The 57,671-nt window shown below is 44.7% G+C and carries 48 protein-coding genes (2 of these 48 running past the window's edge); 26 read left to right on the top strand and 22 right to left on the bottom strand.

Annotated features, from left to right (window positions below; all coding sequences use genetic code 11):
* Positions 1-183: the 5' portion of a ligase-associated DNA damage response exonuclease gene (locus BMX56_RS23680; RefSeq protein WP_369829649.1), read on the bottom strand. The gene continues 1,020 nt to the left of window position 1, outside the view; only the first 183 of its 1,203 coding nucleotides appear in the window; its start codon is at positions 181-183; its stop codon lies beyond the left edge, outside the window.
* A gap of 1 nt (position 184) precedes the next feature.
* Positions 185-1,762, bottom strand: coding sequence for an alpha-amylase family glycosyl hydrolase (locus tag BMX56_RS23675; RefSeq protein ID WP_177183897.1), 1,578 nt, complete (start codon positions 1,760-1,762; stop codon positions 185-187).
* Positions 1,763-2,563: 801 nt separating this feature from the next.
* Here BMX56_RS23675 and BMX56_RS23665 point away from each other — a divergent pair.
* The 4 genes from BMX56_RS23665 (at position 2,564) to BMX56_RS23650 (ending at position 5,965) form a co-directional block, all read left to right on the top strand.
* Complete coding sequence (locus BMX56_RS23665; protein WP_090652170.1) at positions 2,564-3,124, top strand: RNA polymerase sigma factor; 561 nt, start codon at positions 2,564-2,566, stop codon at positions 3,122-3,124.
* Positions 3,121-3,684 (top strand): hypothetical protein, encoded by a 564-nt coding sequence (locus tag BMX56_RS23660; RefSeq protein ID WP_090652169.1) that lies wholly within the window; start codon positions 3,121-3,123, stop codon positions 3,682-3,684. Before BMX56_RS23665 ends, BMX56_RS23660 begins: the two co-directional genes overlap by 4 nt.
* Positions 3,665-5,104: a DUF4097 family beta strand repeat-containing protein gene (locus tag BMX56_RS23655; RefSeq protein ID WP_090652168.1), complete on the top strand. Its 1,440-nt coding sequence runs from the start codon at positions 3,665-3,667 to the stop codon at positions 5,102-5,104. The genes BMX56_RS23660 and BMX56_RS23655 overlap by 20 nt, the downstream gene beginning before the upstream one ends.
* 84 nt (positions 5,105-5,188) lie before the next feature.
* Entirely contained in the window at positions 5,189-5,965 is a 777-nt protein-coding gene (locus BMX56_RS23650; protein WP_090652167.1) for a TerC family protein, read from the top strand.
* 77 nt (positions 5,966-6,042) lie between these two features.
* Here the strand turns inward: BMX56_RS23650 and BMX56_RS23645 are convergent, their stop codons facing one another.
* Positions 6,043-7,230: a class I SAM-dependent rRNA methyltransferase gene (locus BMX56_RS23645; protein ID WP_090652166.1), complete on the bottom strand. Its 1,188-nt coding sequence runs from the start codon at positions 7,228-7,230 to the stop codon at positions 6,043-6,045.
* A gap of 294 nt (positions 7,231-7,524) precedes the next feature.
* Between BMX56_RS23645 and BMX56_RS23640 the strand changes: the two genes are divergently transcribed.
* A complete protein-coding gene (locus BMX56_RS23640) occupies positions 7,525-8,373 on the top strand; it encodes a DUF2911 domain-containing protein (protein ID WP_090652165.1) in 849 nt (282 codons plus the stop codon).
* Positions 8,374-8,531: 158 nt separating this feature from the next.
* On the opposite strand, the gene BMX56_RS23635 is transcribed toward BMX56_RS23640, so the two are convergent.
* Entirely contained in the window at positions 8,532-10,238 is a 1,707-nt protein-coding gene (locus BMX56_RS23635; protein ID WP_090652164.1) for a sodium:solute symporter family protein, read from the bottom strand.
* 108 nt (positions 10,239-10,346) lie between these two features.
* Entirely contained in the window at positions 10,347-10,538 is a 192-nt protein-coding gene (locus BMX56_RS23630) for a hypothetical protein (RefSeq protein WP_090652163.1), read from the bottom strand.
* Between the two features lie 333 nt (positions 10,539-10,871).
* Here BMX56_RS23630 and BMX56_RS23625 point away from each other — a divergent pair, with 333 nt between their 5' ends.
* Positions 10,872-11,870, top strand: coding sequence for a polysaccharide deacetylase family protein (locus tag BMX56_RS23625; RefSeq protein ID WP_090652162.1), 999 nt, complete (start codon positions 10,872-10,874; stop codon positions 11,868-11,870).
* Between the two features lie 29 nt (positions 11,871-11,899).
* Here the strand turns inward: BMX56_RS23625 and BMX56_RS23620 are convergent, their stop codons facing one another.
* Both BMX56_RS23620 and BMX56_RS23615 read right to left on the bottom strand, forming a co-directional pair.
* Positions 11,900-13,705, bottom strand: a complete 1,806-nt coding sequence (locus BMX56_RS23620; protein ID WP_090652161.1) for a serine hydrolase domain-containing protein — start codon at positions 13,703-13,705, stop codon at positions 11,900-11,902.
* Positions 13,692-15,326, bottom strand: coding sequence for an amidohydrolase (locus BMX56_RS23615; RefSeq protein WP_090652160.1), 1,635 nt, complete (start codon positions 15,324-15,326; stop codon positions 13,692-13,694). Before BMX56_RS23615 ends, BMX56_RS23620 begins: the two co-directional genes overlap by 14 nt.
* Before the next feature lie 222 nt (positions 15,327-15,548).
* Between BMX56_RS23615 and mutL the strand changes: the two genes are divergently transcribed.
* The 6 genes from mutL (at position 15,549) to cysS (ending at position 22,576) form a co-directional block, all read left to right on the top strand.
* A complete protein-coding gene (mutL, locus tag BMX56_RS23610; RefSeq protein WP_090652159.1) occupies positions 15,549-17,414 on the top strand; it encodes a DNA mismatch repair endonuclease MutL in 1,866 nt (621 codons plus the stop codon).
* A 141-nt stretch (positions 17,415-17,555) separates the two neighbouring features.
* Positions 17,556-18,146 carry a rhomboid family intramembrane serine protease gene (locus BMX56_RS23605; protein WP_255369905.1) on the top strand — a complete coding sequence of 197 codons (591 nt, stop codon included), beginning with the start codon at positions 17,556-17,558 and terminating at the stop codon, positions 18,144-18,146.
* Positions 18,147-18,194: 48 nt separating this feature from the next.
* On the top strand, positions 18,195-19,073 hold the full coding sequence (locus tag BMX56_RS23600; RefSeq protein WP_090652157.1) for a rhomboid family protein: 879 nt from the start codon (positions 18,195-18,197) through the stop codon (positions 19,071-19,073).
* Positions 19,063-20,178 (top strand): endonuclease/exonuclease/phosphatase family protein, encoded by a 1,116-nt coding sequence (locus tag BMX56_RS23595; RefSeq protein ID WP_090652156.1) that lies wholly within the window; start codon positions 19,063-19,065, stop codon positions 20,176-20,178. Before BMX56_RS23600 ends, BMX56_RS23595 begins: the two co-directional genes overlap by 11 nt.
* A gap of 9 nt (positions 20,179-20,187) precedes the next feature.
* On the top strand, positions 20,188-21,030 hold the full coding sequence (locus BMX56_RS23590; protein WP_090652155.1) for an NAD-dependent epimerase/dehydratase family protein: 843 nt from the start codon (positions 20,188-20,190) through the stop codon (positions 21,028-21,030).
* 82 nt (positions 21,031-21,112) lie between these two features.
* A complete protein-coding gene (gene cysS, locus BMX56_RS23585) occupies positions 21,113-22,576 on the top strand; it encodes a cysteine--tRNA ligase (RefSeq protein ID WP_090652154.1) in 1,464 nt (487 codons plus the stop codon).
* 95 nt (positions 22,577-22,671) lie between these two features.
* Here the strand turns inward: cysS and BMX56_RS23580 are convergent, their stop codons facing one another.
* Positions 22,672-23,358: a hypothetical protein gene (locus BMX56_RS23580; RefSeq protein ID WP_090652153.1), complete on the bottom strand. Its 687-nt coding sequence runs from the start codon at positions 23,356-23,358 to the stop codon at positions 22,672-22,674.
* A 318-nt stretch (positions 23,359-23,676) separates the two neighbouring features.
* On the opposite strand from BMX56_RS23580, the gene BMX56_RS23575 reads away from it, so the two are divergent.
* Positions 23,677-24,549, top strand: a complete 873-nt coding sequence (locus BMX56_RS23575) for a Cif family virulence factor (RefSeq protein ID WP_090652152.1) — start codon at positions 23,677-23,679, stop codon at positions 24,547-24,549.
* Positions 24,550-24,848: 299 nt separating this feature from the next.
* On the opposite strand, the gene BMX56_RS23570 is transcribed toward BMX56_RS23575, so the two are convergent.
* The 5 genes from BMX56_RS23570 to BMX56_RS23550 all read right to left on the bottom strand — a co-directional run bounded on the left by BMX56_RS23570 (position 24,849) and on the right by BMX56_RS23550 (position 38,544).
* On the bottom strand, positions 24,849-30,188 hold the full coding sequence (locus BMX56_RS23570; RefSeq protein WP_090652151.1) for a T9SS type B sorting domain-containing protein: 5,340 nt from the start codon (positions 30,186-30,188) through the stop codon (positions 24,849-24,851).
* Between the two features lie 110 nt (positions 30,189-30,298).
* Complete coding sequence (locus BMX56_RS23565) at positions 30,299-31,981, bottom strand: C45 family autoproteolytic acyltransferase/hydolase (protein WP_090652150.1); 1,683 nt, start codon at positions 31,979-31,981, stop codon at positions 30,299-30,301.
* Entirely contained in the window at positions 31,974-33,482 is a 1,509-nt protein-coding gene (locus BMX56_RS23560) for a phytoene desaturase family protein (protein WP_090652149.1), read from the bottom strand. The genes BMX56_RS23565 and BMX56_RS23560 overlap by 8 nt, the downstream gene beginning before the upstream one ends.
* A gap of 4 nt (positions 33,483-33,486) precedes the next feature.
* Entirely contained in the window at positions 33,487-37,344 is a 3,858-nt protein-coding gene (locus BMX56_RS23555) for a trifunctional MMPL family transporter/lysophospholipid acyltransferase/class I SAM-dependent methyltransferase (protein ID WP_090652148.1), read from the bottom strand.
* Positions 37,345-37,356: 12 nt separating this feature from the next.
* Positions 37,357-38,544, bottom strand: coding sequence for a DUF2062 domain-containing protein (locus BMX56_RS23550; protein ID WP_218152478.1), 1,188 nt, complete (start codon positions 38,542-38,544; stop codon positions 37,357-37,359).
* Between the two features lie 256 nt (positions 38,545-38,800).
* Here BMX56_RS23550 and BMX56_RS23545 point away from each other — a divergent pair, with 256 nt between their 5' ends.
* From BMX56_RS23545 to BMX56_RS23515, 7 genes are all read left to right on the top strand, one after another.
* Positions 38,801-39,190, top strand: a complete 390-nt coding sequence (locus BMX56_RS23545) for a hypothetical protein (protein ID WP_143065516.1) — start codon at positions 38,801-38,803, stop codon at positions 39,188-39,190.
* A 194-nt stretch (positions 39,191-39,384) separates the two neighbouring features.
* Positions 39,385-39,966 carry a Crp/Fnr family transcriptional regulator gene (locus BMX56_RS23540; protein WP_090652146.1) on the top strand — a complete coding sequence of 194 codons (582 nt, stop codon included), beginning with the start codon at positions 39,385-39,387 and terminating at the stop codon, positions 39,964-39,966.
* Positions 39,967-40,089: 123 nt separating this feature from the next.
* The gene (locus BMX56_RS23535) at positions 40,090-40,911 is read left to right on the top strand and encodes an alpha/beta hydrolase (protein WP_090652145.1); all 822 of its coding nucleotides are present in this window, start codon (positions 40,090-40,092) and stop codon (positions 40,909-40,911) included.
* Between the two features lie 7 nt (positions 40,912-40,918).
* The gene (locus BMX56_RS23530) at positions 40,919-41,887 is read left to right on the top strand and encodes a zinc-binding alcohol dehydrogenase family protein (protein WP_090652144.1); all 969 of its coding nucleotides are present in this window, start codon (positions 40,919-40,921) and stop codon (positions 41,885-41,887) included.
* Positions 41,888-41,954: 67 nt separating this feature from the next.
* Positions 41,955-42,584: a Crp/Fnr family transcriptional regulator gene (locus tag BMX56_RS23525; RefSeq protein ID WP_090652143.1), complete on the top strand. Its 630-nt coding sequence runs from the start codon at positions 41,955-41,957 to the stop codon at positions 42,582-42,584.
* A 102-nt stretch (positions 42,585-42,686) separates the two neighbouring features.
* The gene (locus BMX56_RS23520; RefSeq protein WP_090652142.1) at positions 42,687-42,857 is read left to right on the top strand and encodes a DUF1059 domain-containing protein; all 171 of its coding nucleotides are present in this window, start codon (positions 42,687-42,689) and stop codon (positions 42,855-42,857) included.
* Between the two features lie 413 nt (positions 42,858-43,270).
* Positions 43,271-44,479: an acyltransferase family protein gene (locus BMX56_RS23515; protein WP_218152477.1), complete on the top strand. Its 1,209-nt coding sequence runs from the start codon at positions 43,271-43,273 to the stop codon at positions 44,477-44,479.
* Here BMX56_RS23515 and BMX56_RS30260 read toward each other — a convergent pair.
* The 4 genes from BMX56_RS30260 to BMX56_RS23505 all read right to left on the bottom strand — a co-directional run bounded on the left by BMX56_RS30260 (position 44,476) and on the right by BMX56_RS23505 (position 47,204).
* The gene (locus BMX56_RS30260) at positions 44,476-44,652 is read right to left on the bottom strand and encodes a hypothetical protein (RefSeq protein WP_177183896.1); all 177 of its coding nucleotides are present in this window, start codon (positions 44,650-44,652) and stop codon (positions 44,476-44,478) included. The two genes, BMX56_RS23515 and BMX56_RS30260, sit on opposite strands and share 4 nt — an antisense overlap.
* 279 nt (positions 44,653-44,931) lie before the next feature.
* Positions 44,932-45,984 (bottom strand): AAA family ATPase, encoded by a 1,053-nt coding sequence (locus BMX56_RS23510; RefSeq protein ID WP_143065515.1) that lies wholly within the window; start codon positions 45,982-45,984, stop codon positions 44,932-44,934.
* Between the two features lie 186 nt (positions 45,985-46,170).
* Entirely contained in the window at positions 46,171-46,335 is a 165-nt protein-coding gene (locus tag BMX56_RS30255) for a hypothetical protein (RefSeq protein WP_177183895.1), read from the bottom strand.
* 449 nt (positions 46,336-46,784) lie between these two features.
* Positions 46,785-47,204 (bottom strand): hypothetical protein, encoded by a 420-nt coding sequence (locus BMX56_RS23505; RefSeq protein WP_090652140.1) that lies wholly within the window; start codon positions 47,202-47,204, stop codon positions 46,785-46,787.
* Between the two features lie 249 nt (positions 47,205-47,453).
* Here BMX56_RS23505 and BMX56_RS23500 point away from each other — a divergent pair, with 249 nt between their 5' ends.
* The gene (locus BMX56_RS23500; RefSeq protein ID WP_090652250.1) at positions 47,454-48,299 is read left to right on the top strand and encodes an N-acyl homoserine lactonase family protein; all 846 of its coding nucleotides are present in this window, start codon (positions 47,454-47,456) and stop codon (positions 48,297-48,299) included.
* Positions 48,300-48,369: 70 nt separating this feature from the next.
* On the opposite strand, the gene BMX56_RS23495 is transcribed toward BMX56_RS23500, so the two are convergent.
* Positions 48,370-49,116: a DUF4272 domain-containing protein gene (locus BMX56_RS23495; protein WP_090652139.1), complete on the bottom strand. Its 747-nt coding sequence runs from the start codon at positions 49,114-49,116 to the stop codon at positions 48,370-48,372.
* A gap of 197 nt (positions 49,117-49,313) precedes the next feature.
* On the opposite strand from BMX56_RS23495, the gene BMX56_RS23490 reads away from it, so the two are divergent.
* From BMX56_RS23490 to BMX56_RS23470, 5 genes are all read left to right on the top strand, one after another.
* On the top strand, positions 49,314-50,330 hold the full coding sequence (locus BMX56_RS23490; RefSeq protein WP_090652138.1) for a c-type cytochrome: 1,017 nt from the start codon (positions 49,314-49,316) through the stop codon (positions 50,328-50,330).
* Positions 50,331-50,354: 24 nt separating this feature from the next.
* The gene (locus tag BMX56_RS23485) at positions 50,355-50,810 is read left to right on the top strand and encodes a DsrE family protein (protein ID WP_090652137.1); all 456 of its coding nucleotides are present in this window, start codon (positions 50,355-50,357) and stop codon (positions 50,808-50,810) included.
* A 44-nt stretch (positions 50,811-50,854) separates the two neighbouring features.
* On the top strand, positions 50,855-51,499 hold the full coding sequence (locus BMX56_RS23480; protein WP_090652136.1) for a Crp/Fnr family transcriptional regulator: 645 nt from the start codon (positions 50,855-50,857) through the stop codon (positions 51,497-51,499).
* 158 nt (positions 51,500-51,657) lie between these two features.
* A complete protein-coding gene (locus BMX56_RS23475; protein ID WP_090652135.1) occupies positions 51,658-52,776 on the top strand; it encodes a Gfo/Idh/MocA family protein in 1,119 nt (372 codons plus the stop codon).
* A 142-nt stretch (positions 52,777-52,918) separates the two neighbouring features.
* The gene (locus tag BMX56_RS23470) at positions 52,919-53,350 is read left to right on the top strand and encodes a response regulator (RefSeq protein WP_090652134.1); all 432 of its coding nucleotides are present in this window, start codon (positions 52,919-52,921) and stop codon (positions 53,348-53,350) included.
* Between the two features lie 58 nt (positions 53,351-53,408).
* Here BMX56_RS23470 and BMX56_RS23465 read toward each other — a convergent pair whose 3' ends face one another.
* The 4 genes from BMX56_RS23465 to BMX56_RS23450 all read right to left on the bottom strand — a co-directional run.
* Complete coding sequence (locus BMX56_RS23465; RefSeq protein ID WP_090652133.1) at positions 53,409-54,098, bottom strand: pirin family protein; 690 nt, start codon at positions 54,096-54,098, stop codon at positions 53,409-53,411.
* A gap of 212 nt (positions 54,099-54,310) precedes the next feature.
* Positions 54,311-55,057: a dioxygenase family protein gene (locus BMX56_RS23460; RefSeq protein ID WP_090652132.1), complete on the bottom strand. Its 747-nt coding sequence runs from the start codon at positions 55,055-55,057 to the stop codon at positions 54,311-54,313.
* A gap of 440 nt (positions 55,058-55,497) precedes the next feature.
* Positions 55,498-57,549, bottom strand: coding sequence for a M13 family metallopeptidase (locus BMX56_RS23455; protein WP_090652131.1), 2,052 nt, complete (start codon positions 57,547-57,549; stop codon positions 55,498-55,500).
* 87 nt (positions 57,550-57,636) lie between these two features.
* Positions 57,637-57,671 carry the 3' end of a helix-turn-helix domain-containing protein gene (locus tag BMX56_RS23450; protein ID WP_090652130.1) on the bottom strand. It continues 208 nt past the right edge of the window, so 35 of the gene's 243 nt are visible here — the last part of the coding sequence; its start codon lies off the right edge, out of view; it ends in the stop codon at positions 57,637-57,639.

The raw sequence follows: 57,671 nt of genomic DNA, 5'->3' as shown, positions 1-57,671 counted from the left end.
GGTTATTACGGCATCGTCAACCGGTTTCCATGGATCAATATAAAAACGGCCCTGTGCGCAGTAAATGCCGCTATCTGTAAATTCAAGGAGTTGCTTTTTCGCCATGGTAGATAGTAAACCGTTGTGGCCAAAATAAGTTTGCCGCCGGTAGCCTTGATGGATGGCTGCCGACGTAGGGCCCATACTACTCTATTGTCCAGGCGGCGATACCATATGCCGCGAGACTTACAGGCATCTTTCCATCATTAACCGTTGGAATCTCTTTCCCTATAAATTGGCCTATCTTTTTACTCTGGGCGTAAGGCGCATCTACTGCTGCCGCCTGATCTTTATCAGACAAATTGACCACCACAATTACCGCCTTATCGCCATCCTTCCTGATAAAGGAAAATACCTGGTTGTTATTGTTTATTAATGTTTTATAGCTGCCTTTGGTAATTGCCCTGTTTGATTTACGCAGGCGAATCATCGCTTTGTAATAGTTAAACAATGAGTTGGGATCTTTCCGTTCTTCTTCCAACGAGATGCCATCGTTAGCTTTATCATCATTAAACTCATCTTTATAAGGGCCGGTTTGTTTGTACCAATAAGCCATCCCTTTGCCCTGCCCGGACGCATACCATTCAAAGGCCTGCCGCTCGGGAATTTCGTTGGCATCGGTAGCGCCAAATTTGGCGCTGGTGCCGGTCATGCCTAACTCCTGCCCGTAATAAATGGCCGGTACGCCGCCCATCAGCAGGTTAAGGGCGCAGCCCACTTTTAGCTTGGCCAGGTTGCCTTTTACCTCCGATGCAAAGCGCGGCACGTCATGGTTCTCAACAAAAACCACCTGTTCTTTGCCTGGCGGCAGCATGGCCAGGGTCGAATCGGCGTTGGCCATCAATAAATCTTTGCGGAACAGGCGGATGGCAAAAGCCAGCCGTAAGCCAAACACGCGGTCAACCCCGCCTTTTTGCAGGTAATCCAATCCTAAGCCAAACCAATTGGCCTGCTCGGCCACAATTTTTATTTGGGGGTTAATAGCCCGCAGTTTGGTTAGCAGCGGGTTCCAGAAAGTATCGAACAAGTGGGGCAAGGTCCCTTTGTTATCCAGGTTATCCATCATATGATCTAACCGGAAACCATCAACTCCGTCATCAAACTTGCCGTCCTTGTCCGGATCGAGCCAATAACTAAACAGCTGGTAATTATATTCCTGTGATTTAGCGCTGTTTAAATTGGCCGTGGTAATTTTATGAGTTACGCCATCATAGCCCTTTAGTTCGGTAAGGTTGTACACGATGGTTGATGGCTTTTTATTTTCCTTATCATCCCACAAAATATAATCAGAAAACGGCGATTTGGGGTTGCCGAAAGCGCCCTTCCACCATTCAGAATCTTCGGTAACATACTGGGTTTCCATATCCATATAAAACTTCATGCCCCGTTTGTGCAACTCCCTTATCAGGGCCAGGTAATCCTGTAGTGTGCCATATCTGGGGTCGATCTTTTTAAAATCGATAGCGAAGTAATTGTGATAATAAATGGATTCATAAAGCGGCGTACATAAAATGGATGTTACACCCAACTCCTGCAAATAATCCAGCTTTTGACGGATGCCATTCAGGTCGCCATGATTATCGCCATTGCTGTCGAAAAAGCTGCGCTCAAAAATGTGATAAATAATCTCGTCATCATCGCCCCTTTGCTTGCCGGGAAACCCAAATGAGGATAAGGCAATACATAGCAAGCCCGCGAAAGCGATAGATATTTTTATTTTCATGGTGTTATAACTGGCATGCAAAACAACAGAAACAAGCACCAATATACAATGAATAAATAGCATTTAAAATGGCACATTTTATCTGTAAAAAATTGCATTAATTGCCTGTACGACTCGCCTATATTTTACACAAGGATAATATAAGCCATTATTAAATATTTTACAGGAGCTTTTGATCTTCCCGCTACCCAAAAGTCCTGGCCGGTGGCTATAATCATCTTCAAAATTGGCTTAAAAAAACCGCAAAACGTAAATAACTGATATTTAATTTATTGTAAAATAAATTAATGAAAATTATCATTTTTATGTCAATTAGGCTACTGCCTGCATACGATTTTTGATAATTTAAACGTTAATCTACTTTGCGGGCGTTCTTGCCTGCAAATAGTGATAAGGTTTAGGTTTAAAGTCCCCAAGCAGCGAGTGCAAGGGGACTTTTATTTTAGGGGGAATTTTTTAAATCTATTATGCCACTCATTTTATAACACTCATCCTGCAATAGCGGGGAACGGATTGTTTTGTTTATATAATGCAACTTAAAGATTAAAATAACGATAGCCGGCAATTTCAGACTCCCCGAGCCTTTACTTCTTTTAATTGCAGCTTTTGGTGGTTCCAACGGCATAGCTAACTAATCCCCGTTTTAAAGTCCCGAATAGCTACAATTTATTTAATACACAAACACTGCAATCAATAATAAAATTATCTTCACAACTGAAATTTGCACATCAATAAATTATTTTGTGCCCCGGTGCAACGTTGTAAAATAGCCTGCGTCTATTAACCTGAAGCTTAACGCAATTGGAAGCAATATTTGTAGATAAACATTACAGCCTGGTACTGGAGTGCAAGCAGGGAAGCAAAAAAGCTTCCTATGAGCTCTATCGCCTGTATGCCAAAGCGATGTTGAACGTCGCCTTTAGGATAGTGGGCAATATTGGCGAGGCCGAGGATGTTTTGCAGGAAGCCTTCCTTGATGCTTTTAACAAGCTGAAGGATTTTAGGCAGGAAACCACCTTTGGGCTTTGGCTCAAACAAATAGTGGTAAACCGGTCTATAAATTTGCTCCGCAAACGAAAGCTGGAGCTTATTGAAATAGAGGGCGACCATCTGGAAAACATCCCCGATGAAGAGCCTGAGGATGAAGACGACGTGCAATACCAGGTAGCACTGGTTAAAGAGACTATGAAACAATTACCGGATGGTTACCGGCTTGTGTTATCCCTTTACCTGCTGGAAGGTTACGATCACGAAGAAATAGGACAAATATTGAATATATCTGAAAACACATCAAGAACGCAGTTTTTGAGAGCTAAAAGAAAATTAATGGAAATTTTAAAAGGAAGAGGAAAAGTGTCATGAGCAAGCGATTTGAAGATTTCATGAAAAATAATCACGACGAATTTGACGAGATTGAGCCATCGGCAGATCTGTGGAGTAAAATAGAGGCACGTTTAGATACGCTGGATGCGCCAAAAAAGCGCGAAGCCAAAACCTTTTCGCTCACGTTCGTGCTAAAAATGGCCGCATCTATCATCGTGGTGATGGGTATCAGTTTCGGGGTATATCTCCAAAGCCAGAAAGGCGCAAAAAGCGTTGACCTGGCTGCTATTAATCCCGAATATGCCAAACAACAGGTGCATTATGCATCATTGGTTAAAACACAACTTAGCCAGCTTAAAACAGCATCAAAAGGCGACCCGCAGTTGTTTAAAGAGTTTACTGCCGAGATTGCCAAAATGGATTCGACCTATAAAAAACTAAATAGCGACTTAGCCACAAGCCCTAACCAGGAACGTGTTTTACGTGCAATGATCCGGAACTTGCAAATACAAACCGATGTGCTTAGTCAGCAATTAAATGTAATAGAGCAGTATAACGAGACTAATAAAGATCAAAAAGATGAAATCAAAAATATTTAAACCTTTCCTGTTTATGCTGATGGTTTTATTGACCATAGGCAACATCGGTTTTGCGCAACAAAAGCCAGCTAAACCCGCTAAGCCTGCCAAACCGGCCGCGGCAACCAAGCCAGCCCAAACGGCTGATGATGACGACGACGATTCGGATATGGATTCGAAGGATTATCAGCAAAAAATGAAAGACCTGCAGGCAAAAATGCATGATCTGCAGGCAAAAATGAACGCGCTTAGCAGGCAAAAGTTCAACAAAACCATGAAGCAGAACATGAAGCATTTTAGCAAAAGCTTTAAGGGGTATGATAAAACTTTCAAGTTTGACAGCTTAAAAGGTTTTGCCTATAAGTTTAACGACAGCATGCTAAACTTTGCTTATAAATTTGATACGCATATAGCCCCCATGATAGCCTATGGCTTTAAGGATTTTGATAAAAACTTCAATTTTAACTACAACATAGATGCTGACGATGATATCAAAGTACAGACCGGCGACGAAGTTGTAAAAACAAAAAGCTACAGCAAAAGCTACAGTGTTGATGCCAACGATATAATTAATATTGACAATAAATTCGGCAAAATAACCGTAAACACCTGGGCAAAAAACGAGGTAAAGGTTGACGTACAGATAAAAGTGACCACCAATGATGCCGATAAAGCGCAAAAAATGCTGGATAACGTAAATATACAGGATAGTAAGGATGGCAACGGGGTTTACTTTAAAACCTCGATAAACTCCAATAACGATAACAACAGCTCGTGGGGTGGCATATTCAGAAGTGGTAATTCGGTAAGGTCAATGGAAATAAACTATACGGTTTACATGCCTGCCAAAAATCCACTCACCATCAGTAATAAGTACGGCGCTACCGATTTGCCCGATCTTGGCGGCAAACTCATCATCAGCAACTCATATGGCAGCCTGGTGGCTAAGGCATTAAGCAACAACGGTAACCAAATAAGGGTAAAATACGGCAACGCCACCATTGGCAACTTAACCGGCAGCGACCTCGACGTTGCTTATGGCAGCTTAAGCCTGGGCGATTGCGATAAGCTTAATGCCAACCTAAGCTACAGTTCGGCAAAAATTGGCCGCATCAAAACATCTGGTAACATCAATGTTAAGTTTGGCGGCGGTATCAGTATTGAAGATGTAGACAAAAATCTGAAAGATCTTTCGGTACGGTCGTCATACTCCAGCATAAAACTTGGCCTGGGCGACAGCCAAAGCGCCGATTTTGATGTAACCGTACGTTACGGCAGCTTTAACTATGGCAACCACGATGTAAGCCTTACCAGCAAAAGCCCTGCCGATGGTGAGCGCGGCTTTAACCCCACCAAAAACTATAAAGGTCATTTTGGAAAAGGCGGCTCGGATAAAACCATCACCATTAATTCAACCTTTGGAAGTGTAAACTTTGATTAAGCGATAAATTCATCCTTTTACGCAAGCCCTTGCCCTAAAAAGCAGGGGTTTTGTTATTTTTGGGCTTAACCACATCGCGCACCTATGGATTTATCAATATTTGCCCAGGCCGAAACCTGGATCTCCCTGCTTACACTTACCGTTTTAGAGATTGTTTTAGGTATAGATAACATTGTTTTCATCTCGATATTATCAGATAAACTGCCTGCAAAACAGCAAAGCAAAGGCCGCCGGGTTGGTTTAGGCATGGCCATGATTACCCGGGTTTTGTTGTTGCTATCTATTAGCTGGGTGATGACGCTTACCGCGCCCCTGTTTAACCTGAGCCATTTGTTTAATATTACCGACCCTGATTGGGCCGAAAAACTGGCCATATCCGGCCGCGATCTGATCCTGATCATAGGCGGCCTGTTCCTGATCTATAAAAGTACTGCCGAAATTCACCATAAAATTGAAGGTGAAGAAGAAAACAGCGAGACAGTAAAACCGCAAGGCTTTGTGGCTACCATTATCCAGATCATGTTGCTTGATATCGTTTTCTCTTTAGATTCTGTAATAACCGCCGTAGGTATGGCCAGCCACGTCGAGATCATGATCCTGGCGGTTATCATAGCCGTAGGCATCATGATGTGGGCATCAAACAGTGTATCGGGCTTTGTAAACAAACACCCTACGGTTAAAATGCTGGCACTATCTTTTTTACTGCTGATAGGCGTATCGCTGTTAGCCGAAGCCTTTGAGCAGCATATTCCCAAAGGGTACATTTACTTCGCGATGGCGTTCTCAGTTTTGGTGGAGTTATTGAATTTAAAAATGAAGGGGAATAGAGTCAAGAACCAAGAGTCAAGAATCAAGAAATAGATATGTGTTCATCTTCAAGGTATCACAAAACAAATTTTCTTTGTCTTGATTCCTGACTCTTAACTCTTGATTCTCCCTCAAAACACCCGGCAAAGCAATCCCTTCAAATACTCCCCCTCAGGGAATGAAGCCCTCACGGGATGATCTTCCGGCTGATGAAACTGGTATATGAATTGTACCTGTTTGCCGGCATCTAAAGCAGCCCAGGCTATTACCTGCTTAAAGGTTTCCATATCCATAGCACCCGAGCAGGAATAAGTGGCCAGCAGGCCGCCTTCGTTCAGTAACAGCATGCCCAATCGGTTCAGGTCTTTGTAAGCGCGTGAAGCTCTGGTTAGCGCCGAGCGGGATGGCGCGTATTTAGGCGGATCGAGCACGATGATGTCAAACTTTTCGCCATCGTCCCGGAATTTGCGCAATTGGGTGTTTACATCTGATTTGATGGCGTTATGTTTTTCTGCATCCAGCTTGTTAAGCAGGATGTTTTCTTTTAAGGTTTCAATGGCCAGGGCCGAGCTATCTACGCTGGTTACGGATGCAGCGCCATTTTTAAGGCTGTTTAAGGTAAAGCCGCCGGTATAGCAAAAGCAATCCAGTACCTTTTTATTTTTTGCATAAGTTGCAACTACGTGGCGGTTATCCCGCTGATCGCAATAAAACCCGGATTTCTGCCCTTCGGTGATATTGATGCCGTAAACCAGATTGTTTTCCAGCACCTCCACAATTTCGGGTGGCGGGTTGCCTGCTAAAACTTTATTCTCGGTTTCGCCCATACCCTCATGTGCACGGGATGCTGCATCGCTTTTATCCGAGATACTTTCGGGATTCAGCAGCTTTTGCAATTGGTCAATAATTACCGGCATCATGCGCTCTATACCCGATGTAAGTACCTGCACTGCCAAATGCCCGGCGTATTTATCAACTATAAGGCCCGGCAGGTAATCCGATTCGCTAAAAACCAGGCGGCAGGTATTGGTGCCATTTTCCAATACGTTGGCGCGGCTTTTAACAGCCATTGTCAATTTGCTGCGAAACCAGTCGTCGTTAATTTCCGCTGCCTCGTCCCATTCCAACAGGCGCAGGGCAACCCTCGATTGATCGTTATAAAAACCATAGGCCATAAATTCGCCTTTGGCATTAAGCAGGCGTACCACATCGCCATTGGCCGGCTTACCCTTTACTTTATCAATAGCCCCCGAAAATACCCAGGGGTGCCTTTGCACAACAGCTTTCTCTTTGCCTTTACTTAAAACAACGTCAATCATGGGTGCAAAGGTAGTAAATTAGTGAATGGTGAGCAGTGAATGGTGAGTGGTTGATTGAGTTGATTAGGTGATTGGTTGCATGGGGGCTAAAACAGGGATTGCCGACCAAGTAAATTATGAGTAGTTGTATGGTATAGATTAGCAAACGGATCTTAAAAACCAACCATTCACCTAATCAACCGCTCACCACTCACAATTCACCACTCACTCCATTAAACCATTCCCTTTTTTATTACTCCAATACAATATTTTCCAATTAAAAACATTTGGTATCTTAGTATCCGAAACATAAACATGAGAAAAATTTACCTATTGGTAGCTACAGTGCTATTGGCATGTTGTAGCTATAAAAGCTATGCCCAGGTGCCCCGCATTCCTGAGGCCAGTTCTACGCAAACCATTATCCAGGATTTTGGCCTGGGCAAAATAACTATTACCTACTCGCGCCCAAATGTTAAAGACCGTAAAATTTTTGGTGGCATCATCCCCTGGGGCGAAGTTTGGCGAACCGGTGCCAATGCGGCTACTGTAATTACTTTTTCTGAAAAGGTTTTGATTGAAGGCAATAGTGTGCCCGCAGGCAGTTATTCGCTTTTCAGTATCCCCGAAAAAAATGAGTGGACTATTATATTAAACAAGGTGGTTAAACAGTGGGGCGCTTATAGCTATAAACAATCGGAAGATTTTTTACGCTTTACTGTGAAACCCATGCGGGTAAGCGAAAAACGTGAAACCTTTACTATGGCCTTTGCCAATTCGACCACCAAATCATCTGACCTGTACCTGGTTTGGGACCACACTTCGGTTATGATTCATTTACAAACAGATGATGATGCCAAAATAACCGCCAATATTGACGAGCTGATGAAAGGCGACCGGAAGCCTTACTATTTTAACGCCATCCAATATTACTACGAAAACAATAAAGATGTTGATAAAGCTTTAGGCTGGGTTTACGAGGCCGAAAAAATTGAGCCTAAAGGCCCCTGGTATAAACTATGGGAATCGCGCTTGCTATTACGCAAAGGCGATAAAGCGGGCGCGATTGCCGCCGCCGAAGCCGGTATAGCCTTATCTAAAGCCAGTAAAGACGATGAATACGAACGTTTAAATAAAGAAGCGCTGGATCACGCGAAGGATTAAGAGCCTCACCCAACCCTCTCCAAAGGAGAGGGCTTTAAATAGCACATATAAAAGGCTTTTTGCTTGATGCAAAGAGCCTTTTTCTATTCCCCTCTCGAGAGGGCGCGCGCCGGAATTGTGCGGCTGCAGGGGTGTGTTCCGCGTTCCAGGTAGCAGATTTAGGTAGTCTCAGCAACAACCCTTTTTTCCCCAACCGCCCTATTCAACACAAGTCCTAAAATCATTACCAGGAAACAACCAATCGGGTTAAGCCACAGGTAAGCCACAGTTTTGGTTAGGCCTAAATATATAATGGTAGCTTCGCTGATGATAGCGGCAATAAATACAGCATTGCCGTTTATGCGTTTCATATAAAAGGCTACCACAAATACGCCCAGCACGGTACCATATATGTATGATCCCAACTGGTTTACCGCTTCGAGCAGGTTGCCCAGCTTGCTGGCATATAAGGCCATAATTACACACACTACACCCCAAAATACCGTTGCCAGGCGCGAAGCGTTCAGGTAGTTTCGGTCAGATGCGTCCTTGTTTATTGTGCGTTTATAAATATCAACCACCGTGGTAGATGCCAGCGAGTTTAACGCGCTGGCGGTAGAGCCCATAGAAGCCAGGAATATAATGGCTATTAACAAACCCACCAATCCGCGCGGCAGGTATTGCTTTACAAACGTGAGGAACACGTAGTTGGTATCGTTATCATCGGCGCCGGCGTTGCTTTTCTTCATCACATCAATGGCTTGCTTCCTGATGTCTTTGGCTTGTTTGTCGGCATTTTTAAGGGCCGCCTGTGCCTGGTTTACCCGGTTGGCGTCTTTACTGTCAAAAGCCTTAATCAGGTCGTTGGTTTTGGCTTTTCGCTGTTCAAAGGCCTGGGTATATTGCTGATCGAGCTGGTTGTATGCCGCCGCGTAGCTGCCTTTACGCACGTTATCCACTTCGTAATTGTTAAAAAACATGGGCGGGCGGTTAAACTGGTAAAAAGCAAAAACCAGCACGCCAATCAGCAGGATCAAAAACTGCATCGGGATTTTGATCAACCCGTTCATAATCAACCCCAGGCGGCTTTGCCCAATGGAACTACCTGTAAGGTAGCGGCCAACCTGGCTTTGGTCGGTACCAAAGTATGATAGTTGTAAAAAGAAGCCCCCTATAAGCCCGCTCCATACATTATAGCGGTTGTCCCAGTCAAACTTCCAGTCAATAACGTTCATGCGGCCAAGTTTGCCCGCCATTTTCAGGGCGTGCGTAAAGCCAACGCCTTGTGGCAACAGGCTAACTACCAAGATTCCGGCTAAAAACATGCCCGCGAAAATGATACTCATCTGCAGTAGCTGGGTGTATGATACCGCTTTACTGCCGCCGTAAACGGTATAAAATATCACCAGCCCACCTATAAACAGTGTGGTATAAACGGTATTGATGTTTAATATGGTTGATAATATAATAGCCGGCGCGTAAATAGCCACCCCGGTTGATAAACTCCTCAATACCAAAAACAAGAACGATGTAAGCGCCCTTGTCTTTAAATCAAAACGCTGTTCCAGGAATTCATAAGCTGTATAAACCTTCAGCCGGCTAAACATGGGCACAAACGTAACGCAGAGCACGATCATGGCCAGCGGTAGCCCAAAATAGAACTGTACAAAACGCATCCCATCAGAGTAAGCCTGGCCGGGGGCCGAAAGAAAAGTAATTGCGCTGGCCTGCGTGGCCATAACCGAAAAACCAACATGATACCAGGGCAACGAGCGGTTGCCCATTAAAAACTGGTCGATATTTTTATTATTGCCGCTTTTCCAGATGCCGTAGGCAACTATGCCAAAAAGGGTGAGGGCTAAAACAATCCAGTCGGGTAAGCTCATTCAAAATATTTTGTAATGAGCCAAAATACAAAAACTAAAAAAACCAGCCATGCGGCTACGATGCCGTAAAACTGGTTCCAATTACTTATAAACGATGGTAAATCCGGATCAGATTTTTTCGCCACGGCCCCTAACCAAAACATTCAGGAAGAAAGCAGCAGTTAATAAACCCAATACCCCACCTACAACAATCCAGGTAAAACCTTTTTCAATTATTGCCCCAACAAACGCGCCCGATACCAGCGCTACCAGGTAGTATATATAATCCAGATTGTCTTTAACTTCTTCTTGGTGTTTCATATTTGCTTTGATATAACCCCACAAAAATAGGTGATTAATTGAATTTTAGCAACAGTTTATTTTGATATACATTAAGGCGTTAAAGCAAGGTGTAAAAAAGATTAATCTATTGGTTTATCCGCGCTTTGAATAATAAAACTTTCTTATTGATAACTTCGCCCGTTATTATCTGTAAATGCGACGCCCGCAGCGATAGACTAAGGCACGACCACTTACAAAGGCAATATTGATAGATAAAACTGCCATTGGCTCTGTTTACATTTTTACAACCAACATACTACCATAACTTAAAACATCCGAAACAATTTTGGAGTTGATTTATTTGCAATAGTTATGAAACTATTTATCCGGTCACTGCTGTTTGTTTTATTATCAGCAACGGTACCATTAACCTTATTTGCGCAGGCCAATTATCGCACCATAGCAAACTATAAAGTTTTTTACGGCTGGGCGCACCGCTTTCCACAGGATTGGATGATTATCCGGTCATTTGAAAACGAGGGAAAAAACTATTACCTGTTGGTAAATCCACAAACGTTGGAGACTAAAATTGAAGAACCCAATTTTTACCAGGTAAAGCCAATGAGCATACATGATGCGCGCTCATTTTTTAATAACACACCATATATAAAGGCTTTGCGCAAGGCCGAAAAACAATCGGTAACCATTCAGGACGCAGGAATTGAAAGCGGCATTCCCAAAGAGAAAGGAATTAGTTTAACGGCTGATCTTTGCCCCTCTCACCGGGCATTGGATAAGCGCATTTTTACAGATATTTTTAACGGGTTCAACAAGGTGGAGCGGCCGGTACCGGTTGCTTTATCAATAACCGGTATCTGGATGCGCCAGCATCCGCAGGATTTGGAATGGCTTAAGCAAATGCAGGCCAAACATGAAATTTATATCACCTGGATAAACCACTCCTTTAACCATCGTGTAAGCCTGAAAGCCCCCCTTAAAGAAAATTTTTTATTGGAACCCGGCACCGATATCAGCTACGAAGTGCTGGAAACAGAAAAGGACATGCTCAAAAATGGACTGCTGCCATCAGCGTTTTTCCGGTTCCCTGGCCTGGTGTCTGATCAGCAATTGGTATACAAAATAACCGGTTTTGGGTTGATTCCTGTTGGTACGGATGCCTGGCTGGCCAAAGGACAGCAACCGCAGGCCGGCAGTATTGTACTTATACATGGTAACGGCAATGAACCAACCGGGGTAAATGATTTTATAAAGTTGCTGCAATTAAAAAGTCGCGCCATTGCTAACAAACAATGGCTGCTTTATGATCTTCGCGAGAGTGTGGATGAGGAATTTGAGGACACTCAAAAATAGCTTGTCCTGCAAAACCGAACGCCAGGTAACTACATCCCTTTGCTGATGGCCTCGTACACCACATCCTGTATCCTCGGCCTAATGTTGAGGCTGCCCAACTTGCTGCCCACATTAGGGTTCACCCGGTTACTCAGGAAAATATACACCAGGTTATATTTAGGATCAACCCATACGCAGGTGCCTGTAAAACCGGTGTGGCCGAAAGTTTGGTCGGAAGCCAGTTTTGATGGGTAGTGCCTGTCGGCAATAGGGTCCCACCGGTCAAACCCTAACCCTCGCCTGCTCACCGGAGATTGTTTGGAGGTAAACAGTTCTACCACCTCGGGCTTAAAGTATTGTACGCCGCCATAGCTGCCTTTGTTCAGCAGCATTTGATACAGTATAGCTACATCATTGGCGCTGGCAAAAAGGCCTGCATGGCCAGCCACACCACCTTTAAGTGCAGCGGTTGGGTCATGCACGTAGCCATCTAGTAAACTCATGCGGTATTCCTGGTCGTTTTCGGTAGGGATAATTTGTGCCTGGCCAAACCTGTGCAGCGGTAAAAAGCCGGCAGTTTGCATACCGAGGGGGGTATAAAACTGCTGCTGTACGTATACATTCTCGGGGATGGCGGTGATGGTTTCTACTACCTCCTGCATAAATAACATGCTTACATCACTGTACACGTACTGTCCGCGGGTTTTCAGTGGCGAATTGAGCATATCAGGCAACATTACGTCTTTAAAATAATCCTTCCGCAAAAAGTAATGTTCAGATACCCTGGTAGGGTAGGCGGCCGAGGAATCGGTACTATGGTCAGATGGTTTTACCTTTTCGAACGATTGGATATCCGGAATAAATCCTGCCTGGTGCAATAATATTTCGCGCAGCTTTACATCGTTTTTATTGCTGGTGCGGGCCAGTGGCAGGTAATCGCCTAAGGTGTTTTCAACACTTAGTTTGCCCTGGTCAACCAGTTGCATGGCCTCTACCGTGGTAGCCGATATTTTGGTCATGGATGCCAGGTCGAAGATATCGGTCAGCTTATCGGGCACTACATTGTCGTAGGTGTGGTAGCCGTAGGCTTTGTTAAATATCACCTTGCCATCTTTGGCCACCAGTACTACGCAGCCCGGAGTGGCGTGTTGGATAATGGCCTCGCGGGCTATCTGGTCAATCTCCTGTAAGTTATTGGAGTTGATGCCTACATCTTCGGGTACGCTGTATTGCAGCCTGGTTTGCTGGGTAACAAACCCCATGCCGCTACTATAAACTGGCGAATAGGTTTTGGCCAGTTTTTGTGTAATGGCCACCCCTCCAAATATGGCCTGGGCCGCATACGAAGTCGATACCGGCGATACCCTTTCTGACCAGATCACCGGTACTGTTACATTATTTAGCTTGCTTAATAGTGCGCCATTTCCAAATGCGGCAATAACCACACTCTTTAGTTTTTGATTGGTGCTGATAAAATCCAGTAGTTGCGGGTTACTCAGATCGGCATCATTTACCTGTAAAACAATAGTGTTGTACCACTTTAAATCGGCAGCAAGCGTATTCAGATTTTTACCATTGCCATCAAACACCTGCACTTTGCAGTATTTATTAAGCAGGCTATCAAAAACGCTGGCGTACTGGCTGGTAAAATGTACGCTGGCAATTTTTAAATCTTCCAGCTTTTGCAGCGGGATAGTATATTGAGCGTTGTTGAGCAAAACGGTTGAGTTTTGAACCAATCGTTCTTCGGCAACATAGGCGCGCCCGGTAAAAGGTGGATTTTGAGCGCAGGCGGTATTAAATAATGCAAACCCTAACAATACTACAGAGACACAGCCCCATTTATTTTTTATCATATACTTTAACTCCGTTTATATAGGTTTGGGTTACTTTGGTAGTTGGTAATTCGGCGCCTTTTACTTTCATGATATCCTTATCCAGTATTACAAAGTCGGCATACTTGCCCGGTTCAATACTGCCTTTTTCTTTTTCTTCAAAGTTGGCTTTTGCGGCCCATATGGTTATTCCTCTTAACGCTTCGGTACGGCTTAAAGCATTTTCCTTTTGGAAACCGTGTTCAGGAAAACCCTTCAGGTCCTGCCGCTCTACCGCTGCATAAAACGTGTACATCGGGTTAATGTTTTCTACCGGGAAATCTGTTCCCAGCGGAATCCATCCGTTTTGTTGTAACAGCGTTTTATAAATGTATGCCGATGATTTCAGTCTTTTATCACCCAGGCGCTTGCCCGCCCAGTACATATCTGATGTAGCATGTGTAGGCTGTACCGATGGGATGATGCTGTTATCGCCAAAAAGGGCAACATCTTCGGGCGCCACAATTTGTGAGTGCTCTATCCTCCAGCGGCGATCGTTTTTACCTTTTAAAACAGATGCATATATTTTTAACATTACCCGGTTGGCCGAATCGCCGATGGCATGGGTGCACATCTGGAAGCCTTTGGCTGCAATTTTCTTTGCTACCTCCTCAAAATGGGCCTGGCTGCTCAATAAGAAGCCACTCCATTTTGGCTGGTCGGCATAAGGCTTTAGTAAACAGGCCCCGCGGGAGCCCAAAGCACCATCGGCATAAACCTTAAACGCGCGAACATTTAGGCCCGGCGTTTTAAACGCGCCACGTTTAAACAGGTAATCGTAATTCTCAGGCCTGTCTGATAGCATGACAAACATGCGCATTTTTAATGATCCTTTATGCTGCAAATCGGCAATGGTATTAATCATGGTATAAGGCAGCCCGCAATCATCAACCGTAGTTAAGCCAACGGCGAAACAGTTTTTTTGTGCCGATAGCAGGGCATTCTCTACAACAGGGGCCGTTGGTTCGGGCACCTTGCGGGTAACAATGCCTACGGCGTTATCAACCATGATGCCGGTGAGCTTCCCGTTAATGGTTTCTATCTCGCCGCCGGTTATAGTTTGCCCGGGTTTTACGCCTGCAATGTTTAAAGCGGCCTGGTTGGCAATAATAGCATGCCCGTCAACCCGGCTCAATATTACCGGGCGTACCGGGAACAGGCTATCCAGTTTGGCTTTGTCCGGAAACTGTTTTTTTGCCCAATCGTTTTGGTCCCAGCCCCGGCCAATAATCCAGCCGTCGGGATTGCGTGTGGAGTAAGCCTGAACAGAATCAACCACCTCGCCCCAGCTTTTGGTGCCATCCAGGTTTACTTCCTGCAGGCCTAATCCATATTCATAAAAATGGGCGTGGGCGTCAATAAAGCCAGGATAAACGGCAGCGCCTTTGGCATCAACCACTTCATGGGCCAGGTATTTTTGCTCTAACGTATCGGCGTTGCCAACGGCTACAATTTTACCTTTGCTTACCACAAATGCGTTGGCTGTAGTAAAAGCGCTATCAACGGTATAAACAACCGCGTTTTTTATTAGCAGATCGGCATTGTATTCTTTTTGTTTGCAGGCTGCAGCCAGGAGCAGCAGCGCCGGCAATAGTTTTTTCATAAGCTTTTAAAAGTATCAAGTAGTAAGTATCAAGTATCAAGAACGCTCGCAATGTTGAATAGTTTGCAAATTACCTGTAGATACTGATCAATTACAAAACTAATGTATTCTCAGCCAAATCTGGATACTTGCTACTTACTACTTGATACTACAAAATCATAAAGTTATGCCTTCAAATATTTAATTTAGCATCGAAAACGAAATTGAAGGGAATTTTTTTAAATGTCAGATATAATTCAGCTTTTACCAGATGCCGTTGCCAACCAGATTGCCGCGGGCGAGGTGGTACAACGACCGGCATCGGCGGTAAAAGAATTGGTGGAGAACGCGATTGATGCCGGGGCGGGTAAAATACAGCTCATTATTAAAGATGCCGGAAAATCATTGATACAGGTTATTGATGATGGCTGCGGCATGAGCCTTACCGATGCCCGCATGTGCTTTGAGCGGCATGCCACCTCCAAAATTCGCAAGGCCGAAGATCTGTTTGCCATCCGCACCATGGGTTTCAGGGGCGAGGCCATGGCATCGATAGCCGCGATTGCGCAGGTGGAACTGAAAACCCGCCGCCATGAGGATGAGCTGGGTACCTGTATTTTTATCGAAGGATCGGAAGTGATTAGCCAGGAGGCATGTTCGGCTAATACCGGTACATCTATATCCATCAAAAACTTATTTTACAATACCCCCGCCCGGCGTAACTTTTTAAAAAGTAACCCGGTAGAAATGCGCCATATTATCGACGAATTTCAACGGGTAGCGCTGGCCAATCCACAAATATTTTTTACCCTGCACCATGATGGTCAGGAAGTTTACCATTTGCCCGGCGCTGCCTTAAAGCAACGCATAGTGCACCTGTTTGGTAATAATTATAACCAGCGGCTGGTGCCGGTTGAGGAAGATACTACCATTATTAACCTGCGTGGTTTTGTTGGCAAGCCCGAGTTTGCCCGTAAAACACGGGGCGAGCAATTCTTTTTTGTAAACTACCGCTTTATCCGCGATGCCTATTTGAACCACGCTGTACTTACAGCCTTTGAGGAATTGTTGCCCGATGATTGTTACCCGTTTTATGTGCTGTTTATAGATATCGACCCATCAAAAATTGATATTAACGTGCATCCTACCAAAACCGAGATCAAGTACCAGGATGAGAAGGCCATTTATGCCATTATCCGGTCGGCAGTAAAACGGTCTTTAGGCAGGTATAACATTACCCCAAGTTTGGATTTTGACCAGGAGAACAGCATAGAACACCTGATAACCCCAAAACCTTTTGAGGAGATTATTGCGCCCACCATTTCCTTTAACCCCGACTTTAACCCCTTTGCTGCCGAGAAAAAATCATCAGGAACACGCGAGCAGCATCCTTTTTTGAGGGATAACAACGATTACCGTAACACCCCTATACCCAATAACTGGGATACACTGTACGAGATCAGCAAAAAAGAAACCAACCTGCAGCAGCAGATGCACAACGAAAAAAGCATTGCTGTTGATGAGCAGGAGGTAAGCAAACCCAGCGAGCGGCAATTGTTCCAGATTCATAACCGGTTTATTTTATCGCAAATTAAATCGGGCTTTATGCTGATAGGGCAGCAGGCTGCGCATGAGCGTATTTTGTACGAACGCTTTTTACAACAACTGCAGCATCACTCGGGCGTAAGCCAGCAAAGTTTATTTCCGCAATCGGTAACACTAAACGGCAGCGATTTTGAGTTATTGAGGGAGCTTTTGCCCGATATTAAGGCCCTCGGCTTTGATATCCGTGAGTTTGGTAAAAACACCGTGGTTGTTGACGGCATACCGGCCGATTTGAGCAATGTTGACGAACACGAACTTTTAGAACATTTACTTGAAGGGTTTAAAAACAATATGGCCATTTTAAAAGTAGATAAGCGGGATAACCTGGCAAGGTCATTAGCCCGTAATGCTGCGCTTAAAACCGGCACCAAATTATCATTGGAAGAAATGAACCAGCTTATCGACCAGCTTTTTGCCTGCCAGTCGCCTAACCAGGCATTGAACGGTAAGCCCGTAATCAGTACATTTACGCTGGCCGAATTAATGGAACGCTTTGAAAAATAGCCCCAGGGCTTTAATTATACTATGAACGGATACAATCAATCGCCTTTTGCCAATATCACACCGGTAGTAAAAAACCTGCTGATTATAAATATTTTGTTTTTTATAGGAGATCTCACCATCGGGAAATATATTCCTAAGATAATGCAGGTTTTACCTGTTTATTATTTTAATTCTCCATTTTTTAGGCCTTGGGAAATAATCACCTACATGTTTATGCACGGCGGTTTTACGCACATCTTTTTCAATATGTTCGCGCTGTTTTCTTTTGGCCCTATCCTGGAGTATGCCATGGGATCAAAAAAATTTTTCAATCTGTATTTTTTATGCGGAATAGGTGGAGTTCTTTGTAATTTTGCAGTTCAGGCCTATGAAGTACATGCCATTACCGGCGCATTTACCTTATCGCATCCAGAGCTTCAGTCAACATTTGATCAATATCTTGGAGGAGGCGAAAAGCTTGCTGCTATTTACTATGTACCAACGGTAGGAGCATCCGGTGCAATATTTGGCTTGCTGGTAGCCTTTGGCATGTTGTATCCGAACCTTGAATTAATGATCATGTTTATACCCGTGCCCATCAAGGCAAAATATATTATACCAATATATATTGTTATAGAGCTATTTATGGGATATGAAAAATTTTCATGGGATCCGGTAGCACACTTTGCCCATCTTGGCGGCGCATTAATTGGTTATATTATGGTAAAAATTTGGAGATTACAGCACAACTGACAATTTTTATGAACAAACAGGAGTTATCAAATTAACAACGGCTTTATTATGAGCACCCTTTGGCAAAATATCCACTACAAAATGTTACGGTCGGGCAATAAGCTCAACCTGCTTATTGGTATTAATGTGATTGTTTTTTTGGCGATAAACGTCCCGGCCGTGCTTGAACATATGATTACAAGTTTTAGCAGGCCAAGTACAATTGAATTTTACGCGTTTGATTATTTAGCAACTACTGCTCACCTGCCCAAATTACTTACCCGTTTTTGGACCCCATTCACCTACATGTTTATGCATGACGGCATATTTCATATCCTGTTCAACATGCTTTGGCTGTACTGGATGGGCCAGATATTTGAGGAGTACCTGGGCAACAAACGCACCATTGGCCTTTACATTATGGGGGGGCTTTCCGGCGCTTTGTTGTTTATAGCTTGTTTTAATCTTTTCCCGGCCTTTTCTCAAAATCCGACCCTGTTGGCTGTGCCGGTTGTCGGAGCATCGGCAAGTGTTATGGCTATTGTTGTTGCTACCGCTACGCTACTGCCAAATTATACTATTTCATTAATATTGATTGGCCCGGTTAAACTAAAATGGCTTGTTTTTGTGATCCTGGTAATTGATTTTTTGAGTATCGTTGGCCCCAACGCCGGTGGCGAAATAGCACATTTGGGAGGTGCGCTGTTTGGCTTTATATATATTAAACAGCTACAGCGTGGTCATGATTGGATAACAGGCATCGCCAACATCTTCAAATCAAAGTCAAAATTGAAGGTTGTATACAGCAATACCGGTAAAAACAGCACGGAGTACCCGCGCCAGGACGAAATTGATCGTATATTAGATAAAATATCACAAACGGGTGTTGATAGCCTGAGCAGACAGGAGAAAGAGACATTAGCCCGCGCAAGCAAGAATGAAAAATAAAAAAAGTGGATTAGGTTTTATTGATAAAGTATTTTTATGGATAAACCTGCTGCTTTGCGTTGCTTTATTGCTTAGTTATCTTGCCCCCTCGGTTAACCCCAAAACTTTTTGGCTGATTGCCTTTTTTGGCCTGGCCTACCCGCCAATACTATTGCTAAATGTAATCATGATGCTGGTTTGGCTATTGCGCTGGCGCTGGCCGGCGGCGCTTTCTATGATCACTATTTTGATTGGCTGGGGCGTACTCAATAACAATATTGGTTTGCGCGCAGCATCAACATTTTCGCCGGCGCCGGGTATAAATTCGATACGGTTGATTACCTACAACGTACATAACTTTAAACGCTTTGGGTCAAAAAACGATGTATCTACCAAGCACGAGATCCTGGAACTTATTAATGATCAAAAGCCCGATATTATCGGTTTCCAGGAGTTTTATACCCGCTACAAAGGCGAGTATGATATGCGCGACTCCATCGTAAAAATAATGGGAGCCAATAACTATTATTTCGAGCCGCTTAACTTCAATAGCTCAGAAGCAATCGGGATGGCCATTTTCTCAAAGTATCCCATTGTAGCCAAGGGCTTAATCCAGCTGGCTGCCGACAGGTCATCGGCAAACCAGTGTTTGTACATCGATGTAAAAAAAGGCGAGAAAACATTCAGGGTTTACAGCCTTCATTTGCAATCGATAAGATTTAACCCCGAGGATTATAAATACCTGGATAGCGTATCAAAAAAAGGGAAAACGGATATGCAAGCAACTAAAAGGCTTGGCGGCAAACTAAAAACAGCATTTATAAAGCGGAGCGAACAGGTTTTCAAAATAAAGGCACATGCCGCGCAATGTCCATATCCCTATGTCATATCCGGCGATTTTAATGATACGCCTACATCCTTTGCGGTTAATCAAATGGCAAAAGGGCTTAAAAATGCATTCCGCGAAAAAGGGGCCGGTTTTGGGCGCACCTATAATGGCGACTTCCCCAATTACCAGATAGATTATATTATGGTGAGCCCGCAGTTTGATGTGGCATCGTACCAGATAATTGAGAAAAAGCTTTCTGATCACTTTCCGCTTCGGAGCGATTTGGTGTTGAATTAAATATCGGGCATGAAAATTCTGGTCACAGGTTCATCCGGTCAGTTAGGTTCGGCCACCGTAAAACATTTAAAGGCGTTTGGCCACCATATTACCGGCGTCGATGTAATACCCGCAGCTACCACGGATGATATCATCGACATAAAAAACAAAAGCGAGACCGAAAACCTTTGCCGTGGGTTTGATGCCATTATTCATACTGCAGCCGTACATGGCAAGCACTATGAGCTTAATTACCCAAGGGAAGCTTTTGTACAAACAAATATTATAGGTACGCTTAATTTACTTAATGCCTGTGTTAAACATGGTGTAAACAGGTTTTTGTATACCAGCACAACATCCATTTATGGCAGCGCCTTAATTGACCATGAAAAGGCAGTTTGGGTGGATGAAAACCTGCCCGAAAAACCACGCGATATTTATGATATTACCAAGCAAACTACCGAGCAGCTTTGCAAAGATTTTTTTTATAAAGAAGGCCTGCAAACATCAGTATACCGGGTTGGGCGTTTTTTGCCCGAGGAGGATAACCTAAAAATAAACCACCGGATTTATAGGGGGCTGGATGAGCGTGACGGCGCCGAAGCATTACGGTTGGCATTGGGTATAACATTTGCTGATTTTGAAATTTTCAATATTTCAAGTGGGTCGCCATTTGGTAAGGATGATCTGGTGCAGCTTAAATACAACCCTGAAGGAGTTATCCTTAAATTTTTCCCGGAAGCCAAAGATATCTATCGGCGTAAAAACTGGTTTTTCCCCGAAAGTATTGATCGTGTTTATGTTTGCAATAAAGCAAAACAGATTTTGGGCTATCAGCCTCAATTTGATTTCGAATATTTACTGCATCAATAAAGATAGTATCACTTGGGTGTAAGCTTTAATAATCGGGCTGCCTGCATTAGCTAAAAATTGAAAAAATCGTAAGTTTGCCCTCATGAAACAAAAATTGTTTGTTTACAATACTTTATCCCGCAAAAAAGAAGAATTTAAGGCCCTTAATGCCCCGCATGTGGGCATGTACGTGTGTGGCCCAACTGTTTACAGCGATGTGCATTTGGGTAACTGCCGTACCTATATATCTTTCGATCTGATGTTTCGTTACCTTAACCATTTAGGGTATAAGGTGCGCTATGTACGTAACGTAACTGATGCCGGCCACCTGGAAGGCGATGCCGGCGACGAAGGCGAAGATAAAATTTCAAAAAAAGCAAAACTGGCCCAACTGGAGCCCATGGAAATTGTACAAAAGTATACCGTAGGTTTTCATGACGTAATGCAGATACTGAACACGATGCCGCCAAGTATTGAACCAACGGCTACCGGCCATATTATTGAGCAGATAGAAATGGTAAAGGTTATTCTTGAAAAAGGATATGCTTATGAGGTAGACGGATCGGTTTATTTTGATGTTGAAAAATATAACAAAACCAAAGATTACGGCGTGCTAAGTGGCCGCAATCTGGAAGATTTGCTGAACAACACCCGCACGCTGGGCGGTCAGCAGGAAAAACACGGCAAGCTTGATTTTGCCCTGTGGATAAAAGCCAAGCCCGAGCACCTGATGAAATGGCCATCTCCCTGGGGTGTGGGCTTCCCGGGCTGGCACCTGGAATGCTCGGCCATGAGTCAAAAATATTTGGGCGATCAGTTTGATATTCATGGAGGCGGGCTCGATCTTGTGCCAACCCACCATACCAACGAGATAGCCCAGCATGTGGCCTGCTGCGGTAAAAACCCGGCCAATTACTGGGTGCATACCAATATGCTTACCGTGAACGGCCAGAAAATGTCGAAATCATTAGGGAACAGCTTTTTGCCCCATGAACTTTTCAGCGGCGAAAACTCTATCCTTAACAAAGGCTACAGCCCCATGACGGTGCGCTTTTTTATGCTGCAGGCACATTACCGCAGTACGCTTGATTTTGGCAACGATGCGATGGAGGCTTCGGAAAAAGGATTTAAGCGATTGATGAACGCCTATGCCTTACTGGATGGTTTAAAGGTATCAGGCAGTACCGAAATTGAAATAGAGCCCCTGCTGGAGCGTTGCTACGCCGCGATGAATGATGATTTTAACAGCCCGGTATTGATTGCCGAACTGTTTGAAGCATCGCGTATCATCAACTCGGTACATGATGGCAAAATGAAGATTAACCAGGTTAATCTCGACTTGCTTAAAAGCCTCATGAAAACATTTGTGCAGGATGTTTTAGGGCTTAAAGATGAACAGGCGGACAACGACGATTTGCCTAAAATACTGAACCTGATAGTTGAACTCCGCAACGAAGCCAAGGCAAATAAAGATTATGCCACCAGTGATAAAATACGTGAAGGCCTGTCAAAAGTAGGGTTTCAGCTAAAGGATAGCAAAGAAGGCACGCTCTGGAGTAAAAGTTAAAGAGGGAGTATCAAGTAGTTAGTATCAGGTATCAAGACTTTGGAACGGGGGAACAGGAACAAAAACCTCCATTTGTCCCTGTTCCTATACAATCCTTAAAGCGAGTTATAATACGTGAACAGTTTGGCCAGGTCGCGGTCGCTTTTAAAATCAATTTTGTTGGTTTTTATGAAGGTTTGTACCTGGTCTGCTTTATCGGCCAGGGCGACTGCGATTGTTTTTGGATTTAGTTTAACCCGGCTTATTTTATTATCTGCAAACAAGTAATAAACAGCATCGCGCATAGCAAATGTTTTGGTAGTGGTTGCCGAATTGAAGGCCTGGTTGGAATGAATCACTTTTTTATACCGCTTTAGCAGTTTTGCTTTTCCATCGGCAATTACCTGGTAAAAGGAGTTTTCTGATTGTTCATCAATAGCCGGGTAACCATTGCTGAAGATGAGTGGGGCGAGAGAACTTTCATCTATGGAGCCAATATCAAACCGGAAACTTTTAACGGGTGAAACAAAGGCAAGGGCCATAGAATCTCTCGGGCTTTGAAATATTGGCTCGTCTTTTACCACATCATATTTCAACCTTGCAGCTATTGTTTTGCCATTGGCAAAAGCCACGGTGCCTGGCAACCAGTTTGCCGCCAGGTATGGGCTGCCCTCCACATCTACGTAGCTTTGTTCCATAACGGGCTTGCCCTGGTTGTCGTTCAGGATTTGGTTTTGCGCTCTGCATATTGTTCCGCAACATATCAAACCGGCCACAATCGAAGTGAAAAAACGTATTTTCATAATTGCGTAAATTTATAAGCTAAAGGCGTAACATGACTTTTTAACGAAACATTATGCATATTATTGGGTTAATTGTTTTGTGCTTATGCAATAGCGCTGAGTTTAAAGCTTGTTAACTGATACAATAATTAATATGACCGGAATAAATTTTTATATGTATAAACCGGCCTCGGCCACAATTAAATATAGCGGTTTTCGTTTCACCTTAGGCAGATAAATTGCAAATAGTATACAGCTATGGTTATTTAAAGCAATTTGTAATTGCATAACCGACTTAAAATTTATTACTAAATTGCCTACCCAATATTCCATTAAAACATGAAGAAAGTATTATTAGCCGCCACATTTATGGGCTATAGCATTTTGGCCTTAGCGCAGTCAGCACCGGTTAAAGTAAATAAAGTTGTAAGTGCCGAAGAAGCATTTAATAAATTAGTTGAACGTAAAGGAATAAAAGATGGCTTTTTGGCTGTTGCAGCGCCCGACGGCATTGTGTTTAAACCAGATGCTGTTAAAATTGTTGATTTTTATAGCAATATTGATAAACAGGCCGGCAAATTAAGCTGGCAGCCCAAATTTGCCCGGATATCTGCCAATGGCGATCTTGCCTTTACCGCCGGCCCTTACGTTTACCAAAACGGTAAAACTGATGATGACAAAGTTTTTGGTGACTATGTATCCATCTGGCGTGCAGATGTTGACGATAACAACAAATTAAAACTATTGATAGATTTGGGCATACAACACCCCGAACCCGAAGGAGAAATAGTTACCGATTTTAAAGAACCGGATGCCAGCACAAAATCGGCCCCAAGCAAGGACCCTTTTACTGCCAAAAGCGTTATTGTAAATACCGATAAAATATTTAACCACTCGCTTACCATATCAACCATGGCCAGTTATAAGGAGTTTTTAAGCTCCGAGGGTCGTTATTATTTCCCAGGCTTTGAGCCAATGACAGGGCCTGATGTTATCATGAAGTTTATCAACAACGAAGCGATAAGTATAACCGCCGAAACCACCGACGCAGGCAGGTCTGTAAGTAACGATTTAGCTTATAGCTATGGCCATGCAAGGATAACCAAAGGCAATGTTGTGGGCAATTATAACTATGTACGCATTTGGGAAATAGACCAAAACAAAAAGTGGAATATTTTACTGGAAGTTTTTTCGGCTATTGAAAACGAATAAGCATCGGACTATTAAAAGGCCCGGAGTATTATTGCGAGACTGTTTTTGAACACCAACCTTTGTTCTTTGGCATCAAGAATATGAAGCAGTCTCTTTAAGGGATTTATTCTTTCATTTTTAAGGTACACATTTAAGGAAAATCGGACACATGCTGCTTGATTTTCCTTTTTTGTTTACCGCTTTTTTGACAAATTGACCGATTAACAATTAATTGAAAAACACCACTCATCGCATCTTTTTATAACTAATCGGTGTTAAAAGCGCCCGGACATTGCAGTTCGCTACAACCTCTCTGCAAACTATCTGATTATTGCCACCCAGCCCGACATCGATGATAGGCCATTTTTAAGATTGATAATGTAATAATAGGTGCCGGCAGGCAAATCAGTCCCTTTAGATCTGCCATCCCAATGCACACCATATCCAACTGATGAAAACACCTTACCACCCCAACGGTGAAATATGTCGACCGTGCATTTGGGGTAATTTTCAATATATTTTATAGCCCATTTGTCGTTTATACCATCACCATTGGGAGTGAAGGCATTTGGGATGACAATGGCAGCGGTTCTCGATGTTACGGTAAGCACTCCCGGAAAATACGTAAAACTATAATCAGGCGATACCGCGTTACCCGCAAAAAAAATTGCATATGTTCCCGCCTCCGATGCTTCTGTCGCCAACGTTGAAATCACCGGAGGCGTTACTAAGTTAGCTGCGTTTTCATCATTTACAAAACCGCTGTAAATAGCAGTTAGAGGAGGATTTTCGGAATGAACCGGCCTGCTTTTATTCTCGGCCGTAATAACCAGCGGAGCTGGTGTAACTGTACTTGCAGGTATAGCTATATTAACCGTAGTATTGCCGGCTGTAAGGCCAACATTGCCTGCATAATCGCCGACATGCGCGGTTTTAACCAGCCTGATGTAAACTGTAGTTGCAGTTAAAGTGCCGGTACCGCCTGCTGTTATGGTGCTGTTAAAGTTAACGTTATCCATACTAACCTCAAACCCCGCCGGTGGGATAATCACTATGCCCGAAATCAGATTGGTGCCCGCCACTGTAAAACTGCGCGATGCAGATGGCGTACCATATACCGTGGTAAGCGGCGACAAACTCCCGGCCGTTGTAATGACGGGCAGTGATGGTTTAACCATTATGCTGAAAGTAACAGAAGTGCCGGTACATGTGGCGTTGGCGGGCAAAATAGTGATGATAGCTGTTACTGCGCTTTGCCCGTTGTTGACGGCTGTAAATGAGGGTATGTTGCCGGTGCCGCTGGCGGGCAGGCCTATGCCCGGCGTATCATTTGTCCAGGTATAAGTGCTGCCGGTGCCTGTAAAATCAACCACGTTTGTTGGGGTACCGTTATCAATAGATTGGTTTGATGGCGCATTCACCACCGGTAAAGCATCGACGGTTCCACTTACCGAAACGAATTTATCCATCGCTCCTGCAGAAGATAAAACAACGTTTCCAGATATGTTGCCCACAGCAGCACTGGCAGATGAACGCACATAAATTGTGGTGCTACTGATGTTTCCTCCATTGGGGCTAAGCATCAGCATAGTACCGTAGCCATTGGCGGGATTAAGCGATATCTCAAAGTTTGCAGGCGATCCGATATGCATATCGGCAGTAAGATGGTCGCCCCCCACCAAAAATTGCTGGATCCCCGGACTTGCCGATGGCGCACCTACGCACGCGGATATATTACCGGTTACCACGCCTGCTGCTAATGTAGGCGGCGATGGGTTAACTGTTATGCTGAAAGTAACGGGAGTGCCGGTACATGTGGCGCTGGCGGGCAAAACAGTGATGGTAGCTGTTACTGTACTTTGCCCGTTGTTAATGGCTGTAAATGAGGGTATGTTACCGTTGCCGCTGGCTGGCAGGCCTATGCCCGGTGCATCATTTGTCCAGGTATAAGTGCTGCCGGTACCTGTAAAGTTGACTGTGTTGGTTGGGGCGCCATTATCAACGGTTTGGTTTGATGGCGTATTAACAACGGGTAAAGCATCGACGATTCCACTTACAGCGACTAATTGATCCGTTGCTCCTGAAGAAGATAAAACCACGTTTCCTGATATGTTGCCCACAGCAGCACTGGCAGATGAACGCACGTAAATTGTGGTATTGCTAATATTGCCTCCATTGGGGCTAAGTACCAGCATAGTGCCATAGCCATTGCCGGGGTCAAGCGATATCTCAAAGTTTGCAGGCGATCCGATATGCATATCGGCAGTAAGATGGTCGCCCCCCACCAAAAATTGCTGGATCCCCGGACTTGCCGATGGCGCACCTACGCACGCGGATATATTACCGGTTACGGCGCCTGCTGCTAATGTAGGCGGCGATGGGTTAACTGTTATGCTGAAAGTAACGGGAGTGCCGGTACATGTGGCGCTGGCGGGCAAAACAGTGATGGTAGCTGTTACTGTGCTTTGCCCGTTATTAATGGCTGTAAATGAGGGTATGTTACCGGTGCCGCTGGCTGGCAGGCCTATGCCCGGTGCATCATTTGTCCAGGTATAAGTGCTGCCGGTGCCGGTAAAGTTAACCGCGTTAGTTGGGGCACCGTTATCAATAGTTTGGTTTGATGGCGCATTAACAACGGGTAAAGGACTGATGGTTCCACTTACAGCAACCAATTGATCTGTAGCCCCTGAGGAGGATAAAATCACGTTGCCGGATATATTGCCTGTTGTGCCCGACGCTGATGCGCGTACATATACAGTCTTGTTGATCACAGTTCCACCCGCCGGTGCCATTGTTACCGAATTTGCAAAGCCGCTGGCAGAGCTGAGCGAGATTTCGAAACCAACAGGCGCTGTTGCGGTAATATCCCCCAATAAATTGTCACCCGAAACGGCAAATTGTTGAGTATTTGCTGAAGGCAAGCCTACACAGGTTAAAATATTTCCGGTGGCAGTTGTTGCGATAACAGCCGGTGGTTGAGGATTAACCGTTATATTAAATTTAACTGGCGCGCCGGTGCATCCCGTACCCGCCGCGAAAAAATTTCCGAGACATATTGATAATGGTTGATCTAAAGTTATGGTGTTGCTTACGGAGTTAGTAGCGGTATTAATTACAGAAACATTATTTGAATATTCGTTGGCTACATACACCTGGCTGCCGTCCGGATTGATCGAAATTCCAAGCGGATTATGCCCGACGTTTATAGTATTAATCACCGTATTATTAGCTGTGCTGATCACCATAACATTGTCGCTTCTTGAATTGACAACATATACCCGGCTGCCATCCGGGCTGACACAAACGCCGGCAGATACATCGCCGACAGGGATTTTTGCCACCAATTTGTTGGTTACCGTATTGATAACCTCCAGGTGGCCATTATACTGTGCGTTGGTAACATATATCCTGCTGTTGTCTGGGCTTACAGCAATCCCGGTAGGCCCTCCAAAGCTTATCGGAATAGTTGCCTTCACCGTATTATCTGCGGTGTTGATCTCCGTTACCGAAGTGGATAATGTGTTTGCCGTGTACACGGTTGTACCATCCGGGCTGGCGGCTATGCCATAAGGATAATTGCCTACATGAACGGTTGCAACAACGCTGGCCGTGGCTGTATTGATGACCGAAACAGTAGAAGTTGATACATGCGTTACATAAGCCCTTTTGCCATCCGGACTAAAGCATACACCCAGGGGAGTCGACCCCACGCTGATGGTCGACGAGACCGTATTTGTTGCCGTACTAATAACTGAAACGGTATTCGAATTAATGTTTACAATATAAACCTGGGTCCCGTCCGGGCTGACGGCAATGCCCGCAGGCGAATTGCCCGCAGTAATGTTGCCGGTCTGCCGGCCGATATCTACATTAACTGAAAGTACATTGCTTGCACCACCAAGATACAGGTACCCGGCAGAAAAAGGTGTTACAGTAACCGTGGCCTTAACAGGAGTTGTTCCTGTATTTACAGCGGTAAAGGATGGTATATCGCCTATTCCGCTTGCCGCAAGACCAATGGAGGGCTTATCGTTCGTCCATTTAAAGGTGTTGCCTGTACCGGTAAATTTAATCGCGGTAGTGACATCACCATTGGTTACCACCTGGCTGGTTATAGTGTTCGCGGTTGGCAGGGCGTTTATTACGCCTTTTACCTGCACAGTTTCATTTGTGGCCCCGGCCGAGCTTAAAACTACGTTGCCCGATATATTACCTGCTGCGCCAGAAGCTACGGCCCGTACATATAAAACCTTATTGATCACCGCCCCGTTTGTGCGCGCTATTGTTACCGAATTTGCAAAGCCACTGGCGGTGCTAAGCGAAACCTCGAAACCCGCAGGTGCCGTGGCCGTGATATTAGCCGACAAATTATTGCCCGAAACAGTGAACTGCTGAGTGGTTGTTGACGGCGAGCCTACACAGGCAGATATGCCCCCTTCGGCGGCCCCTGGCTGAATGCCCGTAGGCGAGGGGTTTACCGTAATAGTAAAATCAATAGGACCGCCATTACAATTATTTGTTGCCGGTGTTATAAAATTACCCACCGCATGTGGGTAGTCGCCACATGGCACAGTATCAACAACCGAATTGGTGGTTGTATTAATAACGGAAAACGTAGCCGATCCGTAATTGGCAACATATACAAATTTTCCATCGGGGGTTACTGATATTCCCTGGGGCGAATCGCCAACGGGCACTACTGATATAATCGCATTGCTAACTGCATCAACTATAGTTACAGTGCCCGAAAATTCATTGGCAACATATAAGCGGCTGCCATCAGGGCTAACCGCAATCCTTTCAGCATCTGAAGTTAATGCAATAGTTGATGTTAGCACATTGGTGGCAACATCAATAATATAAATGCAATTATAACCGCCCCCGGTAACATACATTGTGCTGCCATCGGGACTGGCAACATTGCTAAATGCCCCCATAGCCGGGATATTGATTATCTGGAAGTTTGTTGCTGTGCTAAAAACACGAATATCATTACTATTCGGAGCGGTGGCATAAAGCCAGTCTCCGTCTTTGCTTAAAGCCAGTCCGTTCCCAACTGTCGGTTCCGGCGAGACCACTGTTACCGAATTATTTATAGTGTCATAAACTATTATTCCCCCGTCAACGGTAATGTATGCCTTACTGCCGTCTGAGCTTAACACTATAGCTGTAGGATAAGTTAAGCCTGTTATCTCGTTTATTACCTGGTTTGTTTGTGTATTAATAACCGAAACGCTGCCGGACGCTGAATTTGTAACATATGCTTTGGTCCCGTCTGCACTTATGGCTGTTCCGTAAATCCCGTTCCCAACCGGAATAGTAGCGACGGTTTTATTGGTCAAAGTATTTATAACCAAAATAGTGTTTGCAATTGAACTGCCTGCATAAACAAAGTTTGCGCTTTGCGGTGTTACACTAATATGTGCTACAATAGGGCTTGTTCCGGGATTTATAGCTTTGAAAGATAATATATCACCTAACCCGCTTACTGCAAGGCCAATGGAAGGATTGCTGTTAGTCCAATTATAATTACATAGCGTTGGGAAACTTATGGTAGTAGTAGCCTGGCCATTGCTAACCGTTTGGGATTGCCCAAATGCCTGCTTTGCCGGCGTATAAAAAACAACGGCTGCGCACAATAAAAGTAGGACTTTACGCATAGGTGCAGGTTAGCTGAAAACAAAGCTTGGTTACAGGGGGAAACCTGATATGAAGTTATCACTTTAAAGTGACAAACCAATGCAAAAAGTAAATAACTTCACGGGTGGTATCAGCTGTTTTTCAGCTTTTTACTACACCGGGCAATCTGTATTTTTATGTGCTCCTCTTCTTTTTTTGTGGCTATTACTTTAGTTAAGGCGGTTTGATAATACCCCAAAGCTTTTTTATAATTCTTCAGTTTAAAAGTATAATCGCCGGCTATTACGTAAGCAAAATAGTATTGTGGATTGGTGGCAACAAGGCTGTCAGTATTGATAGATTCGCCATCAAGCACGCGCTGACGCATTCTGCGGAAATTCACAAAATCTTTGTATTGAGAGGTAGACAGGAAGGTGTCCGCGGGTACAGTAAGGTTTTGCTCGTTTATTTCCTGGTCCTGCTTCATGCCCCGTAAGCCGAAAACTTTTTTTAGATCATAGCATACGTATTCGCCAAGCTGCCATGGCGAGGTACTTACCCACACCAATAGCTTTTTAGGCTCAAATACAATGCTGTGGTGGCTCATCAGCTGGTTAATGGCCTTCTCGTTACCCATGCCGATATTTTCGCCGTGCAAGCCTTTCTGATCGCGCAGGATGGCTATGGTTTTTTGTACGGTGTTTTTGCCATTGGTATTTAACAATTCCATCAAACGGTTATAACGGTACGGCGAGGCGCTCTCGGCCATCTGAACTTTATTTTCTTTAGATTGGCTAAGGCCTTTGCTTTGAAAGTGGTTGGCGCATACAATGTAATCCTGGTGCGGGTCGTATATATCCAGCGTATCTGGTGTTTTCTCAATCACTACAGCTTTGTTATCGGCAGCCGATGCTACCAGGAAAGCCTCGGATACAAACATTTTGCGTTTTTTGGCAATGGCATAAGCCTCCTGCGTATTTTTGGCATATTGCAAAATTTCGCGGGCTACTAACGATACCGGGGTTGCCGCGCTGGTTGGGATATTGGTTTTATCGGCATTAATGGTAACGCTTACGCCTTTCTCATTCATACCGCTTACCGCACCAATAAAACCACCCCAGGTAACCGTCATGAATTTATACCCATCGGATGGAGCGAAGAAGGCCACTATTTTATCCTGCGCAAATTTATCGCCCACGTAAAAATCAAAATTACGACCGATGATCATGGTGCTGTCCTCGCTTTTTACACCCCAGGTACCAAAAGATGTGCAGCCCACCAAAGCCATACTTTGCAAGGCGTGGCCAATATCATGGGCTGCGTGATAGTTTAAAATGCGCTGATAATTAGAGCCAATGTATTGGTATTTATCCGACGCGGATTTTGAGATACCATAAATCTCTTCTTTATATTCTTCGGTAACGTTTTTATCAAGGTTGCGGTTAAACCAGGCTATAAAGTATTTCAAAAAGTGACGGTAAAAGTTGGATGGTACAATGCGGCTTATCTGCTCCACAAAATGATCTTCCTGAGCTACAACCAACTCTTGGCTTAGTTTACCATTGATAACGCCCCGCTCAAAGGGTTTGCCTTCCACATACATCTCGAACAAGCCGCTTTTACTTTTGCGGAACCAGCTGTTATTAATGGTATAAAATCCTTTTGATGGCTGCTCCCGTTTGAGGTTAAGGCTGCTTTGGTCTTTAGGTTCTGGCGGGTAATCAATGGCAACAATGTACAGGTACACCATGCCGATAATAATAAGCCCCACAAAGCCAAGGAATGCATATAACGTCCTTTTACCAAACTTTTTCCAGCTAAATTTTTTACGCATTCCGTATTTTTCCTATAATGGCATCGTCGCCAAGTAATGTGGTGCAGGTAACAATAGCGCTCATGGCCGTGCCTAAAATACCATGCAGGTTAAGGTTTTGCCCGGTAAAGTACAGGTTTGGTATTTTGGTGCGCGGCGATATAAATGTTTTTAAGGTGTGCTTATAATCTTTTACAATGCCGTAAAGCGAACCATCGCCATTACCAATATAATCGCGGTAGCTAAGCGGCGTTGCCGAGTAGTAAGATTTAACATGGCTCCTGAAACCGGGGAATTTCTCTTCCACCATATCCAGCAGTTTTTCGCTTTTGCGGATCTTAAACTCCTCATATGTTTCACCCCGTTCATTAACGTTTGATACCGTGTTGAATGTATCCTTCCATGGCTTCATCTCCTCAAAGCGCATATAAGTAAGGATAGATGCGCCATCGGCATATTCTGGTGATTTAGATGATGGTGCCATGAAGTAAGCAAAACCCAGGGGCCAGTTCTCCTCGGTATACTCCGCAATATCCCAAACGTGGCCTTCTTTGCCCACGTAATAGTTGGTGTTAAAATAAGGGAAGCTATCCTTTTTAAAAACCACATTTAAGGTAAACGACGATACGGAGTTTTCAAGCCCTTTTAACCGGTTACGGTAAGCCAGCTTGATGATATCACTATCGGTCATCTCCAGCGTTTGCACCGGGTGTATGTTACTTATAAACTGCTTGCCGTAAATTTTACCACCACCGGCTATCTCCACGTGCGATACCCTGCCATCTTCTACTACAATGCGTTTCACCTCGCAATTACGTTTAATGACGCTACCGCGCGCACGGATATTTTTGGCTATGTACTTGGCAATCTGCGAACCGCCATCTATGCATTTATAAGAGCTTTCAATGTAGCTGTTCAGGATGAGCGCGTGTACGTAAAACGGGGTTTTATCGGCCTGGCCGGCGTAAAGGGCGTTATTGCCTGCAAGCACCGCCTGTAAACGCGGGTTGTCGGTTATCGATTCAATAAAACCTTTGGTATCTATTTCAAGCACGGCAGATTTCTCGTTAAAATCATCACCACTTTTCAGGTTGTACAACGAAAATTTGCTGCAAACTTCTTTGATCTTATCGCAGTAGGCGTTTAGCGCAGCCTCTTCGCCGGGGAAATGTTTCAATATATGGGCGATGAAATTATCGTAGCCCTGGGCGTATTCATACTCAATGTTTTCGCCGTGGATGCCTATCTTATCAAAAACAACATCCTGCTTTTGAAGCTTCAGCTTATCTATAATGTCGATGTATTTGAATATCTGGTACAGGTTTTGCCCCTCATCCAATCCGCCAAGATAGTGCACGCCAGAGTCGAAAATTACTTTATCGCGCACGTAAGTTTGCAACGAACCTCCTATCTGCTGGTTTTTTTCGATGACGCAAACTTTAAATCCTTCTCTGCCTAATAAATCGGCGCTCACTAATCCCCCCATACCGCTGCCGATAATTACGGCATCAAAAATCTCCATTTATCTAATCCCTGTTTTTATATTCAATTACAAAAATAATATTTGATGTGAACTTTGTCTCATCTATTATTTTGCAACTCATGCTGTTAGCCGCTGCAATATCCTCTACCAGTTGTGCCGATAAAAACGACAAGCCCCGGCTGGCTTTATTAAATTTGATGAACCTGGTCGAGAAAAACTCCGTAAGCTCCGTGCCACGGTGCTTTTCCTTCAAATCTTTATTGCCATCGCGGATGATCAGTTTGCCCCCTTCATTTAAACTGTGTATGCATCGTTCAATGATCAGCTTTTGCTCGTCGGGCTGCATGTAATGCAACATGTCGGCTATAATAATGGCATCGTATTTTTCAAATTCAAAGCTTAGTACGTCGGCATGCTCAAATTTAATCTGTGTATCCTTACTAAAGTTGTTGTTGGCTGCTTCTATTTTATCCTCGTCATAATCAATTCCGGTAAACTCGCGCTGCGGGGCGGCAAAGTGCAGCATATAAGGCATAAAACCATAACCACACCCAATATCAAGCATTTTCCCTTTAGCCGGCAGCAGGTCATGAAACTGCTGGTAGTTTTTCTCTAAACGTACTTTTATCCGCATGTACCATTCCAGCACCGGACCTTTGTATAGGTAGTTGTAAATCAATTGCTCTCGATAGTATCGTGGCTGTTGTATCTCTGCGCCGAGTTGCTTAAACTCAGCCTTAAAATATTTACTGATGGCTTTGGTCCGTTCGGCGTATCCGGTGCCAAAATTAGTGTCGGCGGGTTTTATGCGGGGCAGGTATTTCAGGGTGATCTTGCCGTTTTTCAACAGGAAATCGCCTTTGGTCATGCAGTAGCCGGTGCCGTGGATAAGGATGGGCTGAATGTCCATTTTCAAAGCCTCGGCCAGGTAAAAGGCTCCCTTATGGAAGCGCTTAATTTCGCCGTCTACTGATCGGGTTCCTTCGGGAAAAATTATGATGGAATAGCCTTTTTTTACCCTGTCGGCCAATACATCAATACTTTCTTCGGTACCTTGCGCTACCGGGAAGTAATCGGCCATACGCACCACGGCGCCAAATACCGGCGAGTTCCATACCCAATTATTGGTAAATAAAATGAGCCTTGGGTTCAGCATCACCAAAATCAAAATATCTAAAAACGACTGGTGGTTGGCGATAATAACCGCTGGGTTTTTAAAATCGGCAAGTTGCTTATTGATGATCTCCTTTTTTACATTCCCCATAATGTAAATCATCGACCAGGAAAACCTCGCCAATATAGCATGATAAACTAATTTGCCTTTTTCTTTGCTAAATGGATTCAGCCGGAATATAAAGCCCAATGCTGATAAGATTAAACAGCCGGTAACAAAATAGGTGAATGCAAAAATACTGATCACGAACCCGCTGATAGTCCAGGGAAAACGTTTCTTAGCGGCACGGTTTTTAATGAGGATATTGAACAGGAAGGGAATCAATATCTGCGACATGATCACCACGCAAACAATCCCGATAATAGATATGGCCGCTATTGACCGTAATGCCGGGTGCCTGGCAAAAATCAAAACCCCAAGCCCGGTTATGGTGGTTATAGCCGATAAAAAGATGGATGATTTGTAGGATGATAATACCTTTTTACCTGTTTTGTATTCCTGTAGCAGGCCATCCATAATGTACAGGCTGTAGTCGTCGCCCAGGCCAAATATCAGTGCCGAAATAATAATGTTCACGATATTAAATCCGATACCGAAGATGCCCATCAAGCCCAAAATCCAGATCCAGGAGATAGCCATGGGGATAAAGGAAACCAGCGCCAGCTCCATGCGGCCATAGGTAAGCAGCAACACCACAAATACCAATAGTGACGACATGACCGCTATTTTGGTAAAATCGGCATTGATGATCTCTACCAGTTTATTGGTAAGGTATTGTTTATCAATAACGGTAACATTCGGGTCGTTTTCAAAAGCTTTGTATATGGCTGCTTTTTTATCGGGCGATGTTTGTATTAGTGTTACTACTGTGGAGTGGCTTGGATATTCATTGATGAAATTATCCAGGAAGCTTTTCCTGATCTCGGCTACATCCTCATCGTTAGTATGCGAAAAATTTTTGTTCAACAAGGCTTTAAACTTTTCAAACGCCGATACGCTAAACCCTTTTAGCTTGCCTTCGCTTTCGAGGGTAGCAAAAAGTTGTTGTTTCTTTTCAGTTGTCCAGTAAGTATTCCAGCGGTTAACGCGTTCTTTCTGGAGCGAATCGGAGATGATGAACGATGATACATCTGATGATTTTTTGACGATGCCCTGTGCTTTTAGCTTTTCAATTTGCCCGGCCAGCTTTTCGTTATTGATAAGCGCCCTATCCAATGTTTTTCCTTCAGATACCAGGTAAACCGATTGCAGCGCATACTGGTTAATTTTGTTAAGCTTGTTTTGCGATTGCTGCAACGCGGGCGGCATGTAGTTCATTTTGGCTACATCAAACTCAAAGGTTACATCGTTGGCTTTATAAAAAAACACGCCTGTAAGCAGGATGATGCCAATAACAATGTACTTGTTATACTCGGGGTTAAACGAGGCCAGCTTATCAATCCACGATAGCTGCGTAAAGGTGTGGTTTTCCTGCTCTTTTTTTGTGGATATAAATTGCGGCAAAAATACCAGCGAGCAAATGGATGCGCCTATTAAACTAAAGGCTGCGAATAAACCCAGGTCCTTCAGCATTTCCGACTCTACAAACTCCAGGCACAGGAAACCGCCGATGGTGGTAAAACTGCCCACGGTAAGCGGCATCACCAGGTCTTTAATTACCTGCTCCACACTTTTGGTATGGCGGTAGTGGTTAAACACATGCAGCGAATAATTGATGGCGATACCCAACACCACCGAACCCGTGCCCAATGCAATAACAGAGATACTTCCCTTTAAAAAGTAAATAGCGGTGAGGGAGAATAGCGAGCCAAATAGTACCGGGATGAGGATAATGATTGGCGCCCTTTTTTTGCGAAAGTACAAACCTAAAAACAAAATCAGCACGACTACGGTAGCGCCTTGCGTAAGCGCGGTGTCCCGCCTTAGCTGCTGTGCGTTACCATAATACACCGCCGCCGATCCAAAGTAGGTTGCAGCCGCGATGCGTTTTGGCCTGTTGCCCAGGCTGTCAATTAGTTTATCTAAGCCCTTTATCAGTACCGAGTTTTTGCCTGTATTATTTGGCGGGTAAGCCGGGGTGATAAACATCAACAGATTTTTATGATCCTTGGTTACCACGTAATTATCGTACAGTTCAAAATTCTTATCGTACTGTAGCTGCTGCAGTTTTTTAAGGCCGATAAAGGAGATGCCTACCGGGTCGTTACTAATAATGCTTTTGAGCGCTATGCCCGCCGGTGATGTAAGCGTGCGGTAATCATAAGCCAGTGTTTGCTTAATTTTTGCCGGGGTGATGAGTGTATCAATGGTTTTATAGTCCTTTTCCGTTAAATAAACAGGTAAACGCTGGCTGATGGTACCAAACAATTTCATCACCACATCATCATCTACCTTAAAATTGGCCTTGCCTATATAATCTTTAAATTTTGGCCCCACTGCGGCGGCAAATTCATCGGCGTAAGCAACCAGGCTATCGGGGTTGGCTGTGGCAGTGCTATCTTTAAGCGATACCATGATCACCAGCTTATCCAGGAACTTGGAGTTTTGAAAAACCTCATTGAGCTTGGCTATCTTTTTATCTTTTGGGATAACCTTACTGATATCTTCTTCAAACCTTACCCGCGACGCAAAATATCCCATCACCAAAAAGCAGGCAGCAAATACTGTATAAAAAACAAGCTTGTGTTTGGCAAAGTAATGATATATCAGGATCAGGCCTTTTTCCATTTAAATGGGCGACTATAATGCAGCAGGTGATTTTTTTAGCAGTTTTAACAGGGCATAAGTTACCAGCCCCACTGTAAGCGAAGCTACTACGGCAAGCGTTAAACTGCCATAAATATACTGCTCTAAATGCGCGCTGATAGATTTAAAAGAGATATCCGAACTGAAGGCGATATTGGCAACCTTGTCGCCCATCCAATACTCGCCCGCTTTATAGCTTAAAAACAGGACGACCGGGATCATGGGCGGGATACTGATATGTGCCGAGAACACCACCAGCGCCTTGTTTAGTTTAAATATAATAGAAAGGAATATGGCCACTGCAAGTTGAAAGCCCCAGATGGGCACTATCCCCATAAAAATGCCAAAGCCGATAGAGAGGGCTTTGGTTTCGTCCGAATCGTTGGGATTGTACAGGGTGGCTAATATTTTTTTACGGCCTTTTTTTTTAAATAAATCGCGGAAGAAGTTGCGCGGCTTAATCCAGGCAAAGGCTATGACTACCAAAAAGGCATTCAACACGCCCACCCGCGAAAAATCGGTAAAGGGACGGAAGTGTGATACCCGGGTTTCTTTAGGGGCATAGTAAACCGTAACCGGTACCGAATCCATATGAACGCCCCGCCAAACGGCCCGAACAATCACTTCTATCTCAAACTCGTATTTAACGGTGTAAAACTTCATGCCTTCCAGCAGATATAAGGGGTACAGCCTGAAACCCGATTGCGTATCGGGGCAATGAATGCCGGTTTCTACCCAAAACCAAAAGTTGGAGAACTTGTGGCCGAAGCTGCTTTTACCCGGCACGGCCGCCTGGTCCATATTGCGGGAGCCTATGATAATGGCATCGCGTACATCTTCCAGTTTATTTAAAAAGGTGGGGATATCTTTGGCAAAGTGCTGCCCGTCCGAGTCGATGGTTAGGGCATATTGGTAACCCTTTTCCATCGCGTAAGCAAATGCCTGGCGTAATGCCCAGCCTTTACCCACATTTTGTGGATAGCTGATGAGCTGAACCTGCGGGAATGATTTTACAATATCTTCTGTATTATCTGTAGAGCCATCGTTAACTACGATGATGTGATTGCTGTAGGCGGCCACATCGGTAATTACACTGGCCAGGGTAAGGTGGTTATTATACGTAGGGATGATGACACATACCCGCAACTCTTCAAACCGTTTATTGATACCCTCAAATTCCATTAATTGCCCCTGATCTATAATAAATTCAACACAACATTTTTATACATAACAAAATTAGTGTTAATGCTGACAAACCAATTAAATACTTTCAAATTAATGAAACCGGAACTTTTTATTAACATATAAGCCCGCTACATACGCGCTTATTAATATTCAGAAACATATATGATGTACAGCTAAAATCGGCATTATATAATTATATTTTTTTCGGCACGACGCTTGTGTCATATATTATGAATACTTAATAATAAGCAAAATGAAAATTCTTTTAACCATGATATCATTGAGCGCCCTGTTAAGCGGTTGCCAAAACGAAAGCGGGAACCCACCTGTAGATATTGAAACAACCGGCGGGCTAAACGGAGTTGAAATTGTAGAAACCAGTGATAAATATGATGTTACCGAGGGCCTGTATTATGTGCACGCCACTATAAAAACAACTGGTAAACAAGTATTTAGAAATGTTTTTGTACGTGCTACCTATTATAATGCCATGGGGCATGTAGTAGCCAAATCAAAAGGCGAAGCCGATTTGGTATTAAACCCGGGCGATAAGGACGTTGTTGAAACGGCCTGTTTTTTCCCAACATCATCAGATATGCCTACCCGGGTGGTGTTAACTACCGAAGAAGAGTACCCAAAGTAATTTTATCGGCTGGGATTTAAGGAGGCAGCCCGGGGCATTCCGGGGAACAGAAACCCCGTTTTTTGTAGACACGCATCACATGTGTTTGCCCGAAAATATTCGATATTCTGGGGAAACATCATGATACGCTTCACCACCCGGAATGGCTTCTTGTTAATATCATTCTGTATATTAGTGCCTCGTAATACAATATAGTGTCTATCAACAAACTTCTTTCCTGTTTCGATAAATACCTGCCCCTTAATGCGGAAGAAAAGGCCGACCTTGCCCAACGGGTGACCGAACGGAAAATTAAACGTCGCCAATTCATTCTGCAGGAAAACGACATTTGCAGACATTACACCTTTGTTGCCGAAGGCTGTTTTAAAAAATTCCAGGTTGATAAAAAAGGGACTGAGCATAACCTGCAGTTTGCTGCTGAAGGCGACTGGCTAATGGAGATTGATAGTTTTTATTTTGAAAAACCAAGCCGCGTTTATATTGAGGCCATTGAGCCGGCTGTTATTTACCAGTTAAACAAGGCCAACCTGTTTTACCTGTTCACCAACAACCCCAAATTCGACAGAAATTTCAGGGTAATTGTAGAGGATCGTTTTGTTGAGCAGGAAAACCGCATCCTGCAAACCATCAGCTCAACAGCCGAAGAGCGCTACCTGTCGTTCATTAAACAATACCCCCATTTATACCAGCGCCTGCCAGGCACGCAGATAGCATCGTACCTGGGCATTACCCCCGAGTTTTTGAGCAAGGTGCGTAAAGATATCGCCAAAAAATAACGGCATGCTTAAACTACATTAAGGGTGTTTCTTAAGCTACCTTATAGGTAATTGCCCGTGTATACCGCCACCTTTGTCCCGCACAAGAGATGATTTGTCATCTGCATAAAAAAGCGCAAAGCAATGGAAGATATAAAAAAACGAAGAGAACGGTTTGAAGCCCTGGGCGCAATTTATCCGAAAGCGCTATCGGTAAAAACAGAACAGGTATTGATAGCCGGAGTTAATTGTTATTGGCTAACCCCGGTTAATGCCAGGCCCCAAAAGATAATTATTTACCTGCACGGTGGAGCATTTGCGGTAGGCTCTATCCGCTCGCACGAGGCTATGGTAAGTCATTTTGCCGTGGCAACAGGCGCAAAAACTTTATTTGTAGATTATTCCCTGGCTCCCGAAAAGCCATTCCCGGCAGCACCCGATGATGTTTTTGCCGTGTACACGGAGTTACTTAACAGCTACCCCGGCTACGGGATAGATTTTATCGGCGATAGCGCCGGTGGCGGTTTAATTGTATATGCGGTTGCCCGGATGCTCGAACAGAAAGTTCAGCTACCTAATGCGGCAGTGTTAATTTCGCCCTGGATAAGTTTGCATTGCGATAATCCATCGCATGAAGAAAATCGCGCCATCGACCCGGTGCTGAGCCGTGAATATGCAAAAGCATCGGCCGCCGATTATATTGGTAACTCACCTATCGAAATAGTAAGCCCCGAAAACGGGCGGTTGAATAGGTTTCCACCGGTGCTTATTGCGGTTGGCAGCAACGAGATATTGCTGGATGATAGCAGGAATTTTTATGATACGATAAAACAAGTTCAGCCAGATGCAACGTTAACCATTTACGAAAATCAAAATCACGTTTGGCCATTAGCTGGTATTGATACCGATGCATCGCAAAGATTGCTTGGCCAGGTGACGGAATTTTTAAACGCCCCTAAAAACTAACAACAAAATGAAAGCAGCAGTAACCCCACAACCCGGCATGCCCGGAGTTATCCAGATACAGGACTTACCTATACCGGCGGCAAAAGAAGGCTGGGTATTAATTAAAATAAAAGCTTTCGGCTTAAACCGGTCGGAGTTGTTTACGCGGCAGGGCCACTCGCCGGGTGTTATGTTCCCGCGCGTACAGGGTATTGAATGTGTGGGCGAGGTGGAGCATGATCCATCGGGTACATACCAGAAAGGCCAGAAAGTAGCAGCCATCATGGGCGGCATGGGCCGCGAATTTGATGGAGGATATGCCGAATACACCCTTGTTCCCCAAACCATCGTTTTTCCGTTTGAAAGCAATTTACCCTGGGCGGTGCTTGGCGCCATCCCCGAAATGTTCCAGACCGTATCGGGTTCGTTGAATGAAGCATTGGAAATAAAAACAGGCGAAACACTGCTTATTCGGGGAGGCACGTCCTCAATTGGCATGTTGGCCTGCCAGCTGGCGAAAAGCATGGGACTCACGGTGGTTTCAACTACCAGGGATGAAGCTAAAGTTGTCCACCTTAAAGAAAACGGCGCCGATCATGTCATCATTGACGATGGCGACGTTAATTCAAAACTCCGGCAAATATATCCGCAGGGCGTTGATAAAGTGTTGGAACTGGTGGGTATCGCCAGCCTTAAAGACTCGCTTAAATGCATCAGGCCCAAAGGAATAGTTTGCATGACCGGCATACTGGGCGGCAGCTGGACGATGAATGAATTTACACCTATGGGCGATATTCCGTCACTGGGCCACCTCACGGTTTACATGGGCGATGCCGCCAACCTGCATAAAGACCATTTGCAGCAATTTATTGATGCCGTGGCCGACGGAAAAATTAAACTCAACATTGATAAGGTGTTTAACCTTAACCAGGTTGCCGAAGCGCACACCTACATGGAAAGTAACCAGGCTAAAGGAAAAATAGTGGTAGAAATTTAAAAGCGATGTGGCTGTAAAACAGGCAGATAATTGTAAATTAGATGGCATGTTTTAACCTAAAACTTTTATGAGTAACACCAGCGATTTCCTTGCCAAAATCCCATTTTTTTACGAGCCTGAATTTAAGGCGGAGTTGATGGAGCATGCCAAAGTGGTAAGCTTTAATAAGGGCGATGTTATTGTGCGCGATGGGCAGTATGTAAAGTTTTTGCCTATTGTTATTAAAGGCGCAATCAGGGTATTTCAGCAAAAGGAGGACAGGGAATTTCTACTTTATTATGTGAAGGCCGAAGAAACCTGTACTATGTCGCTTGCCGCAGCCTATTTTAATAACAAAAGCACATCGCACGGAGTAGTTACCGAACCAACGGAGGTGCTCATATTCCCGGCCGGTTTGATAGATCAGTGGCAGCTTAAATATCCGTCATGGAACAGGTACGTGATGAATATTTTCAGGAAGCGGTATGATGAATTGATCAGCAATTTTGAGGTGACCGTGTTTGAGCATATTGATGTGCGGGTGATGGAATACTTAAAAAACCGGGCGCGAAATGAAGGGAGCAATTCGGTTCATTTTTCGCACCGGCAACTGGCAGATGAACTGGGCACAACCAGGGTGGTAATATCGCGGATATTAAAGGATTTTGAACGGCAGCAAAAAATAAAACTGTACCGTGGCCGAATAGATGTGCTTTAAAAATAAATTTTTGCCTGTGTATCTTTTGATACCGTTTTGAGGGGCCGGGCGCTTGTAGTTTTGGTTTATAATAAATAATCACTCTTTAAAACAATCAAAATTATGAAAACGCTACACTGTGCCGATGCCGGCTTTACCTGCGATGCTGTTGTAACCGCAAACACGGAAGAAGAAGTATTAACCATTGCTTCCGAGCATGCCCGCACTGTTCACGGTACCGAGGTTACACCCGAAATGGCCGAGCAGATAAAAACACTCATCAAAGAGGCTTAATCGTTCCGTTGAACGAAGGCGAAGACTCACCCTGCCCCGATGCATCGGGGCAGGGTGAGTCTTCGCCGCCATGCAATATCTGTCATATGTAGCGCAGTTGCCTCCCCCTTCGGCTACTGTGTGTACACATCTTTTGGAAACGTACCAATAATAAAAAAAATGTCATTTCGAACGAACCTGCAATGGGTTGCGCGGGCGGGGTGAGGAGAAATCTTATACGCCCTGCATTCCGATGGGCTTGTTGTGATGCAGGGCGTATAAGATTTCTCCTCGTACCTCGTTCGAAATGACATTTTTTTTGTTTTAGAGATGTGTACACACGGTAGCCCGTTCGGGGTATTATTTTTTTTTGCGCCGGGCGCTTAAAAATCAAGCAATTATCGATATTGCATGTAAATAAAACCCCTGGGCAAATGAAAAACTCTCCTGCGGCAACAGAAACTGCGAAAATCGGCGGCAGCCGGCTAATTTCGGTTGATGCCTACCGTGGCTTTGTGATGTTGCTGATGATGGGCGAGGCGCTATCATTTAAGGAAGTTTATAGCAAGCTGCCCGGTAGTACGTTTTGGAGTGTCCTGGCCTTTAACCAGGATCACGTGGCCTGGGCCGGTTGTTCGCTGCATGATATGATCCAGCCGTCGTTTTCATTTTTGGTTGGCCTTGCTTTGCCTTTTTCAATAGCCGGCCGCATGGCTAAAGGCGATAAGTTCTCCGAATTGTTAAAGCATGCTTTGCTGCGCTCGGTTATACTTATTGCCCTGGGCATTTTTTTGCGTTCCATGTGGTCTAAACAAACGTATTTTACTTTCGAAGATACCCTGACCCAGATAGGCCTGGGATACACCTTCCTTTTTTTACTGGGATTTTGCAGGCAGCGGATACAAATTATTGCGCTCGTTGTAATTCTTGTAGGGTATTGGGCGGCTTTTGCAGCATACCCTTTGCCGGGCGGTGGTTTTGATTACGCGGCGGCAGGTGTACCCCCAAACTGGGAACATAATTTTACAGGCTTTGCCGCCCACTGGAACAAAAACACCAACCTGGCCTGGGCCTTTGATCGCTGGTTTTTAAACCTGTTCCCTCGCGAGTCCGTCTTTACTCACAATAATGGGGGCTATGCCACCCTAAGCTTTATACCAACCCTTGGCACCATGATTATTGGCTTGCTGGCCGGCAACCAACTGCGTAAAGGAACCGCTCCGTTTGTTTTGGTGCGCCGCTTTGTGTTAACCGGGATTGGTTTTATAGCCATTGCGGCCTTATTACATTTTACAGGTATCGCGCCCATTGTAAAGCGCATCTGGACACCCGGCTGGGTATTGTTTAGCGGCGGATGCTGCTTTTTATTGCTATCTTTTTTTTACGGTGTTATTGATGCGGCGGGGCATAAAAAATGGCCGCTGTTGCTGGTAATGATAGGCACAAACTCCATAGCAGCCTACGTGCTGGCCGATGGTTTTGGCTCCTTTATCCGCGAGAGTTTATACATCCACCTGGGCCGTAACTATGATATGATTTTTGGCGATGCTTACAGTACACTCATTAAAGGCGCGCTTGTGCTGGCAATACAATGGCTTATCCTGTTTTGGATGTATCGTAAAAAAATATTCATTAAAATTTAAGGCAGGTAAACGGTTGCCATGTAATACCAATCAATCCTCTTCGGGGTCCCCGAAAGTTTTACAACGATCAACGATATATCCAATTTTCCTGTCATCCTGAGGTACGAACGATCTGTCAGCTTTGCGTATGCCCGATAGAAAAGTTGGCGGATAGATGCTTCGTACCTACCCATGACATGTCAGGTGTTATACAAACTGAGGGCGCGTGCCGGGCGATGAGCTATTTGGATACAACGAGCTCCGTACCTCAGGTTCCTCGTTGAGAGAACCCGAGGGGACAAAAAATCCGAAATCGAACATCCAAATTCCGAATCATTGGCTTAACACACGGATTTGCTGGGTGGCGAAACCCCTCCCTACAACGGGCACCGTCCCTCAGGTTCCTCGTTGAGAGAACCCGAGGGGACAAAAAATCTGCACATCCGAAATCCGCACATCTGAAATCTGCACATCTAATCCCTCGCCCATCCTATCATTTTATTAACTGTGGCGAGGCCGAGTTTGAGGCGGGCGGCTATCTGGCGCTGACTTAGGCCCTGGGCGTGAAGCTGGGCCACCTGGCTGGCATTGCGGTCGCGCAGTTGCTGGGTGCTGGTAAGCAGGTGGTCAAGCTCGTGGCAGGTGCCTTCGAAGTTGAATTGCAGGAAACTATCCCGCCGCACCAGTTTGCATTGAACCACGTTTTCGGCGCCGTAGGTTTCCTGGGTGCTGCGCTGTTTTATTTGTTTAAGGTATCGGTAGCCGGTCCACTTATTGCTTTCGCCGATGGCGAAGGCGCTATCGGCAAAGTTGATGAGCATTTTGCTGCCCTGCAAATCGTTGCGGCTAATGGGCATAGCGGGGTTGCGCTTGGGGGTATGGGCCAGCACCAGGATGCTGAGGCCGTGGCGGGTTTTGAGGTATTTAAGCTGTTTCATGAGGGGCAGGGCCTCGTTGGCGCGTTCGGTACCCTTGCGCATGCAGGTAATGTTATCGATAATGAGCACGGTGGCGCCTGTGGTTTTAATGCCGCGGGTGAGGGCCTCGATCACATCATCATTAAAGCGGGTGGTGGGGCTGTAGTGTTTGTATAGCTGGTTGTATTCGCCGCGCATAAAATTGTCGCTGAAGCGGAAGGTGCCGCGCTCGTCGGTATAGCGTTGTTCAAACTGCTTGCCGGCCAGTTCAAAATCAATGTACAGCACCGGGCTGGGTTCGGCATTCATCTCGAAGCCGGGAATGGCCTGGCCCGCGGCAATGCTTTGGCCCATCTGCACGGCCAGGATGCTTTTGCCCATATTGGTATCGGCAAACAGGATGCACAGCTCGCCCTGCAGCCAAAACCGGCCGAACAGCATTTGCGGCGTTTCGGCCTCCTGCTCCATAGCCATCCACTGGTTGGCCTTATAAATGTGGAAGAGCGCGTTGGGGGTATACTGGTCGGCCTCCACATGGTCGAAGGCCAGCTGATCGGCCGAGGGCGCTTTTGGGGTTTTGTTTTTTTCGGTGAATTGTAGGTTAAGCATGTTAGTTTGCAGTTTTGAGTGGGCAGTTGGCAGTTCGGGTTGCGGGGGAGTTAGGGTGTAGTTGGCAGATGGTAACGGAAGGCGCGATGCTATAAACCCCGCCAACCATCTACAGACACCCGAACCCCGAACCCGACCCTCACAAATTTACCACGCCCCACCAACAAAAGTGGTGACACAACTTTGTCAGTAACCTAACAATACCAGGCCCCAAACTTTTGCCCCCTTTTTTTCTGATAACCCCTGATGGATTTTCCCACTCAGCCCCCGCCAAAAAACAGCCCACACCCAAACCCCGGTACCCGGAAGGTGCATATTGGCAGCATCAAGGGTAACCGATAGTGGCCTCATGATGGCAGATAAGGAGCTGACAAGGTGCCGGCAGGGATACCCTATTCCGCTGTGCTATTCTAAAGATTGATGGATTATAACATGGCTATGCCGGCGATGGAGGCGCTGATCAGCCTGTAAAGTTCATGTTTTTGGATTGCCCGAACACTTAACCTTCTGATTGAAAGCAAAGTAAGCGTTAGGGGGCGAACACCCGAACGGTATGCTATCCAACCGAACACCAATGACCGGTTTGTTTTGAAGAGAAAAAACGGGCACAAAAAAAGCCTCTTCGCTCTCGCAGCTCAGAGGCTTTTACCTAAACCTTATCACAATAGGGCGTTCGCCCCGATTTGCATTGCTAACTTACAACAACCATCACCAAATAAAAGACAAGAATCGATGAACCGCCCGATTCTATCGACGGATAGCAGATGCCCCGGCCTTATAGCAAGTATTCAGTGGTGGTTTTACTTTACCGACTGAACACTGCCAGTAATGTTGTTGGTGGTTAATAATAAATATGCTGGCTTTTTACTTTTACCTGCAATGGGTATAATATCCAGTTGCCACCAGCTTTCAACCATCACTTCCGGATTGGCCGAGGGGATATTATAATTAAAGGGAGGTGTTATGATGGTTTCATTATTTACAACGGCACGGGTAAGTGTATCAAGCAAAAATTTATCCCCGTCGTTGCCCGCTTTCCTGGGGTCAAAAGCCTCCCACAGATACCAGCCAATTATATTCCTGTAATGGGTATAAGTTGCCTTCATGTAAGCATCATTGTAGGTTAATATGGTAAAGTTTGGCGCATCTGCTTTTAAGATTATCCGGGGTGTATCCGTAAAAAATAAAGCCTTGAACAGCGGATCGGTTAAAAAACTCATTGAAATAAACACATTTTGTTAACGCATAAGACAGTTTGTTAAAAAGCCGTCATTGTTTTATTTGTACGCAATAACATGCGTATAGGTTTAGCTGGTATGTTTGCCCAAAGGCACGTTGTTTACATAAGAGCAATAAGCGATTGCCCGGCGGTATCACAAGCAGGCGTTCCAGGCCAGCCCGCATTTTTTTACACCTTTTATTGTCGGTCTCCTCTTTTAACTTCCCGCTACGGAGACTACCTTTACAGGATGAAAAAGCTTGCCCTGCTCTTTGTAATGATATTGTCCGGTGTGCTGTTTGTACACGCACAAACCACAGCTTATAAAGTTTATGCCATAAAATTTGCTGGTTCGGCCTTACCTTTTTCGGCTGCCGATTGGGCAAAAGGAGCGCCACAAACCGATAGCATTAAGTTTAATTTTATGGTTTGGCTTATTAAGGGTAACGGTCGCAACATCCTGGTTGATGCAGGGTTTTTAAATGATATTGATGATGCTAAGGAATTTAAGGTAATTGATTACATCCGCCCGGATAGTGCACTATCCATGCTGGGTTTAAGGGCCGGCGATGTCACAGATATTATCTTATCGCACCCCCACTGGGATCATATAGATGGTGTGAGATTGTTTTCGAATGCCCGCGTTTGGATCCAAAAAGACGATTTTAATTATTTCGTAGGCGCGGCATGGCAAAAAGGGGAAGGCAGCGGTGGATTTAACAAAAGGGATGTGCGCATGATGGTTGATTTAAATTTAGCCGGAAAAGTAACGCTGGTAGACGGCGACAATAAAGAAGTTATTCCGGGCATCAAAGTATTCACCGGGTCGCGGCATACGTTTAATTCAGAATACGTGCTGGTGAATACCGGAAATAACAAAGTTATACTGGCGTCGGATAATATTTGGATATACTACAGCCTTGACCATATGGTGCCGGCTTCTGACGGTGGTACGCTTGATCCGGCAGGTTATGTAAAAGCCATGCAAAGGATGAAGGCCATGGTAGGTAATGTTAAGTACATCATTCCGGGACATGATGCACAGGTGTTTTCTAAGTTCCCGGCCGTGGCCGCCGGCGTGGTAGAAATTAAGTAAGCACACCGTAAGGCCGTTTGGCATTTTCAATAAATACATGTTAATGTAAGCTCATTGTACGCTAATGTTGTTACGTATCTGTCGTTATATCATCCCAGCCTTGGTTCATGTAGTTTATCAGCCAGTTTAAAGCGTAGTGCCTTTCATAAACTACGCCACTATCAAGCTTTCCGGGAGCCGGCTGCTTTTTGGTGCGGGCATCTACACAAGCCCAGTCCAGCCGCAGCATCAGATCGGCCTGGTCGAGAATCTCTTTTTTGGTTCGCAACCGGGCCCGCTGTTTAAACTGCCTGCCGGTTAGGCCCCGAAATAATTTTGCATCCTGGGCGACATTGCACAATTGGTTGGGGTAAGTCAGCGAGTCAATAAAACCTAATGCCCAAAGCATCACGTGTAAATCTTCGTAGCGCCAGTTGGCGTCGGTGGTTTGTTGCTTTGTTGGCCGGGAATTTGTAATATAAGCCCTTTCGGCCGGGGTTAATTTTGATAGCGCATCCAGGTTTTTATTTATTTCGTCTAAGTCCTTTTGGCCTATCCCTTCGCTTTTTAAACCTACATATAGCAATGCCAGAGCTCTGTCTGTCACTTCATCTTTTGTACGTATAGTTGCCCGCAATTCCGGGTCTACAAATAAAGCGTTGGGATTACTATAAACGGGTATGTAATGTGTTTTGCAATAAGCTTCAGATTGGCGGCGGCGTTCGGCTTGATCCTTAGTTGGTTTTATCTTTTCTACCTGTTTTGTGATCGCAACGCCCCTATGGTTGTTGCACGACAAAAACAGCATCGAAGCAACAATGCTAAGCCTTTTTATCATATTGTGAAATTAGCAGTTATCTGGCGGCCAAATAAATAGCCGGCCACCTAATGTAAAGAAAATAGAGATCAAAAAAATGGTCGATTTATTTCTGTGTAATACGCTGTTTTTGGTGACTTAAATCACCAACATGTTTTTGTAAATTGTGCAGTTTTGCAGCGGCGCACATATGAACATCGATAAAAACCATAAAAGCCATGACTAAAGTTTCACATGACCCCATATCGGTTTCATTATTACTGGTTGTCGCTACAGTTTTGCTTGTTTCGGCATGCAGCAGGCCGGTAAAAAAGGATGATTATAAAGGTTCGGCAGTTAATACTGCTTTTAAAGCTGCCCAAAATCAAGAAAATATTGCTGATGCCGGGCTACAACTACAAACACGAAATATACCCGCAGGTAAAAAGGGCGATTTGATACGGTATGGCCGCCAGCTAATTGCTTCAACGGCTTTATATTTTGGCCCTAAGGGGTCTGTTGCCCACATCAGTAATGGCATGAACTGCCAAAACTGCCACCTGGATGCGGGCACCCGGTTATTTGCTAACAACTTTGCCGGGTTTACGGCCTCCTATCCTAAAAAAAGCGTCCGCAGCGGCATGGTTATATCGGCATCTATGCGGATTTCGGAGTGTTTTGAGCGCAGCCTGAATGGCGCTATGCCAGACACTGGCACTAAAGAAATTAAAGCAATAATGGCTTATATGCAGTGGCTGGGCAAAAACGCAAAAAAAGGCCAGGGGCTGTTTGGTAATACTACACCACGTTTGAAATTTATGGATAGCGCGGCCAATCCGTTGAGCGGGAGGGCTGTTTTCATCCAGAAGTGCCGCAGTTGCCACGGCGCAAACGGCGAGGGATTGCCGGCGGCAGATAAACAATCATATTCCTACCCGCCCTTATGGGGGGCAAACAGTTATAACGATGGCGCGGGCATGTACAGGATAGGCAATTTGGCTGGTTTTGTAAAGGCCAATATGCCTTTTGGTGCTACCTACCAAAGCCCGCAGTTAACCGATAAAGAGTGCTGGGATGTAGCGGCGTACATCAACTCGCAGCCCCGGCCGCATAAAGATCAACACAAAGATTATCCCGACTTAAGGCAAAAGCCCATAGATTTACCCTTTGGGCCGTATGCCGACGGCTTTACCGCCCGCCAGCATAAATATGGACCATTTGGCCCCATTCAGCAATTCCATCATAAAAAAGCATAAATTAACCTCTTTAAATCTATAGCCATGAAAAATCGTTTTTCCTTACTCTTCGTGCTTGCTGGTTTGCTTTTTATTAAACCAGCTTTCGCCCAAACAGCCGCACCGGAATTTAAAGGTGCCGAAGCCACACAGGCCCACTATAAAGCGCTTTATTACCTTGACGAATCGGACCCAAAGAAAATTAAACAAACCCTGCGTAATATGGACAACGCACTGGAGGACACCAGGCTAAAAGGCAAGGTGGAAATGGAGCTTATTGCTTTTGCCGATGGTGTTGCCGTTTACGATAAAACGGGCCCATACGAAGCCGAACTGCAAAAACTGCTGCAAAAAGGAGTGATGCTGGCGCAATGCAGCAATACTGTAAGGGAACGACACATTGATAAGGCTACGCTTTTTTCATTTATAAGCTACGTGCCCAGCGGGAATGGCGAAATTATTATCAGGCAGGCCGATGGATGGGCAACTATACATCCCTAAGGCTTTAGCCAAACTAAATATCGTCCTTATTTTCACGCTTTATTATGAAAGAACAATCCGTTATCCAGGACTATTTAGACCACCTGTTCCCTCAATTTGAGCCCGGGTTAAAGGCTTTTTTAGTTCAAAACGCTTCGGTCATTCATATCCCCGCCGGCGAGGTTGCGTTGCGCACCGGCCAATACATCAAATCAACCATGATGATTTTAAGTGGCCGGGTTAAGCTATACCGCGAAGGCGACGACGGGGGCGAGTTTTTCATGTACTACCTGGAACCGGGCAATGCCTGTGCCCTAACCATGATATGCGCTACCAAACAGGAAACCAGCGAAGTAATGGGCAAAGCTATTGAGGATACCACTATTTTGGCTGTGCCGATAGCGCTGATGGACCAAATGATGGTCACCTACAAAACATGGTACTATTTTGTATTGGAAACCTACCGCTCCCGGTACGAAGAGCTGCTGATAGTGATTGACCATATAGCCTTTAAAGGTATGGACGAACGGTTATACTATTACCTGCAAAATCAATATCAAAAACTAAAAATGCGCGAACTAAAGATAACCCACGGCCAGATTGCCGCCGATTTGAACTCGTCGCGCGAGGTGATTTCCCGCCTGTTAAAAAAAATGGAACAGCGCGGAGATATTGTACTGACCCGTAATTTTATTGAGTGGAAAAAATAAGAAAAAATGGTTGTGCATTTGCGGTACAAACCTCCGGCTCATTTTTTGCGGATTGTAAAAAGATAATAGCGTCAGAAACATTAAGGTATCCAGGCTGTTGAATTATGTGGTGAAATGAGTAATTTGTGATCTCTAAAACAAGCAAAACAAACCTGGTTATGAATTCACGTCGCGACTTTTTACAAAAATTAGGTATCTCGACCTTAGCCTTGCATTTGGCCCCGGTTTCGGGATGGGCAAACACCAAAAATCATGATAACCAGGCCTATGACGGGCCAGTATTGCGTGTGGCCATAATGGGCCTTGGGAGCTACGGAACCCGCGTTGCCGAAGCCATGCAAGCTTGTACAAAAGCCAAATTGGTTGGGGTAATTAGCGGTACGCCTTCAAAAATTAAAGAGTGGCAAACTAAGTACAGCATACCAGAGAAGAATTGTTATAACTACAACAATTTTGATGATATAAAAAGCAATCCCGACATAGACGCGGTTTATGTTATAACACCAAACGGCTTGCATCATGACCAGGTAATAAGGGTAGCAAAAGCAGGCAAACACGCAATTTGCGAAAAGCCAATGGCGGTAAATGCCATGGAAGGACAAGAAATGGTTGATGCCTGTAAAAAAGCAAACGTAAAGTTGCTGGTGGGCTACCGGATGCATTTTGAACCTAAAACGCTGGAGGTGATCAGGATGCGAAAGGCCGGTGATTTAGGGAAAATATTATTCTTCCAGGGATTATGCGGGTTTACAATTGGCGATCCCACACAGTGGCGTTTAAATAAGCAACTGGCCGGCGGAGGCTCTATAATGGACATTGGTATTTATGCCATTAACGGCGCCCGTTATATGACCGGCGAGGAGCCTGTTTGGGTTACTGCACAGGAAACTAAAACAGACCCGGTAAAATTCAAGGAAGGCGTTGATGAAACTATACAATTTCAGTTTGGTTTTCCAAGCGGCGCTGCTGCATCCTGTTTATCGACTTATACGATGAATAACCTGGACCGTTTTTTCCTCAACGGAGAAAAAGGATTTGCAGAGTTACAGCCATCAACCGGCTACGGGCCTATTATGGGCCGCACAAATAAGGGCGAATTAAACCAGCCCGTTACCGTTCATCAAACCGTGCAAATGGATGAAATGGCAGCCATTATCTTTCACAACAAACAGCCTGTTGTACCCATAGATGGCGAAGAAGCGGTAAAAGACCTGAAAATAATTGATGCAATATACCTCGCGGCTAAAACCGGCAAAAAAGTTGAAATTAGGCTTTAATGCCCTGCAGAAACTCAAAAATTAGTTACAATAACCGGGTAAATATTTACCCAATAATCCCGGCATTTAAGTGCGTTGTCAGCAAAATTCCGCTTAAAAAGCACATGTTTAAGCTGGTTCGTTTTTTGAATTGTACAATCATATGTATGATTTTAACCTGGCTTGTGTAATTGATGATGATAGTATAGCCCGCCTGATGTCGGAGATTATGATCTTTAATTATAAGATATCAAAAAAAACGATCACTTTCGAAAACGGGAAGGCCGCACTCGACTACTTTAAATTATTTAAAGATAAACCCGACATGCTACCAGAATTCATACTGCTGGATATTGATATGCCTGTACTTAACGGATGGAGGTTTATTGAACGCTTTGCACGGCTAGCGCCAGACCTATCCCGAAAAGTTGTAATTTATTTAGTAAGTGCATCCCTGGACCCTCATGATCATCACCGTGCATCCGCGCTCGAATTGGTTTCGGGTTTTATCATTAAACCGGTTAATAAAACGGCATTGGAGCAGGTTGTTAAAGCTGCGATGACCGATAAAAACATTACTTATTTTGGTAAATGATGGGCCCGCAGTGGTTAACAACTGCAGTTAACTAAAGCCGCCATGTGCCGTGCCTTACTCACCGAGGGGCAATTTCAATCAGCATGATGATGGCATTGTTTGATAGCGCTTCCAGTTCAGTTTCATCCAAATCCCATAAAACCAACCCATCCCTGGCATGCATCAGGCGATATTGAACTTCAAACGCGCCCTCAATAACATAGGCAAACAAGGCGTTTCCCGGTTTCGAAACCCGAAGTGTAGCTTCTGCCCGACCATCAAACTGCCCCATGTAACCAATTGTATTTCCAAGCCGGAAAATTTCGGTGAGTTGGTTGCGGTTGGCAGAAAGATCGAAATTGAACAACTGGTTTGCCGCGTTTTTTGTTTTGACCCAGAGCTGCAAAAAGTTAACCAGGTCTGCTTCTGCTTTATATGGGTTATTAACCTGGAAACCCGAACGGGCCGGAAGCGCCAGTAGTTGTACCATACCTGGTTCGATCATGGTGTGATCGCCGTTGTGATCACGGCAGCCTATGGCGCCAACAATTGGAATAAGTAGAACAGCCGTTTGTTCCTGCACGCTCATTCTGATGCTTTGCGCCGCGGCCAGTGTATCATCATTTAAAACATGTAAATCGCTGAACGGCTGCTTATGGTTGTTATAATAATTGCCGAAATTAAATGTTTGATAACTGCGGTACCAATCCTGTTGGGTTAGTCCACGTTCATCTGATAAAAACATTTTTCCTTTGGATTGCGGTATCATGTAAATTTTATAACGAAGTTTAATGGCATATAAAAAGAGCTTTTGGTATATAAGCTGGCACCCTTAAACGATTGCCCAATGCTGTTACGTAAAGAAAAAACAGGTATACAAATAACGTACGGTGTTCCATATTTGAACGGGGTTTAGTTCCTCAACCTACTAACATCACACAATCGTTTTCTGGGAGCGTAACAGGATAGCCTGTTTTAAAGTTAGGCCGCAACGCCAATGCTTATCGTAAGCACATATCCGGCCGAAACACTTCCTGTAACGGTTGATAGCTCGGTGGCAAGAGAATCGCTGAACACCATATCCGCGGTATTTGCGGTATCCTGAACCCCGCGAGCCTTATAGTCAGTTGCTGTGGTATAAACGGTATTGCAAACATCTGTAGGAAATGCAATCTGCGTAATTAATAACGAAGTGCCCGACGAATTATATACATGCACATGGATATGCGGAGCCCTTGGAGAATACCAACCCGGGAAAATACTGGTAAACGTTACCAGGCCATTACTGTCGGTAGTTTGCCTTCCACGTAAAAAATGAGACGAAGTATAATCAATGGTGGCATAACCACCGCCAGGAGTATCGGTATATTCAGAATAGTAACCCAGTGAGGTACAATGCCAAATATCTACCAGGGCGCCAGTTAGCGCCGCGCAGCTACTGTTGGTATTGGTGAATGTAAGCTTAATGGTTAAAGGTACGCCTGATTGACCATCAACAATATTACTTCTCACGTAACTTGATGGCGTAATAGTTGGGTAAGGGCCGGCTGTTTCTGAAGCTCCGGTGGTACAGGAACTACTGCTGGTTCCGCCCGTGGTTGTAGTGGTAGTTGTTGTTGTGTCGGTGGTAGTTGTTGTGCTTTCCTTTTTGCAGGAATTGGCAAGTGGGGCGATAGCGGCAAAGCCTAATGCTGCAAGCCCGCTGGTTAAAAAAGTTTTTCTTTCCATGGTGTTAATTGATTCTTTGAGCGTGATTATTAGCTGAAAGTATTTATAACCCTGGGCTCTGGCTGAAATGTATCGTTCAATTATCGATATCTGTCGACGAATATAAAAAATGAGGGAGGCCGTTGTGTGAACCGAATGTCATGTGGGCTATCATTTGTATGGTGTCCTGAAATAAGGATCTCGGTTTATATAAGCATCAGCTTTGCACTGCGGTTAATATCCATCCCCGCCCAGTGAGGTTTTGGGAAACCGCTCTGCAACTTCGTTAGAAAGTATAGCCGACGCCGGCGCTTTTCAGGCACACCTTCCTGCGCAGCAGAAGTGCAGGCACAGTCACGATGGGTGAACGCTTGCCGTCATGCGATATGCGTCATAGCCTCTCCTGGGTTTCACCAAACGTTACCGCTCGCAATATGAATCGGGTTTCCTTTTCGGGTAATCTACCAAATCTTAACCCTTTTATCGGGATCCAGCCACATCTTATCGCCCTTTTTTATGCCAAAAGCTTCATAAAACTCTGGCACATCTGTAAATGGGCCATTTACGCGCATAAAGCCAGGGGCATGTTCGTTGGTTAATATCTGGCTCGATAGGGCTTCCTGCCTGTCTTGGCCCAACCAGCCCAGAGCATAACCTAAAAAGTAGCGTTGCAGCGGGGTGAAACCGTTGATGGGTTTGCCTTCTTTATATTGGCCGGTTTTTTTAAAGGCATCCAGGCCAATTACTATGCCGCCCAAATCGGCAATGTTTTCGCCCTGGGTGGCTTTGCCGTTTACATGCAGGCCGTAAATAGTATAACCGTTAAACTGGTTTATCAGCATTTGCGCACGTTGGGTAAACTTAACCGAATCTTGCGGTAACCACCAGGCTTTTAAGTTTCCTTTGGCATCAAACTGCCTGCCTTCGTCATCGAAGCCGTGGGTCATTTCATGGCCGATGGTAGATGCAGCGGCGTAGCCGTAAATGACGGCATCGTCAATATTCTCATCTTTAAAACCTGGAATAGCAAAAATACCCGCAGGCAGCACAATCTCGTTATTGGAAGGGTTGTAATAAGCATTATAGGTTTGTGGTGTCATTCCCCATTCGGTACGGTCAACCGGCTTACCCAGTTTAGATGCGTTGAACTTATGCTGCCAGTTGTTGGCGCGCATCATGTTCAACGCAAGCGGCCCGCGATCAATCTCCAGGGCCGAAAAATCTTTCCATTTATCCGGGTAACCAACCTTTGGCATTACTTTACTTAGCTTATAGTAGGCCTTTGCTTTGGTTTGCGCACTCATCCAGTCCAGCTTTTCAATATGCTCCTTAAAAGTTTCACGCATAGTTTCTACCAGTTTTACATAGCGTTCTTTTGTTTTTTCGGGAAAGTATTCTTTTACAAATATCTGCCCTAACACTTCGCCCATTACCCCGTTTTCCAGGTCGAGAATTCTTTTCCAGCGTGGTAATTGTTCCTTGCTGCCGTAAAGCACCATTTCATAAAAACGAAACAGTTCCTGATCAAACGGTTTACTCAGGTATGATCCAAACGCAACAATCAGGTTTTTGCGCAGGTAGTTTTTCCAATCGGCAATGCTATAATCATGCAAAGCTTTGTTAAGGGCGCGGTAATATTCGGGTTGGCCAACAATCACGGTATCTACATCCTTATAATCCATTTTTTTGAAAGTGGTTTTCCAATCGATATCAGGCGCCAGTTCGCTTAAGCCCGCCAAGGTCATTTTGTTATAGTTATGGTAGGGGTCGCGCAGGTCTTCAAGTTTACGGCTGCTGCCGGCCAGGGCAGTTTCTAAAGCATAGGTTTGTTTGGTGGCAGCGTTTGCCGCATCTATAGGCAAGCCACTCAATCTAAAGATGGCTGGCAAATGCTTCAGCTTATAATCAGTACGGATAGCAACACTATGTGCATCAGTATTAAAGTAATAATCGCGGTTTGGCAACCCAATACCAGATTGGCCTAATTGCAGCATTATTTTATCGCTGTTTTTGCTATCCTGCCCGGCATAAGTGCCTAATGGCGTAGTTACCCCTATGCCATCCAGGTGGGCAAATTCCTCAATAAGGCCTTTAATATCTTTAATGTTATCAATCTTTTTCAGTTCATCGTTAAGCGGTTCAATGCCCCGCTTTTCAATATCAGCGGTATCCATCCCGCTAAAGTAAAAATCACCTATTTTTTGTGTACTGCTGCCTTTTGGTGCATTGGCCTTAAGGGCATCTTCATTAATCTTTTTCATCCGGTTACGCAGTTCTTCCTGAACCACGTTACCTATGCCCCAGGCTGCATACGCGCCGGGTATCGGATTCTTTTTAAGCCAGGTTCCGTTGGCGTATTTAAAAAAGTCGTCGCCGGGTTTCACACTGGTATCCACGTTTTTGATCACCGGGTCATTATCGGCATAGGTTTTTGTGTTGTCTTTACAGGCCTGAAGCAGGGTAATTGTGGTAAGCCCACTTAAGAGCACGGCGGAGGTGACTTTTTTGATCATGAATTTGTTGCGGTGTATGTAAAAAAATACAGCAATTGTATTGAATAATAGAATTTAGGACAACGGTTTTATTAAAAAAGACAGCTTTTAATATATGCCCTGAAAAAAACCAGCCAGCGAAA

Origin of the sequence: Mucilaginibacter sp. OK283 (assembly GCF_900110415.1) — a bacterium.
GTDB lineage: Bacteria > Bacteroidota > Bacteroidia > Sphingobacteriales > Sphingobacteriaceae > Mucilaginibacter.
The sequence above is the reverse complement of the archived record's forward strand: the minus strand, read 5'-3'. Positions and strand labels throughout refer to the sequence as shown.

What these genes read in the sequence shown, in the direction of transcription:
- BMX56_RS23675 (WP_177183897.1), bottom strand. Translation starts at nt 1,762, where the DNA reads ATGAAAATAAAAATATCTATCGCTTTCGCGGGCTTGCTATGTATTGCC.
- BMX56_RS23660 (WP_090652169.1), top strand. Translation starts at nt 3,121, where the DNA reads ATGAGCAAGCGATTTGAAGATTTCATGAAAAATAATCACGACGAATTT.
- BMX56_RS23655 (WP_090652168.1), top strand. Translation starts at nt 3,665, where the DNA reads ATGAAATCAAAAATATTTAAACCTTTCCTGTTTATGCTGATGGTTTTA.
- BMX56_RS23650 (WP_090652167.1), top strand. Translation starts at nt 5,189, where the DNA reads ATGGATTTATCAATATTTGCCCAGGCCGAAACCTGGATCTCCCTGCTT.
- BMX56_RS23645 (WP_090652166.1), bottom strand. Translation starts at nt 7,230, where the DNA reads ATGATTGACGTTGTTTTAAGTAAAGGCAAAGAGAAAGCTGTTGTGCAA.
- BMX56_RS23640 (WP_090652165.1), top strand. Translation starts at nt 7,525, where the DNA reads ATGAGAAAAATTTACCTATTGGTAGCTACAGTGCTATTGGCATGTTGT.
- BMX56_RS23635 (WP_090652164.1), bottom strand. Translation starts at nt 10,238, where the DNA reads ATGAGCTTACCCGACTGGATTGTTTTAGCCCTCACCCTTTTTGGCATA.
- BMX56_RS23630 (WP_090652163.1), bottom strand. Translation starts at nt 10,538, where the DNA reads ATGAAACACCAAGAAGAAGTTAAAGACAATCTGGATTATATATACTAC.
- BMX56_RS23625 (WP_090652162.1), top strand. Translation starts at nt 10,872, where the DNA reads ATGAAACTATTTATCCGGTCACTGCTGTTTGTTTTATTATCAGCAACG.
- BMX56_RS23620 (WP_090652161.1), bottom strand. Translation starts at nt 13,705, where the DNA reads ATGATAAAAAATAAATGGGGCTGTGTCTCTGTAGTATTGTTAGGGTTT.
- BMX56_RS23615 (WP_090652160.1), bottom strand. Translation starts at nt 15,326, where the DNA reads ATGAAAAAACTATTGCCGGCGCTGCTGCTCCTGGCTGCAGCCTGCAAA.
- mutL (WP_090652159.1), top strand. Translation starts at nt 15,549, where the DNA reads ATGTCAGATATAATTCAGCTTTTACCAGATGCCGTTGCCAACCAGATT.
- BMX56_RS23605 (WP_255369905.1), top strand. Translation starts at nt 17,556, where the DNA reads ATGCAGGTTTTACCTGTTTATTATTTTAATTCTCCATTTTTTAGGCCT.
- BMX56_RS23600 (WP_090652157.1), top strand. Translation starts at nt 18,195, where the DNA reads ATGAGCACCCTTTGGCAAAATATCCACTACAAAATGTTACGGTCGGGC.
- BMX56_RS23595 (WP_090652156.1), top strand. Translation starts at nt 19,063, where the DNA reads ATGAAAAATAAAAAAAGTGGATTAGGTTTTATTGATAAAGTATTTTTA.
- BMX56_RS23590 (WP_090652155.1), top strand. Translation starts at nt 20,188, where the DNA reads ATGAAAATTCTGGTCACAGGTTCATCCGGTCAGTTAGGTTCGGCCACC.
- cysS (WP_090652154.1), top strand. Translation starts at nt 21,113, where the DNA reads ATGAAACAAAAATTGTTTGTTTACAATACTTTATCCCGCAAAAAAGAA.
- BMX56_RS23580 (WP_090652153.1), bottom strand. Translation starts at nt 23,358, where the DNA reads ATGAAAATACGTTTTTTCACTTCGATTGTGGCCGGTTTGATATGTTGC.
- BMX56_RS23575 (WP_090652152.1), top strand. Translation starts at nt 23,677, where the DNA reads ATGAAGAAAGTATTATTAGCCGCCACATTTATGGGCTATAGCATTTTG.
- BMX56_RS23570 (WP_090652151.1), bottom strand. Translation starts at nt 30,188, where the DNA reads ATGCGTAAAGTCCTACTTTTATTGTGCGCAGCCGTTGTTTTTTATACG.
- BMX56_RS23565 (WP_090652150.1), bottom strand. Translation starts at nt 31,981, where the DNA reads ATGCGTAAAAAATTTAGCTGGAAAAAGTTTGGTAAAAGGACGTTATAT.
- BMX56_RS23560 (WP_090652149.1), bottom strand. Translation starts at nt 33,482, where the DNA reads ATGGAGATTTTTGATGCCGTAATTATCGGCAGCGGTATGGGGGGATTA.
- BMX56_RS23555 (WP_090652148.1), bottom strand. Translation starts at nt 37,344, where the DNA reads ATGGAAAAAGGCCTGATCCTGATATATCATTACTTTGCCAAACACAAG.
- BMX56_RS23550 (WP_218152478.1), bottom strand. Translation starts at nt 38,544, where the DNA reads ATGGAATTTGAGGGTATCAATAAACGGTTTGAAGAGTTGCGGGTATGT.
- BMX56_RS23545 (WP_143065516.1), top strand. Translation starts at nt 38,801, where the DNA reads ATGAAAATTCTTTTAACCATGATATCATTGAGCGCCCTGTTAAGCGGT.
- BMX56_RS23535 (WP_090652145.1), top strand. Translation starts at nt 40,090, where the DNA reads ATGGAAGATATAAAAAAACGAAGAGAACGGTTTGAAGCCCTGGGCGCA.
- BMX56_RS23530 (WP_090652144.1), top strand. Translation starts at nt 40,919, where the DNA reads ATGAAAGCAGCAGTAACCCCACAACCCGGCATGCCCGGAGTTATCCAG.
- BMX56_RS23525 (WP_090652143.1), top strand. Translation starts at nt 41,955, where the DNA reads ATGAGTAACACCAGCGATTTCCTTGCCAAAATCCCATTTTTTTACGAG.
- BMX56_RS23520 (WP_090652142.1), top strand. Translation starts at nt 42,687, where the DNA reads ATGAAAACGCTACACTGTGCCGATGCCGGCTTTACCTGCGATGCTGTT.
- BMX56_RS23515 (WP_218152477.1), top strand. Translation starts at nt 43,271, where the DNA reads ATGAAAAACTCTCCTGCGGCAACAGAAACTGCGAAAATCGGCGGCAGC.
- BMX56_RS30260 (WP_177183896.1), bottom strand. Translation starts at nt 44,652, where the DNA reads ATGGGTAGGTACGAAGCATCTATCCGCCAACTTTTCTATCGGGCATAC.
- BMX56_RS23510 (WP_143065515.1), bottom strand. Translation starts at nt 45,984, where the DNA reads ATGCTTAACCTACAATTCACCGAAAAAAACAAAACCCCAAAAGCGCCC.
- BMX56_RS30255 (WP_177183895.1), bottom strand. Translation starts at nt 46,335, where the DNA reads ATGAGGCCACTATCGGTTACCCTTGATGCTGCCAATATGCACCTTCCG.
- BMX56_RS23505 (WP_090652140.1), bottom strand. Translation starts at nt 47,204, where the DNA reads ATGAGTTTTTTAACCGATCCGCTGTTCAAGGCTTTATTTTTTACGGAT.
- BMX56_RS23500 (WP_090652250.1), top strand. Translation starts at nt 47,454, where the DNA reads ATGAAAAAGCTTGCCCTGCTCTTTGTAATGATATTGTCCGGTGTGCTG.
- BMX56_RS23495 (WP_090652139.1), bottom strand. Translation starts at nt 49,116, where the DNA reads ATGATAAAAAGGCTTAGCATTGTTGCTTCGATGCTGTTTTTGTCGTGC.
- BMX56_RS23490 (WP_090652138.1), top strand. Translation starts at nt 49,314, where the DNA reads ATGACTAAAGTTTCACATGACCCCATATCGGTTTCATTATTACTGGTT.
- BMX56_RS23485 (WP_090652137.1), top strand. Translation starts at nt 50,355, where the DNA reads ATGAAAAATCGTTTTTCCTTACTCTTCGTGCTTGCTGGTTTGCTTTTT.
- BMX56_RS23480 (WP_090652136.1), top strand. Translation starts at nt 50,855, where the DNA reads ATGAAAGAACAATCCGTTATCCAGGACTATTTAGACCACCTGTTCCCT.
- BMX56_RS23475 (WP_090652135.1), top strand. Translation starts at nt 51,658, where the DNA reads ATGAATTCACGTCGCGACTTTTTACAAAAATTAGGTATCTCGACCTTA.
- BMX56_RS23470 (WP_090652134.1), top strand. Translation starts at nt 52,919, where the DNA reads ATGTATGATTTTAACCTGGCTTGTGTAATTGATGATGATAGTATAGCC.
- BMX56_RS23465 (WP_090652133.1), bottom strand. Translation starts at nt 54,098, where the DNA reads ATGATACCGCAATCCAAAGGAAAAATGTTTTTATCAGATGAACGTGGA.
- BMX56_RS23460 (WP_090652132.1), bottom strand. Translation starts at nt 55,057, where the DNA reads ATGGAAAGAAAAACTTTTTTAACCAGCGGGCTTGCAGCATTAGGCTTT.
- BMX56_RS23455 (WP_090652131.1), bottom strand. Translation starts at nt 57,549, where the DNA reads ATGATCAAAAAAGTCACCTCCGCCGTGCTCTTAAGTGGGCTTACCACA.